The 54,874-nt window shown below is 64.9% G+C and carries 56 protein-coding genes and 1 riboswitch (1 of these 57 cut by a window edge); of the genes, 32 read left to right on the top strand and 24 right to left on the bottom strand.

Annotation, left to right across the window (positions count from 1 at the left end; translation table 11 throughout):
* The first annotated feature begins 236 nt into the window (after positions 1–236).
* The 4 genes from AC1DUR_RS02560 to AC1DUR_RS02575 are packed head-to-tail and all read left to right on the top strand — an operon-like array spanning position 237 to position 3,398.
* Entirely contained in the window at positions 237–1,244 is a 1,008-nt protein-coding gene (locus AC1DUR_RS02560) for a KpsF/GutQ family sugar-phosphate isomerase (RefSeq protein ID WP_477721094.1), read from the top strand.
* On the top strand, positions 1,241–1,861 hold the full coding sequence (locus AC1DUR_RS02565) for a KdsC family phosphatase (RefSeq protein ID WP_477721095.1): 621 nt from the start codon (positions 1,241–1,243) through the stop codon (positions 1,859–1,861). Before AC1DUR_RS02560 ends, AC1DUR_RS02565 begins: the two co-directional genes overlap by 4 nt.
* Positions 1,858–2,565, top strand: a complete 708-nt coding sequence (gene lptC / locus AC1DUR_RS02570; protein ID WP_477721096.1) for an LPS export ABC transporter periplasmic protein LptC — start codon at positions 1,858–1,860, stop codon at positions 2,563–2,565. The genes AC1DUR_RS02565 and lptC overlap by 4 nt, the downstream gene beginning before the upstream one ends.
* A 56-nt stretch (positions 2,566–2,621) precedes the next feature.
* Positions 2,622–3,398, top strand: a complete 777-nt coding sequence (locus AC1DUR_RS02575; protein ID WP_477721097.1) for an SDR family oxidoreductase — start codon at positions 2,622–2,624, stop codon at positions 3,396–3,398.
* Between the two features lie 216 nt (positions 3,399–3,614).
* On the opposite strand, the gene AC1DUR_RS02580 is transcribed toward AC1DUR_RS02575, so the two are convergent.
* The 4 genes from AC1DUR_RS02580 to AC1DUR_RS02595 form a co-directional block, all read right to left on the bottom strand.
* Positions 3,615–4,073, bottom strand: coding sequence for an RNA recognition motif domain-containing protein (locus AC1DUR_RS02580; protein ID WP_477716699.1), 459 nt, complete (start codon positions 4,071–4,073; stop codon positions 3,615–3,617).
* Between the two features lie 692 nt (positions 4,074–4,765).
* Complete coding sequence (locus AC1DUR_RS02585; protein ID WP_477721098.1) at positions 4,766–5,017, bottom strand: zf-HC2 domain-containing protein; 252 nt, start codon at positions 5,015–5,017, stop codon at positions 4,766–4,768.
* A gap of 39 nt (positions 5,018–5,056) precedes the next feature.
* On the bottom strand, positions 5,057–5,623 hold the full coding sequence (locus AC1DUR_RS02590; protein WP_477716697.1) for a sigma-70 family RNA polymerase sigma factor: 567 nt from the start codon (positions 5,621–5,623) through the stop codon (positions 5,057–5,059).
* Between the two features lie 104 nt (positions 5,624–5,727).
* On the bottom strand, positions 5,728–6,930 hold the full coding sequence (locus tag AC1DUR_RS02595; RefSeq protein ID WP_477716696.1) for an ammonium transporter: 1,203 nt from the start codon (positions 6,928–6,930) through the stop codon (positions 5,728–5,730).
* A gap of 180 nt (positions 6,931–7,110) precedes the next feature.
* A riboswitch (yybP-ykoY riboswitch) is annotated at positions 7,111–7,314 on the top strand.
* 1 nt (position 7,315) lies between these two features.
* Between AC1DUR_RS02595 and AC1DUR_RS02600 the strand changes: the two genes are divergently transcribed.
* The 13 genes from AC1DUR_RS02600 (at position 7,316) to otnI (ending at position 21,450) form a co-directional block, all read left to right on the top strand.
* Entirely contained in the window at positions 7,316–7,879 is a 564-nt protein-coding gene (locus AC1DUR_RS02600; RefSeq protein WP_477716695.1) for a TMEM165/GDT1 family protein, read from the top strand.
* Positions 7,880–8,131: 252 nt separating this feature from the next.
* The gene (gene metX / locus AC1DUR_RS02605) at positions 8,132–9,295 is read left to right on the top strand and encodes a homoserine O-succinyltransferase MetX (protein ID WP_477716694.1); all 1,164 of its coding nucleotides are present in this window, start codon (positions 8,132–8,134) and stop codon (positions 9,293–9,295) included.
* Positions 9,292–9,900: a methionine biosynthesis protein MetW gene (gene metW / locus AC1DUR_RS02610; protein WP_477716693.1), complete on the top strand. Its 609-nt coding sequence runs from the start codon at positions 9,292–9,294 to the stop codon at positions 9,898–9,900. Before metX ends, metW begins: the two co-directional genes overlap by 4 nt.
* Positions 9,901–10,038: 138 nt before the next feature.
* The gene (locus AC1DUR_RS02615; RefSeq protein ID WP_477716692.1) at positions 10,039–10,929 is read left to right on the top strand and encodes a chromate resistance protein ChrB domain-containing protein; all 891 of its coding nucleotides are present in this window, start codon (positions 10,039–10,041) and stop codon (positions 10,927–10,929) included.
* On the top strand, positions 10,926–12,296 hold the full coding sequence (gene chrA / locus AC1DUR_RS02620; RefSeq protein ID WP_477716691.1) for a chromate efflux transporter: 1,371 nt from the start codon (positions 10,926–10,928) through the stop codon (positions 12,294–12,296). Before AC1DUR_RS02615 ends, chrA begins: the two co-directional genes overlap by 4 nt.
* A gap of 79 nt (positions 12,297–12,375) precedes the next feature.
* Complete coding sequence (locus AC1DUR_RS02625) at positions 12,376–14,352, top strand: SulP family inorganic anion transporter (protein ID WP_477716690.1); 1,977 nt, start codon at positions 12,376–12,378, stop codon at positions 14,350–14,352.
* 45 nt (positions 14,353–14,397) lie between these two features.
* Positions 14,398–15,174 carry a FadR/GntR family transcriptional regulator gene (locus AC1DUR_RS02630; protein ID WP_477716689.1) on the top strand — a complete coding sequence of 259 codons (777 nt, stop codon included), beginning with the start codon at positions 14,398–14,400 and terminating at the stop codon, positions 15,172–15,174.
* A 140-nt stretch (positions 15,175–15,314) separates the two neighbouring features.
* On the top strand, positions 15,315–16,628 hold the full coding sequence (locus AC1DUR_RS02635; RefSeq protein ID WP_477716688.1) for an MFS transporter: 1,314 nt from the start codon (positions 15,315–15,317) through the stop codon (positions 16,626–16,628).
* A gap of 42 nt (positions 16,629–16,670) precedes the next feature.
* A complete protein-coding gene (gene ltnD, locus AC1DUR_RS02640; protein ID WP_477721099.1) occupies positions 16,671–17,582 on the top strand; it encodes an L-threonate dehydrogenase in 912 nt (303 codons plus the stop codon).
* Between the two features lie 66 nt (positions 17,583–17,648).
* Positions 17,649–18,662 carry a D-erythronate dehydrogenase gene (denD, locus tag AC1DUR_RS02645; RefSeq protein ID WP_477721100.1) on the top strand — a complete coding sequence of 338 codons (1,014 nt, stop codon included), beginning with the start codon at positions 17,649–17,651 and terminating at the stop codon, positions 18,660–18,662.
* Between the two features lie 18 nt (positions 18,663–18,680).
* Complete coding sequence (gene otnK, locus AC1DUR_RS02650) at positions 18,681–19,964, top strand: 3-oxo-tetronate kinase (protein ID WP_477721101.1); 1,284 nt, start codon at positions 18,681–18,683, stop codon at positions 19,962–19,964.
* Positions 19,961–20,623 carry a class II aldolase/adducin family protein gene (locus AC1DUR_RS02655; RefSeq protein ID WP_477721102.1) on the top strand — a complete coding sequence of 221 codons (663 nt, stop codon included), beginning with the start codon at positions 19,961–19,963 and terminating at the stop codon, positions 20,621–20,623. The genes otnK and AC1DUR_RS02655 overlap by 4 nt, the downstream gene beginning before the upstream one ends.
* 5 nt (positions 20,624–20,628) lie before the next feature.
* Positions 20,629–21,450 carry a 2-oxo-tetronate isomerase gene (gene otnI, locus AC1DUR_RS02660; protein WP_477721103.1) on the top strand — a complete coding sequence of 274 codons (822 nt, stop codon included), beginning with the start codon at positions 20,629–20,631 and terminating at the stop codon, positions 21,448–21,450.
* A 7-nt stretch (positions 21,451–21,457) separates the two neighbouring features.
* On the opposite strand, the gene alkB is transcribed toward otnI, so the two are convergent.
* The 4 genes from alkB to AC1DUR_RS02680 all read right to left on the bottom strand — a co-directional run bounded on the left by alkB (position 21,458) and on the right by AC1DUR_RS02680 (position 25,805).
* Positions 21,458–22,111, bottom strand: a complete 654-nt coding sequence (gene alkB, locus AC1DUR_RS02665; protein WP_477716682.1) for a DNA oxidative demethylase AlkB — start codon at positions 22,109–22,111, stop codon at positions 21,458–21,460.
* Positions 22,112–22,138: 27 nt separating this feature from the next.
* On the bottom strand, positions 22,139–22,867 hold the full coding sequence (locus tag AC1DUR_RS02670) for a 2OG-Fe(II) oxygenase (RefSeq protein WP_477716681.1): 729 nt from the start codon (positions 22,865–22,867) through the stop codon (positions 22,139–22,141).
* A 65-nt stretch (positions 22,868–22,932) separates the two neighbouring features.
* Positions 22,933–23,358: a Cu(I)-responsive transcriptional regulator gene (gene cueR / locus AC1DUR_RS02675; protein WP_477721104.1), complete on the bottom strand. Its 426-nt coding sequence runs from the start codon at positions 23,356–23,358 to the stop codon at positions 22,933–22,935.
* Positions 23,355–25,805: a heavy metal translocating P-type ATPase gene (locus AC1DUR_RS02680; protein ID WP_477721105.1), complete on the bottom strand. Its 2,451-nt coding sequence runs from the start codon at positions 25,803–25,805 to the stop codon at positions 23,355–23,357. Before AC1DUR_RS02680 ends, cueR begins: the two co-directional genes overlap by 4 nt.
* 235 nt (positions 25,806–26,040) lie before the next feature.
* Between AC1DUR_RS02680 and AC1DUR_RS02685 the strand changes: the two genes are divergently transcribed.
* Positions 26,041–26,238, top strand: a complete 198-nt coding sequence (locus AC1DUR_RS02685; protein ID WP_477716679.1) for a heavy-metal-associated domain-containing protein — start codon at positions 26,041–26,043, stop codon at positions 26,236–26,238.
* 148 nt (positions 26,239–26,386) lie between these two features.
* Positions 26,387–27,241: an archaetidylserine decarboxylase gene (gene asd, locus AC1DUR_RS02690; RefSeq protein WP_477721319.1), complete on the top strand. Its 855-nt coding sequence runs from the start codon at positions 26,387–26,389 to the stop codon at positions 27,239–27,241.
* A 43-nt stretch (positions 27,242–27,284) separates the two neighbouring features.
* On the opposite strand, the gene AC1DUR_RS02695 is transcribed toward asd, so the two are convergent.
* On the bottom strand, positions 27,285–28,166 hold the full coding sequence (locus tag AC1DUR_RS02695) for a DUF72 domain-containing protein (RefSeq protein ID WP_477721106.1): 882 nt from the start codon (positions 28,164–28,166) through the stop codon (positions 27,285–27,287).
* A 194-nt stretch (positions 28,167–28,360) separates the two neighbouring features.
* Here AC1DUR_RS02695 and AC1DUR_RS02700 point away from each other — a divergent pair, with 194 nt between their 5' ends.
* Both AC1DUR_RS02700 and AC1DUR_RS02705 read left to right on the top strand, forming a co-directional pair.
* Positions 28,361–29,836 (top strand): M20 family metallopeptidase, encoded by a 1,476-nt coding sequence (locus AC1DUR_RS02700; RefSeq protein ID WP_477716677.1) that lies wholly within the window; start codon positions 28,361–28,363, stop codon positions 29,834–29,836.
* A 6-nt stretch (positions 29,837–29,842) separates the two neighbouring features.
* Positions 29,843–30,829, top strand: coding sequence for a lysophospholipase (locus AC1DUR_RS02705; RefSeq protein ID WP_477716676.1), 987 nt, complete (start codon positions 29,843–29,845; stop codon positions 30,827–30,829).
* 79 nt (positions 30,830–30,908) lie between these two features.
* Here the strand turns inward: AC1DUR_RS02705 and AC1DUR_RS02710 are convergent, their stop codons facing one another.
* The 3 genes from AC1DUR_RS02710 to AC1DUR_RS02720 all read right to left on the bottom strand — a co-directional run bounded on the left by AC1DUR_RS02710 (position 30,909) and on the right by AC1DUR_RS02720 (position 33,555).
* Positions 30,909–31,382 carry a YidB family protein gene (locus tag AC1DUR_RS02710; RefSeq protein ID WP_477716675.1) on the bottom strand — a complete coding sequence of 158 codons (474 nt, stop codon included), beginning with the start codon at positions 31,380–31,382 and terminating at the stop codon, positions 30,909–30,911.
* Between the two features lie 120 nt (positions 31,383–31,502).
* Positions 31,503–32,273 (bottom strand): 16S rRNA (uracil(1498)-N(3))-methyltransferase, encoded by a 771-nt coding sequence (locus tag AC1DUR_RS02715; protein WP_477716674.1) that lies wholly within the window; start codon positions 32,271–32,273, stop codon positions 31,503–31,505.
* Between the two features lie 115 nt (positions 32,274–32,388).
* On the bottom strand, positions 32,389–33,555 hold the full coding sequence (locus AC1DUR_RS02720; RefSeq protein WP_477721107.1) for an aminoglycoside phosphotransferase family protein: 1,167 nt from the start codon (positions 33,553–33,555) through the stop codon (positions 32,389–32,391).
* Positions 33,556–33,672: 117 nt separating this feature from the next.
* On the opposite strand from AC1DUR_RS02720, the gene AC1DUR_RS02725 reads away from it, so the two are divergent.
* From AC1DUR_RS02725 to AC1DUR_RS02735, 3 genes are all read left to right on the top strand, one after another.
* On the top strand, positions 33,673–36,141 hold the full coding sequence (locus tag AC1DUR_RS02725) for an LPS-assembly protein LptD (RefSeq protein WP_477721108.1): 2,469 nt from the start codon (positions 33,673–33,675) through the stop codon (positions 36,139–36,141).
* Positions 36,134–37,555, top strand: a complete 1,422-nt coding sequence (locus tag AC1DUR_RS02730; RefSeq protein ID WP_477721109.1) for a peptidylprolyl isomerase — start codon at positions 36,134–36,136, stop codon at positions 37,553–37,555. Before AC1DUR_RS02725 ends, AC1DUR_RS02730 begins: the two co-directional genes overlap by 8 nt.
* A 199-nt stretch (positions 37,556–37,754) precedes the next feature.
* Complete coding sequence (locus tag AC1DUR_RS02735) at positions 37,755–38,696, top strand: ribosomal RNA small subunit methyltransferase A (protein WP_477721110.1); 942 nt, start codon at positions 37,755–37,757, stop codon at positions 38,694–38,696.
* 276 nt (positions 38,697–38,972) lie between these two features.
* Here AC1DUR_RS02735 and AC1DUR_RS02740 read toward each other — a convergent pair whose 3' ends face one another.
* The 10 genes from AC1DUR_RS02740 to AC1DUR_RS02785 form a co-directional block, all read right to left on the bottom strand.
* Positions 38,973–39,398, bottom strand: coding sequence for a barstar family protein (locus AC1DUR_RS02740; RefSeq protein ID WP_305634851.1), 426 nt, complete (start codon positions 39,396–39,398; stop codon positions 38,973–38,975).
* A gap of 64 nt (positions 39,399–39,462) precedes the next feature.
* Complete coding sequence (locus AC1DUR_RS02745; RefSeq protein ID WP_477721111.1) at positions 39,463–39,891, bottom strand: guanyl-specific ribonuclease; 429 nt, start codon at positions 39,889–39,891, stop codon at positions 39,463–39,465.
* Positions 39,892–40,071: 180 nt separating this feature from the next.
* A complete protein-coding gene (locus tag AC1DUR_RS02750; RefSeq protein WP_477721112.1) occupies positions 40,072–42,390 on the bottom strand; it encodes an NADP-dependent malic enzyme in 2,319 nt (772 codons plus the stop codon).
* 252 nt (positions 42,391–42,642) lie between these two features.
* Positions 42,643–43,842, bottom strand: coding sequence for an FAD-dependent oxidoreductase (locus AC1DUR_RS02755; protein ID WP_477721113.1), 1,200 nt, complete (start codon positions 43,840–43,842; stop codon positions 42,643–42,645).
* Positions 43,839–44,099 (bottom strand): DUF2061 domain-containing protein, encoded by a 261-nt coding sequence (locus AC1DUR_RS02760; protein WP_477721114.1) that lies wholly within the window; start codon positions 44,097–44,099, stop codon positions 43,839–43,841. Before AC1DUR_RS02760 ends, AC1DUR_RS02755 begins: the two co-directional genes overlap by 4 nt.
* A gap of 79 nt (positions 44,100–44,178) precedes the next feature.
* On the bottom strand, positions 44,179–44,343 hold the full coding sequence (locus AC1DUR_RS02765) for a rubredoxin (RefSeq protein WP_477721115.1): 165 nt from the start codon (positions 44,341–44,343) through the stop codon (positions 44,179–44,181).
* Positions 44,344–44,539: 196 nt separating this feature from the next.
* Positions 44,540–45,037 (bottom strand): rubrerythrin family protein, encoded by a 498-nt coding sequence (locus tag AC1DUR_RS02770; RefSeq protein ID WP_477721116.1) that lies wholly within the window; start codon positions 45,035–45,037, stop codon positions 44,540–44,542.
* Positions 45,038–45,222: 185 nt separating this feature from the next.
* A complete protein-coding gene (locus AC1DUR_RS02775; RefSeq protein WP_477721117.1) occupies positions 45,223–45,660 on the bottom strand; it encodes a DUF6691 family protein in 438 nt (145 codons plus the stop codon).
* A 26-nt stretch (positions 45,661–45,686) separates the two neighbouring features.
* The gene (locus AC1DUR_RS02780) at positions 45,687–46,121 is read right to left on the bottom strand and encodes a YeeE/YedE family protein (RefSeq protein WP_477721118.1); all 435 of its coding nucleotides are present in this window, start codon (positions 46,119–46,121) and stop codon (positions 45,687–45,689) included.
* Positions 46,121–46,492 carry an ArsR/SmtB family transcription factor gene (locus AC1DUR_RS02785; RefSeq protein WP_477721119.1) on the bottom strand — a complete coding sequence of 124 codons (372 nt, stop codon included), beginning with the start codon at positions 46,490–46,492 and terminating at the stop codon, positions 46,121–46,123. The genes AC1DUR_RS02780 and AC1DUR_RS02785 overlap by 1 nt, the downstream gene beginning before the upstream one ends.
* 105 nt (positions 46,493–46,597) lie before the next feature.
* Between AC1DUR_RS02785 and AC1DUR_RS02790 the strand changes: the two genes are divergently transcribed.
* Positions 46,598–47,479 (top strand): MBL fold metallo-hydrolase, encoded by an 882-nt coding sequence (locus AC1DUR_RS02790; RefSeq protein ID WP_477721120.1) that lies wholly within the window; start codon positions 46,598–46,600, stop codon positions 47,477–47,479.
* A 120-nt stretch (positions 47,480–47,599) separates the two neighbouring features.
* Positions 47,600–48,220, top strand: a complete 621-nt coding sequence (locus AC1DUR_RS02795; RefSeq protein ID WP_477716659.1) for a class I SAM-dependent methyltransferase — start codon at positions 47,600–47,602, stop codon at positions 48,218–48,220.
* A gap of 51 nt (positions 48,221–48,271) precedes the next feature.
* Here the strand turns inward: AC1DUR_RS02795 and AC1DUR_RS02800 are convergent, their stop codons facing one another.
* Together AC1DUR_RS02800 and AC1DUR_RS02805 are read right to left on the bottom strand one after the other, a co-directional pair.
* Entirely contained in the window at positions 48,272–49,312 is a 1,041-nt protein-coding gene (locus AC1DUR_RS02800; protein WP_477721121.1) for an MBL fold metallo-hydrolase, read from the bottom strand.
* Positions 49,309–49,968 carry a peroxiredoxin gene (locus tag AC1DUR_RS02805; protein WP_477721122.1) on the bottom strand — a complete coding sequence of 220 codons (660 nt, stop codon included), beginning with the start codon at positions 49,966–49,968 and terminating at the stop codon, positions 49,309–49,311. The genes AC1DUR_RS02800 and AC1DUR_RS02805 overlap by 4 nt, the downstream gene beginning before the upstream one ends.
* Before the next feature lie 411 nt (positions 49,969–50,379).
* On the opposite strand from AC1DUR_RS02805, the gene AC1DUR_RS02810 reads away from it, so the two are divergent.
* The 6 genes in view from AC1DUR_RS02810 to araD1 are tightly spaced (at most 19 nt apart) and all read left to right on the top strand, a layout consistent with a single transcriptional unit that may run on beyond the window.
* The gene (locus AC1DUR_RS02810) at positions 50,380–51,267 is read left to right on the top strand and encodes an NAD(P)-dependent oxidoreductase (protein ID WP_477721123.1); all 888 of its coding nucleotides are present in this window, start codon (positions 50,380–50,382) and stop codon (positions 51,265–51,267) included.
* A gap of 16 nt (positions 51,268–51,283) precedes the next feature.
* A complete protein-coding gene (locus AC1DUR_RS02815; protein ID WP_477721124.1) occupies positions 51,284–51,967 on the top strand; it encodes an amino acid ABC transporter permease in 684 nt (227 codons plus the stop codon).
* Positions 51,968–51,982: 15 nt separating this feature from the next.
* Positions 51,983–52,687, top strand: a complete 705-nt coding sequence (locus tag AC1DUR_RS02820) for an amino acid ABC transporter permease (protein WP_477721125.1) — start codon at positions 51,983–51,985, stop codon at positions 52,685–52,687.
* Positions 52,665–53,393: an amino acid ABC transporter ATP-binding protein gene (locus AC1DUR_RS02825; RefSeq protein WP_477716653.1), complete on the top strand. Its 729-nt coding sequence runs from the start codon at positions 52,665–52,667 to the stop codon at positions 53,391–53,393. Before AC1DUR_RS02820 ends, AC1DUR_RS02825 begins: the two co-directional genes overlap by 23 nt.
* Before the next feature lie 19 nt (positions 53,394–53,412).
* Positions 53,413–54,213: a transporter substrate-binding domain-containing protein gene (locus tag AC1DUR_RS02830; protein ID WP_477721126.1), complete on the top strand. Its 801-nt coding sequence runs from the start codon at positions 53,413–53,415 to the stop codon at positions 54,211–54,213.
* A 10-nt stretch (positions 54,214–54,223) separates the two neighbouring features.
* Positions 54,224–54,874, top strand: the 5' portion of a protein-coding gene (gene araD1, locus AC1DUR_RS02835) for an AraD1 family protein (protein ID WP_477721127.1). It continues 360 nt past the right edge of the window; 651 of the gene's 1,011 nt are visible here — the first part of the coding sequence; it begins with the start codon at positions 54,224–54,226; its stop codon lies beyond the right edge, outside the window.

Below are 54,874 nucleotides of genomic sequence, written 5' to 3' on the forward strand. Positions count from 1 at the left end.
GAGTGATGCTGAGTGATGCTCTTTCCAATCGGGTGCTGTTACATCCGATCTGTCACAGGCGTGTCCACGCCCTAGGTTTGAAGGTTATCAAGCCGGTCCCCGGTACGGGGGACTTTAATCTGGCGAAGCAGTCGAAGGTTATGCAACCTGTTGAAGCTGTGTAGTCAGTGGTCGTACGTGAGCCGTGTGCGGTGAAAGTCGCAAGCTCGGTTCGATGGGGGGGATATCATCGAGAGATGGTATCCCTACCCTCCAGCTTAGACCCCGCGAACTTTGATGCCGACCAGGCCCTTGCCCTGGCCCGCAAGACCTTTGAGATAGAGGCGGCGGCCGTGCAGGGGCTGGCCAGCCGCGTGGGCCCCGAATTTTCCCGGGCGGTGGAGCTGATGCTGACCTGCCGCGGCCGTGTGGTGGTGATGGGCATGGGCAAAAGCGGCCACATCGGGCGCAAGATTGCCGCGACGCTGGCCTCCACCGGAACTCCCGCCATGTTTGTGCACCCGGCCGAGGCCAGCCATGGCGATCTCGGCATGATCACGGGCCTGGACGTGGTGCTGGCCATTTCCAACAGCGGCGAGAGCGAAGAGCTCACGTCCATCCTGCCGGTGCTGAGCCGCCAGGGTGTGCCGCTGGTGGCCATCACCGGTGGCCTGCAGTCTGCATTGGCCAAACAGGCGCGCGTCACGCTGGACAGCAGCGTGGAGCAGGAAGCCTGCCCCTTGAACCTGGCGCCTACCGCCAGCACCACGGCCCAGCTCGCGCTTGGCGATGCGCTGGCCGTGGCGCTGCTGGATGCGCGGGGCTTCAGGGAAGAAGACTTTGCCCGCTCCCACCCCGGTGGCTCGCTGGGCCGCAAGCTGCTCACCCATGTGAGTGATGTCATGCGCAGCGGCGACGACGTTCCGCGAGTGGGTCCCGACACCAGCTTTACCGAGCTCATGCGCGAAATGAGCGCCAAGGGGCTGGGCGCTTCTGCTGTGGTGGACGACCAGCAGCGCGTGCTGGGCATCTTCACCGACGGTGATTTGCGCCGCCTCGTTGAAAAAGGCGTGGACCTGCGCAGCAGCCGGGCCGGCGACGTGATGCATGCCAATCCGCGCACCGTGCGGCCGGATGCCCTGGCCGTGGAAGCGGTGGAGCTGATGGAGCAATTCCGCATCACCAGCGTGCTGGTGGTTGACGACGGTGGCGTGTTGTGTGGCGCCCTCAACACCAACGACCTGATGCGAGCCAAAGTCATATGACCTCCGTGCCTGCCACGCCTGCCACTGCGTCTGCTGCGTCCGCCGCGCCGTCCCCCGGGACGCGCAGCAACAGCGCCCCGGCCCTGAATTTCGCACCGGAGCTGTTGTTGAAGGGCCAGGGCATACGCGTCGCCTTCTTCGACGTGGACGGAGTGCTGACGGACGGTGGCCTCTACCTGTCCGAGGACGGTGAAACCCTCAAGCGCTTCAACATTCTGGATGGCCTGGGCTTGAAGCTGCTGCAAAAGGCTGGCATCACCCCTGCGGTGATCACGGGCCGCGACAGCCCCGTGCTGCGCACCCGGCTGCAGGCCCTGGGCATCACCCACGCGCACTTTGGCACCGAAGACAAACGCCCCGCCGCCGAGATCACGCTGCAGGCCCTGGGTCTGGACTGGGCTGCTGCGGCCGCCATGGGCGATGACTGGCCCGACCTGCCCGTGATGCGCCGCGCGGCGCTGAGCTGCGCGCCGGCGAATGCACACGTGGAGGTCAGGGCGCAGGCCCACCATGTCACGCAAGCCTGCGGAGGCCATGGTGCGGCACGCGAGTTGTGCGACCTGCTGCTCGTTGCCAGTGGCCGCTATGCCGGTCTGCTGCAGGCCTACACACAATGACCACGGCGACCGGCTCAGTCCGCGGGCGAAGCGGCGCGCTGTACCAGCTGAGGCGGTCGTGGCGCATGGCCTACCGCCTGTGGGACAGCATCGCCATTTACATGCCGCTGCTGATGATGGGCGCGCTGGCCCTGGGCACCTACTGGCTGGTGCGCAACACACCGAGCTTCAGCGCCCCCGAGCAGGCCAGGGAGGTGAGCCACGACGTGGATTACTTCATGCACAAGTTCACCGTCAAGAACTTTGACGAAGGCGGCAAGCTCAAAAGTGAAATTTACGGTGTCGAGGCCCGGCATTTCCCGGACACCGACATCCTGGAAATCGACCAGGCCCGCATTCGCAGCATCAATGCCGAGGGACACCTCACCACGGCCACGGCCAATCGTGCTTACAGCAACGGCGACGGCTCGGAAGTCCAGTTGACGGGCAATGCGCGGGTGGTGCGCGAGGCCAGCCAGGATGCGAGCGGCAAGCAGACGCCACGGCTGGAGTTTCGGGGTGAATTTCTCCATGCGTTTTTGAACGAGGAGCGCGTCAAGTCGCACAAGCCGGTGGTCCTGATCCGTGGCACCGACCAGTTCACCGGCGACAACTTTGCCTACGACAACCTCGACCAGGTCGCCGACCTCAAGGGGCGCGTCCGCGGGGTGCTGGTGCCACGGTCTGCCGCCAGTGCCGCAGGCGCGGGTCCTTCTGCTCGCTGAGCGCAGCCACATCGCGCCTCGGCCCGCCCGCATCTCAACGCCTGCCGGAGCCCAGCATGTCCAGACTCGTGTTCATCACCGGCGCTTCCAGCGGCATCGGCCAGGCGCTGGCCCTGCGGTTTTACGCGGCGGGCTACCGGCTGGCACTTGCAGCGCGCCGCACCGCGGAAGTCCAGTCATGGGCTGAGACGCATGCAATCGGTGCCGACCGCTATCAAATTTACAGCGCCGATGTGTCCTCCATCGACAGCATTGTGGCGGCGGGGACGGCCTGCATCGCGGCGCAGGGCGTGCCGGATGTCGTGATTGCCAATGCCGGCGTCAGCATTGGCATGGACACCGCCGAGCGCATGGATCTTGATGTCATGGCGCAGACCTTTGCCACCAACAATGTCGGCATGGCCGCCACTTTTCATCCCTTTGTCGCGCCCATGGTGGCGCGCGGTAGCGGCGCACTGGTGGGTATTGCCAGCGTGTCCGGCATACGCGGCCTGCCGGGCCACGGCGCTTACTGCGCCAGCAAGGCGGCGGTCATTGGCTACTGTGAAAGCCTGCGCGGCGAACTCCGGCCCAGCGGCGTCAAGGTGGTGACGATTTCCCCGGGGTACATCGACACGCCGCTGACACGGCAAAACCGTTATGGCATGCCCTTTCTGATGAAGGCCGAGGTGTTCGCCGACAAGGCTTTCGCCACCATCCAGGCCGGCCGCAGCTACCGCGTGATTCCGTGGCAAATGGGCGTGGTGGCCAAGTTGCTGCGTGTACTGCCCAACGTGGTATTTGACAAGGCCCTGGCCGGGCGGCCGCGCAAGCATCGGCAGAGCCTGGGCTGATTCAGCTTGCCGGACGACGCTGCCGGCCTGCGGCTGGTGCGGCACACTGCCCTTTTTGCTGCGCGGCAGCTATAAAAAGAGTAGCGGCTTGTGCACTGTTTAAGCAGGTTACAAAGCAAAAAGGCTTCAAAACCGAAGTCTTGAAGCCTTTTCAGGGTCATCCCCGATGATGACCGGGGATGCGCTGGCGCATTAGCCAGCTATGGGGTACAGGGCTTAGTAGCCGCCGCGTCCACCGCCGCCGCCGCCGGAACGGCCACCGCCGCTACCGCCGCCGCCGTAAGGACTGCGGAAACCGCCGTCGCTACCGCCGCCACCGGAACGGCCGCCGCCGCCACCACCGTAGCCGCCACCACCACCGCCGCCGCCGCCGTAGCCGCCACCACCAGAGCCGCCGCCGAAGCCGCCGCTACGTGGAGGACGTGCTTCCATTGGACGTGCTTCGTTCACAACGACGCTGCGGCCACCCAGAGGCTGACCGTTCATGCCGTTGATCGCCGCCTGGGCTTCTGCATCGCTGCCCATTTCGACAAAGCCAAAGCCTTTGGAGCGACCGGTGTCGCGTTCCATCATGACTTTAGCGCTGGTAACAGAGCCGAATTGGCCAAAAGATTGTTGCAGGTCTTCGTCACGCACCGAGTAAGGCAGGTTGCCGACGTATAGTTTGTTGCCCATGAAGGGACTCCTCTAAAACACAAAAACAAAAGCGATGGGGTCCCGAAAGCACAACAAATCTTGATACGTACCGCTGTAGCGCGCGAAACTGACCGATCACCTAACGTGTGTAATACCGGCATTGCTGGCATTTACACCCGCATATTATGCTTCACTTATTCAAAATACAACCAGCTATCGTGATTACCCGGGGTAGTGAAAGCCCGCATGAACACTGGCTTTGACGATTTCGCGGGCCTCATGGGAGACGCTGCACGGCATATCCGCAGCGCCTGATGGTCGCCACCTGGCCAGCCGGGGTCAATGTTGGCGGGTTGAAAACGCAGGGAAAACGGCTGAAAACCGCTGGACGGACAAATTGAAGCGGTTGCTGATGCAGGAATTAAATCAAAGCTGCAGCTAATGTTTCAGAAGAGTTAGCGCCTACACACCACAAAGCCTTCGGTGCGACCCCTGCCCCAGAATATCCCGCCGCGGGCTCGCCAGGCATGTGGACATGCAGGAGGGCGACTGGCTGCTGAAGCGCCGCAAACGCCATTGCCGGCATGGGTGCAGGACAAACAAACCTTGCACCAGACAGGTAAATAGTTACATAAATTTGCAGGGTCAGTGGCCAGTGAGCCAGGCTGGCGCCGGATCTGGACGGGGCAGTCCCAGGCGTGCCCACCCCCGCTGCGATGACCATGATGGTTTTAGTCGGGTGACGGATCGGCTGAAGTCTTGTCGGCCGCCCGTTCCGCATCGCTGGTGTAGTTGCGCCAGCGGCGCATGGCGGCGCGCGTGGTCAGGATCTGGTTCTCGAATTTGGGACAGGCTTTGCAGGCCAGCAGATGCAATTTCAGCGCGACGTGGTCGGGCATGCTGAGGACATGGTCTTCTCGCGCGATCAGCAGCGCAGCAGCCTGCCGGCAGGTGCGTCTTAGCAAAGTGATATTCGGTTTCACGCCAAAAAGCCGTTAGGGTTAGGTTAAATGCTTGAATGTTCAGGCGCTGTGCTTGCCAAACCAGTGGATATTCAGGCATTCCTGCAGGCGCAGCCGGGCCCGATGCAACTGGACATACAGGTTGGTCGGCGTGAGAGACAGCTCCTTACAGACTTCCTGTGAAGAAAGCTGCAGCCATTCACGCATCAGGAACAGCCGGCCCAGCGCCGGCGGCAAGCGCTCCATGCAGGCATCCAGAATTTCGAAGAATTGCACTTGCTGCAAGGTCTGGTGGGGGTCTCCCCAATCATTGGGCATCTCGGCAAAGTGGCCGTCGGCCTTGAATGCCAGACGATCAAGCTCGTCGCCCTCCTCGTCAACCTGCGCATCCGGCAGGGCCACCAGCCGTGCGTTGCTGCGAATCAGGTCGATGACCTTGTGCTTGAGGATGCCGACCAGCCAGGTCTTGAGCTGCGAGCGATTGCCGAAACTCTGCGGCCTGGACAGTGCGGCCAGCAATGTTTCCGATACCGCATCTTCAGCCCAGTCGTCATTGCGCAGCTGAAGGCGCGCAAAGCGGAGCAGGTAGACGCGGTGTTCAACCAGCTGTTCTTCAAAAGTCGGCATGGGGGCAGTCTAGCGGCAGCGGGGCTGTTTGTGTGCGCCACGCTGCAATTGGTGGCGGACACCCCCCGCCTGCGCAGGCGGGGGATTGCCGGCCGCAACCACAATTACCAGTTGACTTCCCGGTCAGGCGTGGCGCCGATGCGGTGAACCGACAGGTCGGCGCCTTCAAACTCCTCTTCCTGGCTCAGCCGCAGCCCGAGCGAAGCCTTGAGCGCGCCATACACGATAAAGCCTGCCAGCAGCGCCCACGCCACGCCCATGGCGCTGCCGATCAATTGCGCGCCCAGGCTCACCCCGCCCAAGCCACCCAGTGCCTGGCTGCCAAAAATGCCGGCTGCGATTCCGCCCCACGCGCCACACAGGCCATGCAGCGGCCAGACGCCGAGCACGTCGTCAATTTTCCATTTGTTTTGCGTCAGCGTGAACATCACCACAAACACAGCGCCAGCCACACCGCCCACCACCAGCGCGCCCAGCGGATGCATCAGGTCGGAGCCGGCGCACACCGCCACCAGCCCGGCCAGCGGCCCGTTGTGCACAAAGCCTGGGTCGTTCTTGCCGAACACCAGTGCGGCCAGGGTGCCGCCCACCATGGCCATCAGGGAGTTCACGGCCACCAGGCCGGAAATCCTGTCGATGGTCTGCGCGCTCATCACGTTGAAACCGAACCAGCCGACCGTCAGGATCCAGGCGCCCAGCGCCAGAAACGGAATATTGGAAGGCGGGTGAGCCGAGACCGCGCCGTCCTTGCGGTAGCGGTTGCTGCGTGCGCCGAGCAGAATCACGGCGGGCAGTGCCAGCCAGCCGCCCACCGCATGGACCACGATGGAACCGGCGAAATCGTGAAACTCCGCGCCGGTGAACGACTTGATCCAGGCCTGCACGCCAAAATGCTGGTTCCAGGCGATGCCTTCGAAGAACGGATAGACCAAGCCCACGATGACGGCCGTTGCGATCAGTTGTGGGTAAAAGCGTGCGCGTTCGGCGATGCCGCCCGAAATAATCGCCGGGATGGCGGCCGCAAATGTCAGCAGAAAGAAGAACTTGACCAGCTCATAGCCGTTTTTAGCGGCAAGTTGTTCCGCGCCGACAAAAAAATGCGTGCCATACGCGACGCCGTAGCCCACCACGAAATAGACCACGGTCGACACCGAGAAGTCGACCAGGATCTTGACGAGTGCATTGACCTGGTTCTTTTTGCGGACGGTGCCCAGCTCCAGAAAGGCAAAACCGGCATGCATGGCGAGCACCATGATGCCGCCGAGCAGAATGAACAGGGCATCCGAGCCCTGTTTTAGTGCTTCCATAAGTTCCTCTTGGGTGAAATGGGGTGTTTTAGTGCTGTTTTGGTGCGTATCTCAGGAAAATCCCGAAATCGCACCAAATACAAGCAAGAAATGCGCCATAAATGTGCGTTGGTGCATCGGAACGCCGCCGTATGGGTTCATGCGCCTTCGCTGCCCGGTCGCGGAGGGCTTGGTAGAATGCAGGCTGTCATTGGGGAGTAGCCTCCTTCCTTGAGTGAGAGGGGTTTGCGTCAACAGACTTGTCTGGCCTTGCAACAGGGCCGGCATGGCGCAAACGGTTTTCGGACTTGGCGAGACCTTTGACTGCACAGCCTCCATAGCTTGAAAAAGTTATAGGCCGGGGGTCGCCGTGCAGTCATGGGTTTTGTACCGGCCGGAGTCATTCATGGAAGCCTTCCTCATCTCCACCGGCATCGTCGCCCTCGCCGAAATGGGCGACAAAACCCAGCTGCTCGCCCTGCTGCTGGCCGCCCGGTTCAGCAAACCCTGGCCCATCGTCCTGGGCATTCTGGTCGCCACCATCGCCAACCACGCCATGGCGGGCGCGCTGGGCGCCTGGGTCACCACGATGATCAGCCCCCAGGCCTTGCGCTGGATTCTGGGGGCGTCTTTCCTGGCCATGGCGGCCTGGATGCTGATTCCGGACAAGCTCGAGGACGACGCCGGCGGCCAGTCGCCGAGCCTTGGCGTGTTCGGCACCACCGTCCTCGTATTTTTCCTGGCGGAGATGGGCGACAAAACCCAGATCGCCACGGTAATGCTGGCCGCCCGCTACGACATGTACCTGGGCGTGGTGGCCGGCACCACCCTGGGCATGATGCTGGCCAACGCTCCCGTGGTGTGGCTGGGCGAGCGTGTCACCCGCCTGGTGCCGCTGCGCGTGGTTCATCTCGTGTCGGCGGTGATTTTTGCGGTGCTGGGTGCCATCGCGCTGCTGATACCCGCCTGAACGCCGGTGCCCGACAGGCACACCGGTCAGGGCGCAAGGCGACCTGCGGGGCGCCGCTTCAGCCTTGCTATACTTGCCGCAGCGCCGATTTGCTCAGCTTGCGGGCGCTTAAAAAGTACCGCTAAAGACGAACATCCATGAACCCGGACTCGCCCTTAGCGATGCCGGGTTTTCTTTTTGCCGTTTCACTTTCCAGTCCAGTCCAGTAAATCCAGTCTTGTTTCGATCACGGGCCTTTCTATCGTGTCTTCTGTGTCTTCTGCTTCAGTCCTTGTTGCCACGCCAAAGTCCATGCACTTTGCGGACGCCCTGCCGCTGCAAAGCGGCGCGTCGATCCGCGCCTATGACCTGAGCTATGAAACCTATGGCGAGCTCAATGCCGACAAATCCAATGCGGTGCTGATCTGCCACGCGCTGAATGCCTCCCACCATGTGGCCGGCGTCTACCTCGACGAGACCGGGCGCATCAAAGGCAAGTCCGAAGGCTGGTGGGACACCATGATCGGCCCGGGCAAGCCGGTAGACACCAATCAGTTTTTTGTCATCGGCGTCAACAACCTGGGTTCCTGTTTCGGCTCCACCGGCCCCATGCAGGTCAATCCGGACACGAATGAAATCTATGGCGCCGACTTCCCGGTGGTCACGGTGGAGGACTGGGTCCACGCGCAGGCCAGGCTGCTCGACGCGCTGGGCATCCAGACGCTGGCGGCCGTCATGGGAGGCAGCCTGGGCGGCATGCAGGCCCTGAGCTGGACGCTGCAATACCCCGAGCGCGTGCGCCATGCGGTGGTGGTGGCCAGCGCGCCCAACCTGACAGCCGAGAACATCGCCTTCAACGAGGTGGCGCGACGCGCCATCGTCACCGACCCCGACTTTCATGGCGGCCATTTTTACCGCCATGGCGTGCTGCCCCAGCGCGGCCTGCGCATTGCCCGCATGATTGGCCACATCACCTACCTGAGCGACGATGTGATGAACGAGAAGTTTGGCCGCAAGCTCCGCGACGCCATCGGCAGCCACGCCAGCGGGTACCGGTTTTCCACCCAGGATGTCGAGTTTCAGATCGAAAGCTACCTGCGCTACCAGGGCGACAAGTTCAGCGAGTATTTCGACGCCAACACCTATCTGCTGATTACCCGCGCGCTCGACTACTTTGACCCGGCCAAGGCATCTGGCGGCAACCTCACCCTGGCGCTGGCCGGCGTCACGGCAAAATTCCTGATGGTGAGCTTCACCACCGACTGGCGCTTTTCACCGGCGCGCAGCCGTGAAATCGTCAAGGCCCTGCTCGACAACCAGCGCGACGTGAGTTATGCCGAAATCGATGCGCCGCACGGGCATGATGCGTTTTTGCTGGAGGACGAGCGCTATCTGGGTGTGGTGCGCTCCTACTTTCAGAGCAAGGTGGCCGTATGAACCTGCCTGTCGAACTCAATGTGGAGCCCTCGGCGGCTCTGCTGTCGATTGCCCGGCTGGTGCCGCATGGCTCGCGCGTGCTCGACCTCGGGTGCGGCACCGGCGAGCTGCTGGCCCACCTGATCCGCGAGCGCGGCTGCTCGGGCTACGGCGTCGAGATCAACGACGCCAATGTGCAGGCCTGCGTGGCACGCGGTGTGAACGTGATCCAGCTGAACCTGGAGGAAGGCCTCGCGATGTTTGGCGACGGCTCGTTTGACGTGGTGCTGCAGATCGACACGCTGCAGCACTTGCGCAATGCTGAAATCATGCTGCGCGAAACTGCCCGCGTGGGCCGCATCGGCATCGTCGCTTTCCCGAACTTCGGCCATTGGCCGAACCGCCTGGCGGTGCTGCGCGGCCGCATGCCGGTCACCAAGGTGCTGCCCTACCAGTGGTACGACACCCCCAACATCCGTGTCGGCACGCTGCAGGATTTTGAAGCGCTGGCGTTGCAAAACCGGCTGGAGATCCTCGACCAGTTTGGCCTGCAGGATGGCCGGGAAGTCCGTTTCTGGCCCAATGCCCGGGCCAGCCGCGCGGTCTTCAAGTTCCGCCGCGCCTGACGGCCCCGGTGCGCGCGGCAGGCTGGCGCATCGCAGTCGGTGGTGCTACCATTTAGCCATCGGGATTTCAGCCTCCCGACTCTTCACAGATAGACGGTGTCCCGTCCAAGCGCTGGTAACTGACTTGGAGTATTTTTCGTGGACACCTCTTTCATTTCCCCACAGGAACTGGCCGCCCGCATGGGCCGTGCCGATGCACCGCTGCTGCTCGACGTGCGGCGCGAAAACAAATTTTTTGAAAGCCGATACCTGCTCGTCGGCGCGAGGCGCTGCGCGCCTGAAGACGTGGCGGCCTTCGCCACGTCGCAGCGCGCTGCATCGGGTCACGGCGACGTGGTGGTTTACTGTGTTTATGGCCACGACGTGAGTGCCGATGCCGTGGCCACGCTGCGTGCCGCGGGCTGGAACGCGCACGCGCTGGCCGGCGGCATCGAGGGCGGCGAAGACGGCGTCGACTCACCGCAAGACATCGCGCAGTGGCGCGCGCATCGCCCCCTGACCATGCTCAAGCGGCCCGATTGGGGCGTAGGCGGCGGCAGCGAGCAGGCTTCGCGCTGGATCACGCGGGAACGCCCCAAGATTGACCGCATCGCCTGCCCCTGGCTGATTCGCCGCTTTATCGACGCACGGGCGGAGTTCTTCTATGTGCCCACGGCCCGGGTGTTTGACGAGGCGGCACGCCTGGGCGCCGTGGCTTACGACATTCCCGGCGCGCCGGTCTCGCACGAGGGTGAGCTGTGCAGCTTCGACACCCTGCTGCGCGCCTTTGAGTTGGGCGATCCGGCGCTTGAAATACTCGCCCGCATCGTGCGCGGCGCCGACACCGACCGCCTTGAACTCGCACCGCAGTCGGCGGGTCTGCTGGCCTTCTCGCTGGGGCTGTCGCAACTGCACGCCACCAGCGACGCCGGCATGCTGGAAGCCGCCCTGCCGCTGTATGACGCGTTGTATGCCTGGTGCCGCAGTGCGCAAGCCGAGACGCACAGCTGGAAACCCGAAACCATGATCGTGAAAGCGACCACCGCATGAGCCACATTGCAACGTCCCTTCCCGCCGCAGTGAGCTTTGCGCAGGCCTTCAGGTTCTGGCTCAAGCTGGGCTTCATCAGCTTCGGCGGGCCGGCCGGGCAAATTGCCATCATGCACCGCGAGCTGGTGGAACAACAACGCTGGATCTCGGAAAAGCGCTTCCTGCATGCCTTGAACTACTGCATGCTGCTGCCCGGGCCCGAGGCGCAGCAGCTGGCAACCTACATCGGCTGGCTGATGCACCGGACATGGGGTGGTGTGGTCGCCGGTGCGCTGTTCGTGCTGCCCTCGCTGTTCATCCTGGTGGCGCTGAGCTGGATTTACGTCGCCTTTGGCGACGTGCCGGTGGTCGCCGCCATCTTCTATGGCATCAAGCCGGCTGTGGCGGCCATCGTGGTGCAGGCGGTTCACCGCATCGGCAGCAAATCGCTGAAAAGCCCGGCGAAAGCCCCGGTTCCGTGGGCGGTGGCTGTCCTCAGTTTCGTGGCCATTGCAGTTCTGCATGTACCCTTCCCGTGGGTGGTGCTGAGCGCGGCGCTGACCGGCTGGCTGTGCGCGAAATTCGCGCCGGGACAGTTTGCTGGCGGCGGCGGGCACGGGGCAGCTGTCGTGGCGCAGGGTCCGGCCCTGATCGACGACGACACACCGACGCCCGAGCATGCGCGCTTCAAGACATCGCGGCTGGCGACGGTGCTGGCAACAGGGGCCGTGCTCTGGCTGCTGCCCATGGGCGCGCTGATGGCCTGGCAGGGCTGGGGCGGCGCGCTGACCCAGATGAGCTGGTTTTTCACCAAGGCCGCGCTGCTGACTTTTGGCGGCGCCTACGCGGTGCTGCCCTATGTCTATCAAGGCGCGGTGGAGCAGTTCGGCTGGCTCACCGGTCCGCAAATGATCGACGGGCTGGCGCTCGGCGAAACCACGCCGGGGCCGCTGATCATGGTGGTGGCCTTTGTCGGCTTTGTCGGCGGCTGGACCCGGCAGGTGCTCGGTCCGGACGCGCTGTTCCTGGGCGCCGCACTGGCGGCGACGCTGGTCACCTGGTTCACCTTCCTGCCGTCCTTCATCTTCATCCTGGCGGGCGGGCCGCTGGTGGAGTCCACCCATGGCAAGCTGCAGTTCACCGCGCCGCTGGCGGCCATCACCGCCGCGGTGGTCGGAGTCATTGCCAGTCTTGCCCTGTTTTTTATAGTGCATATCGCTTTCAACAAGGAGGCTGCGGCCGGTTTCCCGTCCAATGTGGCGTGGCCTTCGCTGCTCATCATGGTTGCGGCCGGGGTGGCGCTGCTGCGCTACAAGGTGGGCGTGATTCCGTTGATCGGCGCCTGCGCCGTGGCCGGCTTGCTGCTGCGCTGGAGCGGTCTGGCCTGAGGCCTGGCGCTGCGCCGGCTGTGGTGGCGCCCGGGTGCCGGCGTGCCCGGTGAGCGCGCGGCGCGTTATGCTCAAGTCCATGGCAGGAGATACCGAAAAACACCAGGACGCGCCCACCCGCACAAGGGCTGAGCGCCTGTTTGGCGACTGGGTGCGGCAGGTGTCGACCGTCACGCTGCGCGCCGATGCGATGGCCGGCCTGCTCGGCGCGGTGCTGGTGCTGCCGCAGGGCATTGCCTTTGCCACGCTGGCCGGGCTGCCGCCGGAGTATGGCCTGTACACCGCCGTCATTCCCTGCATCATCGCCGCGCTGTTTGGCTCCAGCTGGCACGTCATGTCGGGCCCCACCAACGCCAATTCGCTGGCGCTGTTTGCCATGCTCTCGCCGCTGGCCATGGCCTTCAGCCCGCAGTACATCCAGCTGGCGCTGGCCGTGACCGTGATGGTCGGCGTCATGCAGTGGCTGATTGGCGTGCTGCGCCTGGGTGTGCTGGCCAATTTCATTTCTCCGGCCACGCTCTTTGGCTTTACCTCAGGTGCGGCGCTGCTGATTGCGGTGCATGCGTTGCCCGACCTGTTGGGCTTGCCCGCCGCGCCCGAGCACAGCGCCGCGGCCGTGCTCAGGCATGTGTTCACGCAGCTATATCTGGTCCAGCCGGTGGCGCTGGCGGTGGGCGCCATCACCATCGGCGTGGCATTGCTGCTGCGCCGGCTGCGGCGCAGCTGGCCCGCCATGCTCATCGGCCTGGTGGTGGCGACCGCGCTGGCATGGCTGTGGAGCCATTCCCCGAACGTCGGCAGCGCCACGTCATCTTCCGCGCTGCGTATGGTGGGGCAGATCCCTGTGCCATGGCCGCGCTTTGAGCTGCCCCGCATCAGCTGGGCCCAAGCCACAGACCTGGTCGGCCTGGCATTTGCGCTCACCATCGTGGCTCTGGGCCAGGCGATTTCGATTGCCAAGACGGTGGCGCTGCGCTCGGGCCAGCGCATTGATGCGAACCGCGAGTTTCGCGGCCAGGGGCTGTCCAACATCGTCGGCGGCTTCTTCTCGTGCTATGTATCGTGCGGCTCCATGAACCGCTCCATGCCCAACCTGCAAGCCGGCGCACGCACGCCGCTGGCCTCGGTGTTTTCTGCACTGCTCTTGCTCGTATTGGTCGCGGTTAGCGCACCGCTGCTGGCGCTCATTCCCATGGCTGCACTGGCCGGCCTGCTGGTGCTGGTGGCTGTCGCCCTGCTGGACTTTGCGCGCTGGCGCCAGCTGTTCAGCTTGAGCCGCAGCGATTTTGCGGTGGCACTGGCCACCATGGTCGCGACGGTCACCATCCGGCTGGAGATTGCCATTTTGCTGGGCATGATCCTGTCGCTGATGTCTTTTTTGTACCGCACCTCGCGTCCCGCCATGCGCACCATGGGTTTTGACAGCCGCGGGCTGGACCGGCAGTTTGTGGTGATTGACAACACGCCCGACGCCGGGCTTGAACCTGAGATGACTTTGCCGCAGAAAGCGGATGACGACAACGGCCGCAGCGCAGGGCCGCCCCAAGCAAGGCCAGCCCCCCCGGGGGGCAGCGCATTACACGAAGTGAAAAGCGTGGGGGCCACATTCTTGCCGGAATGCCCGCAGCTCAAGCTGCTGCGGATGGAGGGTGAGGTCTATTTCGGCGCGACCCAGCATGTGGCCGACATCCTGCATGCGCTGCGCAGCCAGCCGCAACCGCAAAAGCATCTGCTGGTCATGGGCAAGAGCATGAACTTCATCGACCTGGCCGGTGCCGAGTTATGGGAGGCCGAACTCGCCGCGCGGCGCGCCATGGGCGGCGATTTGTACTTTCACCGACCGCGGCCCGAGGTGATCCGCATGTGGCGCAAAACCGGCTTCACCCGCCTGCTGGGGCCGGAGCACCAGTTTCCCGACAAATTCACCGCGATCGCGACGATTTTCAACAAGCTCGATCCCGCGATTTGCCGGCGCTGCACGGCCCGTATTTTTTGGGAGTGTCAGAGCGTGCCGGGACCGGACATGGATGTGGACACGAACGCTGGCGCCGCTTGAACATCCGGCCGATGCGTTAAAGTTGTACGATAAATTCCGATACATATGATCAGCCACTTCAAGTCCATCACCCCCGGTGCGCATCTTTCTGACCGGGTTGCCGACGCGCTCGCCGCAGAGATTCGCGCGGGCCGCCTCGTGGCCGGTGACAAGCTCCCGACCGAAGCGGTGCTGGTCGAGCAGTTTTCGGTCAGCCGCACGGTGGTCCGGGAGGCCGTTTCGCGCCTGAAGTCGCTGGGGCTGGTCGACTCCCGGCAAGGCAGCGGGGTCTACGTGAAGGAGGCAGGCTTTTCGCCGCTGAACTTCGACGCCCGTTTCGCGGTGTCCAAGCAGGCGGTGATCCAGATGGTGGAAGTGCGGCGCGCGCTGGAGGCCGAAGTCGCCGCGCTCGCGGCCCAGCGGCGCAGCCAGGCCGACGTGAAGCGCATCCGCCAGTCGATCACCGCGCTGGAAAAGGCAGTGCTGGCCGGCGGCGACGGTGTGAGCGAGGACGTCAAGTTCCACCGCGCCATCGCCGACGCGGCGCGCAATCCCTTCCTCATCGGCACGCTGGAGTACCTGGGCCAGTTCCTGCAGGGGGCCACGCGCGTCACCCGGGCCAACGAAGCGCGGCGCGCCGACTTCGCCCGCCAGGTCGCTGACGAGCACGAACAGATCTCGCAGGCGATCGAGGCCGGCGATGTGGCCGCAGCCCGGCAATCGGCCGCGCGCCACATGGACAACGCCATCAAGCGCATCGAGCAAGCCGACCCCGCCTTCTGGCAGGAGGAAGGCGTGAAACTGGCGCATCCGCTGGTCAAGGGCCTGCACCCCGGCGCCTGAACCGGCCGAAAATCGTTGCCACCCCTTCATTGGGGAAAACCCCGAGCAGGCAGAAAATCCCAAAGTTGTATGATAACCATATAAATCAACCGAGCGACCGGTCCTGTTGGTGTGGTCGCGCATTCCTGGAGACGCACTACATGACTTCCTCGATCCTGGTGGGCGCCCTGCCCGCCCAAGACCCGCTTGAGCGCCGTGCCTATGGCAAAGTGTTCTGGCGCCTCGTGCCCTTCCTCATGCTCTGCTACGTGATCGCCTACCTCGACCGCGTGAACGTCGGCTTTGCCAAGCTGCAGATGGCGCAACAGCTGGGCTTCAGCGAAACCGTGTTCGGCCTCGGTGCCGGCATCTTCTTCCTCGGCTACTTCCTGTTCGAAGTGCCAAGCAACCTGCTCATGAGCAAGGTCGGCGCGCGGATCTGGATCGCGCGCATCATGATCACCTGGGGCCTGCTGTCGGCCTGCTTCATGTTCGTGAAGACGCCCACCACCTTCTATGTCTTGCGCTTCCTGCTGGGCCTGGCTGAAGCCGGCTTCTACCCGGGCGTGATCCTGTACCTGACCTACTGGTATCCGGCACACCGGCGCGCCAAAATCATCGCGGTCTTCATGTCGGCGATTCCGGTTGCGGGCATCTTTGGCAACCCCCTGTCGGGCTGGATCATGGATGCCTTCAACGGTGCCTCATCGCTGCAAGGCTGGCAATGGATGTTCCTGATCGAGGCCGTGCCCGCCTTGCTGATCGGCGTGGTGGTGCTGTTCTATCTGGACAACGGCATTGCCAAGGCCAAGTGGCTGGATGCCGACGAAAAGAAACTGCTGGCGCGCGAGATTGAACTCGACCAGCAGCACGGCAGCAAGGGCCCGCATTCGGTGGCCGGCGTGTTCAGGGACCGCCGCATCTGGTGGATGTCGCTGATCTACTTTGCCTTCGTGATGGGTCAGTACGCGTTGACGTTCTGGTTGCCAACGCTGATCAAGGCGACGGGCGTCAAGGGCAATCTGAACATCGGATTGCTGAGCGCCATTCCCTTCATCTGCGCAATCATTGCGATGAACCTGTTCGGCCGCAGCGCGGACCAGCGGCGCGAGCGCCGCTGGCACCTGATCGTGCCGGCACTGATGGGCGCGGTCGGCTTCACCGTGGCAGCCTCATACACCCAGAACACCGCCGTGTCGCTGACCTTCCTCTCGCTGGCCGCCGCTGGCGTGCTGACCTGCGCACCGCTGTTCTGGTCGCTGCCTACGGCGTTCCTGTCGGGCACGGCCGCAGCTGCCGGCATTGCCGTCATCAACTCGGTGGGCAACCTCGCCGGCTTCGTGAGCCCCTACCTGATCGGCTACCTCAAGGACGCCACCGGCAGTACCCAGGTCGGCATGTACGTGCTGGCCGGCGCCCTGGTGGTCGGCGCGATCGCCGTCTGGTGGACGCCCAAAGAGCTCGTCAATCGCTGAGCCACACCCTATCATCCCCGCATCACCCCAAGGAGTATTGACATGAATCCCATCATCGGCCTGATCGGCCTCGGCGCCATGGGCGGTGGCATGGCACAGTCGCTGCGCCGCGCCGGCTATGCCTTGCGGGTCTTCGACGTGCGCGCCGACGTGGCCCAGGCCTTTGCGCAGGGCGGCGGGACGGCCTGCGCCACGCTGGCGGAGCTCGGCGCCCAGTGCGATATCGTCATCTCGGTAGTGGTCAACGCCGCGCAGACCGAGAGCGTGCTGTTCGGCAGCGGCGACGTCGCCGGTTGCGCGGCTGCCATGAAACCCGGCAGCGTGTTCGTGATGTGCTCCACGGTGGATCCGCGCTGGTCGGCCGCGCTGGAGCAGCAGCTGGCGGAACTCGGCCTGCTCTACATTGACGCGCCGATTTCCGGCGGCGCCGCCAAGGCGGCGAGCGGCGACATGACGATGATGACCTCGGCCAGGCCGGAAGCCTACGAACGCTGCGAAGCCGTCCTCAACGCCATGGCTGCCAAGGTCTACAAGCTGGGCGACCAGGCCGGCGCCGGCAGCAAGGTCAAGATCATCAACCAGTTGCTGGCCGGCGTGCATATCGCGGCCGCCGCCGAAGCCATGGCGCTGGGCCTGCGCGAAGGCGTGGACGCGGCGGCGCTGTACGAGGTGATCACCCACAGTGCCGGCAACAGCTGGATGTTCGAGAACCGCATGGCCCATGTGCTGGCAGCCGACTACACGCCGCTGTCGGCGGTCGACATCTTCGTCAAGGACCTGGGACTGGTGCTCGACCTGGCGCGTGCCAGCAAGTTTCCGCTGCCACTGTCCAGCACCGCGCACCAGATGTTCATGCAGGCGTCGACGGCCGGCTTCGCGAAGGAAGACGACAGCGCCGTGATCAAGATCTTCCCGGGCATCGAACTGCCCCAAGCGCCCAAGGCGGCTAACTGAGACGCCAGGGCGGCCTCTTACTCACCTCCCTCTCATCCCTTTCATCCCTTTTCCCAGGACACGACCATGCATATCCTGATCACCGGCGGCTGCGGCTTCGTCGGCGCGCGGCTGGCGCGCACCCTGTTGGCCTCGGGCTCGCTGGCGGTGGCCGGCGGGCCGGCGCAGGCCATCGCGACCATCACCCTGGCGGACCGCGCGCCCCCGCCCGACGACTTGCGGGCCGACCCCCGCATCGTCTTCCTCGGTGGCGACCTCAACGAACAGCTGCAAAGCAGGCAACTTCCGAATGCCGGCACCTCGCTGATCTTTCATCTGGCCGCGGCCGTCAGCAGCGAGTGCGAGGCGGATTTCGACCTGGGCATGCGCAGCAACCTCGACGCCACGCGCGCGCTGCTCGAAGCCTGCCGCACGCTCGGCACGAAGCCGGTGCTGGTGTTTTCCAGTTCGCTCGCCGTGTTCGGCCATTCGCCGCAGCAGCCTCTGCCCGCGGTGCTGGAAGACCACAGCTTGCCCACGCCGCAAAGCAGCTACGGCATCCAGAAATTCATCTGTGAACAGCTGGTGGCCGACTACGCGCGCAAGGGCTTTGTCGAGGGCCGCAGCGTGCGCCTGATGACGGTAGCGGTGCGCCCGGGCCGGCCCAACGCGGCCGCATCGAGTTTCCTGAGTGGCATGATTCGCGAGCCGCTGGCCGGCCAGCGCGCCCTGTGCCCGGTGCACCCGGACACCGGCGTGGCGCTGTCGTCGCCGGCGCGCACGGTTGAGGGCCTGATTCGCGCCGCGCAGGCCAGCCCCGCCGAGTGGGGCCCGCGCACCGCACTCAACCTGCCGGGACTCATGACCACGGTGCGTGAGATGGCGGCCGCGCTCGAGCGCGTGGCCGGGCCGGCGGCCACGGCGCTGCTCGACTGGCGCATCGACCCGGCGATTGAGAAAATCGTCACCACCTGGCCCGGCAACGTGAAGACCGCCCGCGCGCAAGCCATGGGCCTTGACGCCGACACCAGCTTCGAGCAGGTGATCCGCGACTACGTGCGCGAAAACCCGACCGCCGTGCGCCTTTCTGTGTGCTCCTGATACCGACCCGATACAACGATGAACCCCATTTTTCTAGGCTGCATCGCCGACGATTTCACCGGCGCCACCGATCTGGCCAATAACCTGGTGCGCAGCGGCATGCGTGTGGTGCAGACCATTGGTGTGCCGTCCATGCCACTGGACGCGGACGTGGACGCCGTGGTGGTGGCGCTCAAGTCGCGCACCATTGCCCCGGCCGATGCCGTGGCGCAATCGCTGGCCGCCCTGCGCTGGCTGCAGGCTCAAGGCGCGCGGCAAATCTACTTCAAGTACTGCTCCACTTTCGACAGCACGCCGCAAGGCAACATCGGCCCGGTCACCGAAGCGCTGATGGACGCGCTGTCGAACGTGGCAGGAGGGGACTTCACCATCGCCACGCCGGCTTTTCCCGACAACCAGCGCACCGTGTTCAAAGGCTACCTGTTTGCGGGCGACGTGCTGCTGAGCGAGAGCGGCATGCAAAGCCATCCGCTCACGCCGATGACCGACGCCAACCTGGTGCGCGTGCTGCAGGCGCAGTGCAAGCGCAAGGTCGGCCTGATCGACTACCGCGTTGTGGCCCGGGGCGAGGCCGCGATCCGTGCGCGCATTGACCAGCTCAAGGCCGAGGGGGTCGGGGTGGCCGTGGTGGATGCACTGTCCAACGACGACCTGCTGCGCCTCGGCCCGGCACTCAAGGGCATGCCGCTGGTGACGGCCGGCTCGGGTGTGGCCATTGGCCTGCCGCAAAACTTCGGCATTGCGCCCTCCTCCCAGGCCAGCGAGTTGCCTGCCGCCACGGGCTTGCAGGCCGTGGTGTCGGGCAGCTGTTCGATGGCCACCAACCGCCAGGTGCTGGCCTTCATCAAGGCCGGGCGTCCGGCGCTGGGCATCGACCCGCTGCGCATCGCGGCCGGCGTGGACGTTGCCGCCGAAGCGCTGGCCTGGGCCGAGCCGCTGATTCAGAAAGGTCCGGTTCTGGTGTATTCCACGGCGGACTCGAATGCGGTCAAATCGGTGCAAGGCCGCCTGGGTGTTGAAGAAGCCGGCGCCATGGTCGAGCGCACCATCGCGGCCATTGCGCGCGGCCTGGTCGAGCGCGGCGTGCGCCAGCTGGTGGTCGCGGGCGGTGAAACCTCGGGCGCCTGCGTGCAGGCACTCGACATCACTCAAATGAAGATCGGCCCGCAGATCGATCCCGGCGTGCCCTGGTGCCACGCCCAGTCCGATGCGGCCGATGCGACAGGATTGCACCTCACGCTCAAGTCGGGCAACTTCGGCACCGACGACTTTTTCACCAAAGCCTTTACGATGCTCACATGACTGAAAACCAGGCCCGTGAGGAAATCTGCCGCATAGGCCGCAGCCTGTTCGAGCGCGGTTATGTGCATGCCACGGCCGGCAACATCAGCGTGCGGCTCGACGATGGTTTCCTGATCACGCCCACCGATGCCTGCCTGGGCTTTCTCGATCCGGCCAGGCTCGCGCGGCTGGATGCCAACGCGCAACAGCTCAGCGGCGACCGGGCCAGCAAGACCATCGCACTGCATGCCCATATCTATGGCGCTGCGGGCCGATTTGATGCCAATACCCGCTGCGTGATCCACACCCACAGCACGCACTGCGTGGCGCTAAGCCTCGAGGCCACGGGTGCCGAGTTGCTGCCACCGATCACGCCCTACTTTGTGATGAAGGTCGGCCATGTGCCGCTGATCCCCTACCATCGCCCCGGCGACCCGCAGGCGGCGGCCCTGGTGGCGCAAACCATTGCCCGCTATGGCGAGTGCGGCGCGCCGATCCGCGCCGTCATGCTGGAGCGCCTGGGGCCCAATGTCTGGCACGATTCGCCCGCCGCCGCCATGGCCACGCTCGAAGAACTTGAAGAAACCGCCAGGCTGATGGCCCTAAGCCGCACGCCGCCCGAACCGCTGACCGAAACCCAAATCGATGAACTGCGCCAGATCTTTGGCGCGCACTGGTGAACCCTATGCCTCAATTTGCTGCCAACCTTTCCATGCTTTACCCTGAACTCGATTTTCTCGACCGCTTTGAGGCGGCCGCGAAAGACGGCTTCAAGGCGGTTGAGTACCTGTTTCCCTATGCCTATGAGAGCCGTGAACTGGCGGCACGCCTGAAAGCCCACGGCCTGCAGCAGGTGCTGTTCAATGCGCCCCCCGGTGACTGGGACCAGGGCGAACGCGGCCTGGCCTGTCTGCCCGGGCGCGAGGCGGAGTTTCGCAGCGGCATCACCCGGGCGCTGGACTATGCGGCAGCGCTCGACTGCCCGCGCGTCCATGTCATGGCCGGCCTGGTGCCTGCGGGCGTCGAGCGCGAGGCGGTGCGCCCGACCTATGTGGACAACCTGCGCTGGGCCGCCGCCGAGGCCGCGAAACAGGGCGTGGATGTGCTGATCGAGCCGATCAACACCCGCGACATCCCGCGCTTCTTTTTGAACCGGCAGGACCATGCGCATGAACTGATCGCCGAGATCGGCGCGCCCAATGTCAAGGTGCAGTTCGATCTGTACCACTGCCAGATCGTCGAGGGTGATGTGGCCATGAAGATACGCCAGTACCTGCCGACCGGCCGCGTCGGCCATTTCCAGCTCGCCGGCGTGCCCGAGCGGCACGAACCCGATATCGGCGAGATGAACTACTCCTACCTGTTCAAGGTGATCGATGAGGTGGCGCAGCAATGCGGCTGGACCGGTTGGGTCGGCTGCGAATACCGCCCCAGCCGTGGCGCGCAGCCTGGAGGTACGTCGGCGGGACTGGGCTGGATGAAGGCGAACGCCCAAGCCGGCGCCTGACCAGCGCCTAAGCTGCGCGGCGAAACGTCAGGTTGATGCGCTGCCGTCCCAGCAGGGCGTGCTCGCCCTTGGGCAGCGGCGCAACGCCGTGGTAGGCCAGCCGCGACGGGCCGCCCCACACGGCCACATCGCCGTGCACCAGCCGGTAACGCGCCGGGCGGTCTTTGCGCAGCGTGCTGCCAAATAAAAACACGGCCGGCAAACCCAGCGACACCGACACAATCGGCGCGCTCATGTCGCCCTCGTCCCGGTCCTGGTGCAGCGACAGGCGCGCGCCGGGTTCATAGCGGTTGACCAGGCAGGCATCTGGCCTGAAGTCATTGAAGCCGGCTTCGGCCGCCGCGCGCCCGGCCAGATCGACAAAGCAGTCGGGCATGGGCGGCCAGGGTTGGCCAGACAGCGGGTCGGTGCGGGTGTAGCGGTAACCGGTGCGATCGGACACCCAGCCCAGCGCACCGCAATTGCTCATGGCCACCGACATGGTGTAGCCGCCCGGTGTGACGAGATGGCGCCAGGGTGCGCAGGCTGTCACCTGCGCCACCGCGTCAAGCAGTGCCTGGTCCACACCGATGGCAAAGCCGCGCAGCAACACGGCGCCCGGCGCCATGACCTGCGGCGCGACATAGGGAAGCGGCTCTTCCTCGAACAGGTTTTTGGTCAAAAGGTTTCCCCCAACCACTTACTGCGACTACTGCGCGTCATGAAAAATGATACCCAGCGTGTGGCGCTGCCCGGAACGCAGCCGGCTGACACCATGGCGCATGGTGACCCGGTACACCCCCCGGCTGCCCTGCACCGGGCGCTGGTTCACTGCAAACACCACAGCATCGCCTTGCGCCAGCGGCACCACCTCCGGCCGCGACTGCATGCGTGGGCGCTGTTCGGTCAGCACGAATTCGCCGCCCGTGAAGTCTTCACCGGGCCGTGACAACAGCACCGCCACCTGGAGCGGAAACACCTGCTCGCCATACAGGTCCTGGTGCAGGCAGTTGTAATCGCCGGGCCCATAGCGCAGCAGCAGCGGCGTCGGGCGCTGCTGGCCCGCGGCATGGCAGCGCGCCAGAAAATCGGCGTGGTCACCCGGGAAGCGCGCCTCCATGCCGAGAGCCGCATTCCACGCGTTGGCCACGCCCGCCAGCGCCGGATACAGCGTGGCGCGCAGGCGTTGCACGGTCTCGGGCAGGGGGTAGCTGAAATACTGGTATTCGCCGCGCCCGAAGCCATGCTGCTGCATCACGACGCGGCTGCGGAAGTGCCGGGTGTCCGGGTAGAGCCGCACGAGCGCCTCGCAGTCAGCGGCGCTGAGCAGCTGCGGGATGACCGCGCTGCCCTGCTGGTTCAGCTCGGCCGTGGTCTCGGCCCAGTGAGCGGCGCCGGGCGTGAGGTGTGAAGCAAGGTGTGAGGCAAACAGGTCCATGTCTCAGCATAAATCGGTGTGCGCCTTGATGCACGCCGGATCCGGACATTTCATGGCGGCCCGGCTCAGGCGGCCAACTCGGTCAGGATGGGGCAATCCGGCCGGCTGTTGCCCTGGCAACAATGCGCCAGATGCTGCAGGGTTTGCTTCATCGCCGCCATCTCGGCAATGCGCCGTTCCAGGTCGGCCACATGGGCCAGCGCGATGCGCTTGACATCGGCACTGGCGCGGCGCTTGTTTTGCCACAGCTTGAGCAGCTCGGCGATTTCGGCCATGCTGAAGCCCAGCGTGCGGGCGCGGCGAATGAAGCTCAGGGTGTGCACTTCCTTCTCGCCATACTGCCGGTAGCCCGCGTCGGTGCGGTGCACGGCCGGCAGCAGGCCCAGGGATTCGTAGTGGCGGATCATCTTGGAAGAAACGCCGGAACGGGCGGCCGCCTGGCCGATGTTGAAGGGACCGTTGGCGATGTGTGCGATGTATTTGTCCATCATGTCGTGCTTCCTTTCCAGCGCCGCAGCAGCAGCGCGTTCATCACCACGCTGACGCTGCTGAAGGCCATGGCGGCACCGGCAATCACCGGGTTCAGCAGCCCAAAGGCCGCCAGCGGTATGCCCACCACGTTGTAGAAAAACGCCCAGAACAGGTTTTGCTGGATCTTGGCGTAGGTGCGGCGCGAAATGTCGATGGCATCGGCCACCAGCGCCGGGTCGCCGCGCATCAGCGTGATGCCCGCCGCGTGCATGGCCACATCGGTGCCGGTGGACATGGCAATACCCACATCGGCGGCCGCCAGCGCCGGCGCATCGTTGATGCCGTCGCCCACCATCGCGACGCGGCCGGTCTTGTCCTGCAGATCTTGCTTGAGCTGGCCGAGGATATTGGCCTTGTCTTCCGGCAGTACCTGAAAATGCACCCGGTCGATGCCGAGCTGGTGGGCCACCGCCTCTGCGCTGCCGCGGTTGTCGCCGGTGACCAGGGCGGTCTGTATGCCCAGCGCGTGCAGCCGGGCAATCGCCGGGCCTGCGGCCGGCTTGAGGCTGTCGCCAAACGCCATCAGGCCGAGCAGTTGCGGCTGGGTGGTGACGTCGGCCAGCCAGGAGACGGTGCGGCCCTGGTCCTGGAGCGCCTCGGCGCGCGCTGCGCCGGCGCTCAGGTCAACCCCCAGCTCCTGCATGAAGCGCGGACTGCCCAGCCGGAGCGCCCGCCCCTCGACCACGGCCGACATGCCGCGCCCGGCGACCGCTTGCACCTGCGACGCTGCCGGGACATGCAGGCCGTCCCGCGCGGCCTGCGCGGTCACGGCCTTGGCCAGCGGGTGTTCGCTGCCGGCCTGGATGGCGGCACTCCAGGCCAGCAGGGCGTCGCGCGAACCGCCATAAGACTCCAGCGCGACCAGTTCGGGATGGCCTTGCGTCAGCGTGCCGGTCTTGTCAAAGGCCACGAGCTTGACCCGGTGCGCCACCTCCAGCGCCTCGGCGTCCTTGATCAGGATGCCGTGGCGCGCGGCCACGCCGGTGCCGGCCATGATGGCCGTCGGCGTGGCCAGCCCCAGCGCGCAGGGGCAGGCAATCACCAGCACGGCCACGGCATGCAGGATGGCGGCCTCCCACTGGCCGGTGAACAGGCCCCAGCCCAGCAACGTCACCGCTGCGATGGCCATGACCACCGGCACGAAAACCGCGCTGACCTGGTCCACCAGCCGCTGTATGGGGGCCTTGCGGGCCTGCGCCGACTCCACCATGCGCACAATGCGCGCCAGCGTGGATTCGGCCCCGACGGCCGTGGTGCGCACCACGATCAGGCCTTCGGCGTTGATGGCGCCGCCGGTGACGCGGTCGCCCGCGTGCTTGCTGACGGGCAGGCTTTCGCCCGTGATCAGCGACTCGTCGACCTGGGTGGCGCCTTCGGTGACTTCACCGTCGACGGCGATGCGTTCTCCGGGACGCACCACGACCAGGTCGCCCACCCGCACCTCGGAGATGGCGACCTCTTCGTCCCGGCCCTCGCGGCGCCGGCGTGCGGTTTCCGGCCGCAGCGCATTGAGCGCCCGGATCGCCTCGGTGGTCTGGCGCTTGGCGCGCGCTTCCATCCATTTGCCGAGCAGCACCAGCGTGATGACGACGGCCGAGGCTTCGAAGTAGAGGTGATCCATTGCGTGTTCGCCGTGCACCAGCAGCTGGTAAACACTGAGGCCATAGGCCGCTGACGTACCGATGGCCACCAGCAGGTCCATGTTGCCGGTCCGGGCGCGCAGGGCCTTGAAACCCGCGTGGTAAAACCGCGCCCCCAGCCAGAATTGCACCGGCGTGGCCAGCGCCCACTGCAGCCAGCCGTCCAGCATCCAGTGCCGGCCGGCCAGCGCACCCAGCATGGGCAGCATCAGCGGCGCCGACAGGGCCGCTGCCAGGGCGACCGGCCACCACGACGCGCCTGGCCTGGCCGCGCTGCGAGCCTGATCGGCCAGGCTGTCGCCGTGGGCCTGCATTTCGTGGGCCTGGTAGCCCGCCTTGTTCACCGCGGCGATCAGCTGGGCCGCCGAGAGCGTGCCACCCACCAGCTTGACCTCGGCCGTCTCGGTGGCCAGGTTGACTTCGGCCGACAACACGCCGGGCAACTGCCTGAGCGCCTTCTCCACGCGCGAGACGCACGACGCGCAGGTCATGCCCTCAATGCCAAGCCGCAGGGGCTGCTCACTGACGGCATAGCCCGCCTTTTCCACCGCGGCCTTCAGCGCGCCCATGCCGACGTCGCGGCGCGCCTTGACGGCAGCCTGCTCGGTCGCAAAATTGACGTCGACCTCCAGCACCCCCGCGATGCCGCGCAGGGCCCGCTCCACCCGGGCGACACATGACGCGCAGGTCATGCCCTGCACGGCAAAGCGCCATTCGTTCAGGACCTGGGGGGTGTCGGGGATTTTCAGGGTATCGGCGATGCTCATGGGCGGGCTTCCGGGGGCGGACTGCTGGAGTGAGGACAGGACAGGACAGGAGGAACCATGGTTGCAGTTTGAACCTTACCACCATGGCAGGGTCAAGCGCGCGACGTCTATAACCCTTCCATCGCCGGGACTTTGCGCCGGACGGCTTGACCCTGCCCCCGTGGGAAGGTTCAGACTATGGGTGCAGTGTTGCATCGGCTTGTTGCACCAGCTTTCACCGTTCAAGGAGCCTTTCATGGAACTCAAGGAATTCGACGTCCCCTCGATGAGCTGCGGGCATTGCGCCAGCGCGATTACCCAGACGCTGAAGGGACTGGACCCCGGCGCGGAGGTCAGCGTGGACCTGGACCGCAAAAAAGTCACCGTCCGGACCACGGAAGACCGGCAAAAGATCGCGGCGGCGCTGTCGGAAGCCGGTTATCCCACCCATTGAGCCACACGCATCACCCTGCGCATCCTGTGGGGTGGCGGGGGTAGGCGCACAAGCCGCGCATAAGCCGCGCGCGCGTCGCCGCAGTGGCCTCGGCGAGCGCCTCTTGCGCACCGATAGAATGAATCTTCCCTCACTACCGCCCGCGCCTGTGTCCGAACGCTTTTCCGTACTGCCCCAATACCTGCTGCCCAAGCAGGCGCTGACTGCTTTCGCAGGTTTCGTTGCATCGAGGGAGCGTGGCTGGGTCACCACCGAAATCATTCGGCGCTTTGTCGCCAAATACCAGGTGAACATGGAGGAAGCCGCCCGCGCCGACATCGCCAGTTACCTGACATTCAATGATTTTTTCACGCGTGCGCTCAAGCCCGGTGTGCGGCCCTTGGCTGACGCCGACCTGATCTCGCCGGTCGACGGCGCGATCAGCCAGTTTGGCCAGATTGAGCATGACCAGATTTTCCAGGCCAAGGGGCACCGCTATTCCACCACGGCGCTGGTGGGCGGCGATGCGGCGCTGGCCGCGCAGTTCCACAACGGCAGCTTTGCCACGCTGTACCTGAGCCCCAAGGATTACCACCGCATTCACATGCCGTGTGACGGGCGCCTGGTGCGCATGGTCCACGTGCCCGGCGAGCTGTTTTCCGTCAACCCGATCACCGCGCGCGGTGTGCCCGGGCTGTTTGCGCGCAACGAGCGTGTGGTGTGCGTGTTCGAGTCGCCCCGCGGACCGTTTGTGTTGGTCCTGGTCGGCGCCACCATTGTGGGTAGCATGGCCACGGTGTGGCATGGCGTGGTGAATCCACCGCGCGGCAAGCAGGTGCGCGCCTGGGATTACGACCCCAAGGCCGAGTCCGCCGTTGTGCTGCGGCGGGGCGAGGAGATGGGCCGCTTTTTGCTCGGCTCGACGGTCGTCATGCTCTTTCCCGCCGGACCGCTGCACTTCAATCCCGACTGGGCGCCCGGCCGCCTCATCCGGCTGGGCGAAGCCATGGCCAATTACGCCTGAAGAGGTTTGAAGAGGTCGGGTTTTAACAATCCGGCCTTCTACTTCAGGGTGCGGGCGTTGGCCGGAAGCCCAGGCGTGCCAGCAAGGCCATCGCCGCCGCGGGAGCCCTTTCCTTCGCGCCATTGATGAAGTAAACAAACACTTCGCGCGGCCGAACGGGGGCTGGTGACGCCTCCAGGGCCGGCAGGTCTTCCGGCGTCTCGCCAGCGGCCCAGCGGCGGGCGCGCTCCGCCCAGGCGTCCAGTGCCGCCTCCGCGTAGCCGGTGGCCAGTGCGGCATCGCTCATCATCAGCCGGGCATAGACGATGTCGCCGGTCAGGTCGGCGAACCAGGGAAATTTGTCGGCATCGGTGAACACAGTGGCTACCCGGTAACGCCGCGCCAGCGCCAGGTAGGCCGGGTCCATGAAGCTTTCATGGCGCACATCCACCACATGGCGCAGCGCGAGCCTATCGACCTGGGTTGGCAACAACGCCAGGAAAGCCTCGAAATCCTGCGCCTCAAACACCTTGCCGGGCATGAACTGCCAGACGATGGGGCCGAGCTTGCGGCCCAGCTCGCTGATGCCGCTTTCCACAAAGCGGATGATCGAGTCGCCCGCCTCGGCCAGCACGCGGCGGTTGGTGGCATAGCGCGAGGCCTTCAGTGAAAAAACGAAATCATCGGGCGTTTCGTCGTGCCACTTTTTGAAGCTGGCCGGCTTGAGCGTGCCGTAGTAGGTGCCATTGACCTCAATGGCGCTGAGCTGGCGGCTCGCATAGGCCAGCTCCCGGCTGTGCGGCAGGCCGTCCGGAAAGAAGTTGCTGCGCCAGGGTTCATAGGTCCAGCCACCCACACCCACACGGATGGATGTCGGGGCTTGTGCGGCAACAGGGTTGGATGACGCTTGCGGACGTTCGCTGGATGGATGGGATGGATGGATCATGAGGTCTCCACGTGCGGGATCTCCTCTAAATGGAGGAGATGGTTGGGCCAGAAATCATCGATCAAACAGGCCGGGGCCGCAACTGCAGCTGTAAGTCGCATTCTGCGACAGTATTCAGTGGCGCGATTTTTAAGGTCAGCGTAAAGTAGCAGCCATTGCCCAGCGCGCACTTTTCGTTCCCGGAGTCTGTCCCCATGAATGCCCCCCTGCACCGCGAAATTCCCGCCAGCGTCCTCAACGCCGCCCAGGCCCTGTCGCAGGTGTCTGCCCAGTGGGACAGCGACATCGTCCAACAGATCACCGACTACATCGCCATTCCCGCCAAGTCGCCCACGTTTGACAGCGACTGGGCGCAGCATGGTTTTATCGACACCGTCATGCGCAACGCCGCCAGCTGGGTGGAGGCGCAAAAAGTCGAAGGCCTGACGCTGGAAATCGTGCGGCTGGAAGGGCGCACGCCGGTGCTGTTTTTTGAGATTCCGGCGACGCGCGCCGACTCCACGCAAACAGTGTTGATGTACGGCCACCTCGACAAGCAGCCCGAGTTCACCGGCTGGCGCACCGACCTCGGCCCGTGGACGCCGAAATACATCGACGGCAAGCTCTATGGTCGCGGCGGTGCCGATGATGGCTATGCGGTCTACGCCAGCATTGCCGCGGTGCAGGCCCTCAAGGCGCAGGGCGTGGCGCATCCGCGCATCGTCGGCCTGATTGAAACCTGTGAAGAAAGCGGCTCTTACGACCTGCTGCCTTACGTGAACGCCCTGCGTGAGCGCCTCGGCGACGTTGCGCTGGTGGTCTGCCTCGATTCGGGTGCCGGCAATTACGACCAGCTCTGGCTCACCACCAGCCTGCGCGGCAATGCGGCCGGCGTGCTCAAGGTCGAGGTGCTGACCGAAGGCGTGCACTCGGGCGACGCCAGCGGACTGGTGCCGTCGAGCTTTCGCATCATGCGGCAGGTGCTGGACCGCCTGGAGGACAGCAAGACCGGGCGCCTGCTGCCGCAGAGCTTTCATTGCGAAATTCCGGCCGACCGGCTGGCCCAGGCGCAGGCCACCGCCAAAATTCTGGGCGATGAAATCTACAAGCGCTTTCCGTGGGCCCACTACGACTGCGAAGGTTCAAGCACCCTGGCCCTGCCGACCACCACCGACCCGGTCGAGGCGCTGCTCAACCGCACGTGGCGACCCACCCTGAGCGTGACCGGCGCGGAAGGTTTTCCGGCGCTCAAGGATGCGGGCAATGTGCTGCGTCCCTGTACCGCCTTCAAGCTCTCGCTGCGCTTTCCGCCGCTGATTGACGCCAGCGCCGCCGTGCAGGAACTGAAAACCTTGCTCGAAGACAATGCTCCCTACCAGGCCCGGGTCACCTTTGAAAGCAGCGGCGGCGCCACCGGCTGGAACGCCCCCGGTACCGTGCCATGGTTTGAGCAGGCGCTGAACGATGCCTCGCAGAGTTTCTTTGGCGCGCCCTGCGGCACCATTGGCCAGGGCGGCACGATCCCGCTCATGAACATGCTGAGCCAGGGCTTTCCCAAGGCGCAGATGATGGTGTGCGGCGTGCTGGGCCCCAAGAGCAATGCCCATGGGCCCAACGAATTCCTGAACGTGCCCTATGCCAAGAAGCTGACCGCAGCGGTGGCGCATGTCATGGCCCGGATGCCGGGTTGAATGCGCATGGCTGTTTTTTCTTTCAACCGGCCTGCGCCCAAAGTCGTTTTCCCCAAATCGAAATCTCACCACACACCCTCCACGGTGGTCGTGCCCTTCACCGCCCGCGATGGTGAAAACCTCGCCCTGTACGAATGGCCGCTGGATGACTGGGCCAATGCCATGGGCCGGATCAGGCGGCCACCCCGCGCGGTGGTGCTGATGGTTCACGGCCTGGGCGAGCATGCCGGCCGCTATGCGCCTGTGGCCCGCCGGCTGCTTGAATGGGGTTTTGAAGTGCGGGCCTACGACCAGCGCGGCCACGGGCGGTCGGGTGGCGCGCGCGGTGTGCTGCCCGACGACACGGCCCTGCTCGAAGACTTGGCGGAGATGGTCGATGACATGCGGCTGCACTGCCGGCGGCTGCAGCCTGTCAGCAGCGCGGCGCAGCAGGAGCCGCAACCCCTGCCCCTGATCCTGTTGGGTCACAGCCTGGGTGGCCTGGTTGTGAGCCGCTTCGTCGCGCTCAATATGCGGCCGGTGGATGGTCTGGTGATGTCGTCGCCGGCACTGGACCCGGGGCTCAATGCGCTGCAAAAACTGTTGCTGGCCGTGATGCCCAGGCTGGCACCCAATCTGTGCGTCGGCAATGGGCTGGACCCTTATGGCCTGTCCCACGATGACCTGGTGGTTCAAAAATACCTTGCGGATCGGCTGGTGCACAGCAAGATTTCCGCCCGGCTGGGTGAGTTCATTGCCACCGGTGGCCCGGCCACGGTGGCGGCCGCCGCCGGCTGGAGCACGCCCACCTTGTTGATGTACGCCGGCGCCGACCGCCTCGTCAACCCCGCGGGCAGCCGCGCTTTTGCGCAAGCTGCCGCCAGTTCATCGACCGTGGCGCCCGGCACTGTGACCAGCAAGTGCTTCGAGGGCTTCTATCACGAGATTTTCAACGAGGTGGATGCGGGGTCGGTGTTTGACACCCTGAAGGACTGGCTGGACGCCAGATTTTAGAGAAAACAGACCACAGCCCGTGCTCTGTCGCCATCGTCAGCTATCGAATCAATAGCAATGATGGAGCCTGAGCCACTGCTCAGCCTTTTTGCAGCAGGCCGCCGAGCATGCCCATCAGGTCATCCGAGTTGCCCAGGCCATCTGCCGGTGCCTGGCCTTGCGGGGTGAGCCGGTCAATCAGGCCGGGCAGGATGCTGGACAGCTGGCTCGCCGCATCACCCTCGCTAACCCCCAGTTTCTCGGCCAGGCCGGAGAGCGCGTCCGGGCCCAGCACATCGCTCAGCTGTTCGCCCGAGATGGCCTGGTTCTGCCCGCTGCTGACCCAGGAGCCAATCACGTCACCCAGGCCGGCCTGCTGAAACCTGGCCACCAGGCCGCCCAAACCGCCCTGCGCGCCGTCGTTGCTCAACATGCCCGTGATGGCTTGCAGCAATTGCGGATTGCTGGCCACCAGGCCGATCAGGCCACCCAGACCACCGCTGGCGGCGTTGTCACCGCTTGGGGGCTGCTGCCCGTTCATGACCGCGCCCAACACTGAATCAAATAAACCCATGGTGTGCTTTCAAAGTTGGAAAAAAAAGAACCCGGAAAAGCGGCACAGGCCCCAAACACCTGGCCGGCTACGTGGCCCTGATTGTGGTGTTTGCGCCGCGTCGCTGCAAGCTGCGCCGCCTCAGGTCTGGACTGGCGGCAAAAGCGTCAGCAGCGACAGGCAGGCCAGCGGCGCCGTCTCGGCGCGCAGCACGCGCGGGCCCAGGGTGACCGGGGCAAAGCCGCAGGCGATGGCCGCGGCTTCTTCGGCCGCGTTCAGGCCACCCTCCGGGCCACTGAGAAATGTCAGCGCGCCCGTGCTGGCGACGGCCCTGGCCAGCGGCTGCGTGCCCTCGCGCAGTGACAGCAGCAGCCGTGTGCCCGTAGCGGCGGCAGGCGCTTGCGCCAGGTCGTTCTTCAGCCACTCATCCAGGCCGGTGACTTCGTGGATCACCGGGATGCGGTTACGGCCGCATTGTTCGCAGGCCGCCACGGCCACGCCGCGCCAGTGCGCGAGCTTTTTCCCGGCGCGTTCGCCCTTGATACGCAGCACGGTGCGCTCGCTCATCAGCGGGCGGATGCTGGCCACGCCCAGTTCGGTTGCCTTCTCGATCAGCCAGTCCATGCGTTCATTGGCGGGCATGCCCAGCACCAGATGGACGGCACGGTCTGCTTCACGCCGTGTTGCGGTGTAGGCCCCAATGGTGACCTGCACATCGCTGCGGCCCATGCGTTCAATGGTGGCGTCAAACTCGCCTTCACTGCCGGGCTCGCCGTTGCCCTGGCCGTTGAACAGCGTGATGGTATCGCCGGGTTGCAGGCGCAGGACCTGCACATGGCGGGCGGCCTGATCGGGCAGGCTGACGGAACTGCCGGGCACCAGTGCGAGGTCGGCGTGGAAACGGGCGGTCACGGTAGCGGGAGGCGGTTGACTGCGAGACTGGCTGCAATGGTTGCGATGGCTGCAGCTGCTGCAAAAACAATAGCGGCAGGCTGGCGGTGTGTAAGGGCTGATGCCTGGGTTTGCATCAGAAAGTGTAGCCCACGCGGGTTTCGTTGCCTTCAATCTCGTCGAGCAGCACCATCAGCGGCCCGAGCTGCCGGTAGCGGGCGGCGGTATGGCGCGCATACCGGATGAAGCGCGGCGTGTCCGCCAGGTATTTGGGCTTGCCGTCGCGCAGCGTGAGCCGCGCAAAGATGCCGAGTACCTTGAGGTGGCGCTGCAGGCCCATCCACTCCACGGCGCGGTAAAACTCGCCGAAATCATCACCGACCGGCAGGCCGGCCGTGCGCGCCTTTTGCCAGTAGCGCACGGTGACGTCGAGCACGAAATCCTCATCCCAGCTCAGGAACGCGTCGCGCATCAGGCTGGCAATGTCATAGGTGATGGGACCGTACACCGCATCCTGGAAGTCCAGGATGCCCAAGCGTGTGCCGGACTCACCATGAGGTTTCGCCGCCGGGCCGCCCCAAGGCGAAACAGCCCCCTCGGGGGGCAGTGCAGTACGCGAAGCGACAAGCGTGGGGGCCATCAAATTTCGGGGCATGAAGTCGCGATGTACGTAGACGCGCGCGCCGCCCAGCGACTGCAGGTTGCTGGCCTTGATCTGCGCAAACAGGCCATCGAGCTTGCCCTGCAGGCCGGTCTCCAGTGCCATGCCGCGGTGCCGGGCGACATACCAGTCGGGGAAGAGCGCGAGTTCGCGCGACAGCAGCGCGTCGTCATAGGGTGGCAGCACGTCCGGCCGGGAGGCGAGCTGCCAGCGCACCAGCGCATCCGCCGCGTCCATGTACAGCTCATGGTGTGCGGACGTCGGGCTGGCGAGGGCATCGGCGGCCTGGGGTGGGTCAATCACGTCGAGCATGGTCTGCGTGCCCAGGTCCGTGAGCAGCATGAAGCCCAGGGGCTCATCCCAGGACAGGACGCGAGGCGCATTCAAGCCCGCGTCCTGCATCAGTCCGGCCACCTTCACAAAGGGCTTGCAGTCTTCCTGGGCTGGTGGCGCATCCATGATGATGAAACTGCCGGCACCGTCTGCCCGGTCTACCCGCAGATAACGACGGAAGCTGGCGTCGGCGGAAGCCAGTCTCACGCTCTCAGCCCGCAGGCGGTGCTGCCCGGCCATGGCGGCCAGCCAGTGGTTAAAGGCGCTGGCACGCGCCGGATCGGCCCAGACGACAGGGGAAGAAATCATGATTGGCGGGCCTTCGTCAGGGCGGCGGCCAGGCGCTGCTTTGCGGCGCCAAGGGTGGAGTGGAGGGTCATGGATAATCGGCCTTGATTTTACAAACGGGTTTATCTCACATAAACGATGCGCCGCGCATCCCGCTCCCCCTTTATTCTTTCCCCGGTGGCTCATGCTGTCTCCCGTCTGGTGCTGTGCGCCACGCTGGGCTGGACGTACGCCGGGGGCGGGCATGCCCAGGTGCCGGCGCCTGTGGAGGGCTCCGAAGTCCCGCCGGGAGCCCGCCCGCCCGCTTCTGCGCCCGTTGCGGCGCAGCAGGAAAGCCCGGTCAAGCTGAAAAGCTCTCCCATGCTGACCGAGGAGGTACCGAAGGGGCCCGGTGATGAAGGGCCGACCTTTGTGTTCGGCGATCGGGTCTCGGGCCGCCCCAATCTGGAAACCGTGATCGATGGCAATGCGGAACTGCGCCGCGGCGCCACCAGCATGCGCGCCGACCGGATCGAGTATTACCAGCCCGAAGATCGCGTCAAAAGCCGCGGCAACGTGCGCATCAACAACGCCGGCAACAGATTTGAAGGCCCCGAGTTGGAAATCACGCTGGACCGGTTTGAGGGCTTTTTCACCCAGCCGCGCTACCGCTTTCTGAGCAATGGCGGCAATGGCCAGGCCGAGCGGGTTGACTTCATCGACGACAAGCACCTCACGGCGCACAAAGCCAGCTACACCACCTGCGAGCGCGACAACGAAGCCAGCTGGAAGCCCGCCTGGGAATTGCGCGCCCGAAGCTTTGAATTTGATTTTGACGAGGAAGTTGGCGTGGCCAACGGCGCGGTGCTGCGCTTCAAGGATGTGCCCATTCTGGGGTTTCCCAAATTCAGCTTTCCGCTGAGCGACAAGCGCAAGTCGGGCCTGCTGCCGCCGACCCTCAACGTGAGCTCGGTCAACGGTGTTGAGGTGCGGCAGCCCTATTATTTCGACATTGCCCCGAACCGCGATGCGACATTCTCGCCCGCCGTCATGACCAAGCGCGGCGTGGACCTGGCCGGCGAGTTCCGCTACCTGGAGCCGACCTACAAGGGCGAGCTGCGCGCCAATATCCTGCCCGGCGACAAGCTGCGCAACCGCGACCGCTGGTCCTACGGTTACCTGCACAGCGGCACCATCGACAGCGGCGTGTCGGCCATCGGCAATCTGGGGGTCAACCTCAATTTGAACCGGGTCAGTGACAACGACTACTGGCGCGATTTCCCCATCGCCACGACATCGACCACGCAGCGCCTGCTGCCCCAGGACGCCACCGTGACGTGGGGCCGCGGTTATTTTTCTACGGCCGTGCGCACCCTCAAGTGGCAGACACTGCAGGACCTGAGCGCGCCCATTGTTCCGCCTTACGACCGCCTGCCCCAGTTCACCGCCAATTACACCCGGGTGGACGCGCCGCTGCTGGGCCTGGGCAACGGCTTCGACTGGTCGGTCGAGGGCGACTACACCCGCTTTTCTGCCGACAGGCTGCTCACCCTGCAGCCCAACAGCAACCGCGCCTTCACTCGCGCCCAGGTCAGCCGCCCCTGGCTGTTGCCGGCCGGCTTCATCACCCCCAAGCTGCAGTTGCACGCCACCAGCTACCAGTTTGACGCACCGCTGGCCAATGGCGCGCGGTCGGCCTCGCGCACCGTTCCCACCTTCAGCCTCGACAGCGGCCTGCAGTTCGAGCGCCAAGCCGGCTTCCTGGGCCGCAGTTTTACCCAGACGCTGGAGCCGCGGGCTTTTTATGTGCGCACGCCCTACCGCAACCAGAGCCTGCTGCCCAACTACGACTCGGGCGCCAATGACTTCAACTTTGCGACGGTGTTCACCGAGAACGCCTTTGTCGGCAACGACCGCATTTCAGACGCCAACCTGCTCACCCTGGGCGTGACCTCCCGTTTGCTGGACCCCGCCACCGGCGCCGAGGCGGTCCGCGTGGGTGTCGCGCAGCGGCTGCGCTTTGCCGACCAGAAAGTGACCTTGCCGGGCGCCCTGCCGATCACGGACCGCATCAGCGATTTGCTGGTGGGTGCGTCGGTCAACTGGGTGCCGCAATGGTCTTTTGACAGCACCGTTCAGTACAACCCCAAGACCCAGAATTCCGAACGCAGCTCGATCGGGGTGCGCTACAACCCCGGCAACTACCGTGTGATCAGTGCCGCGTACCGGCGCCAGCGCAACATCAGCGAACAGATTGACGTGGGCTGGCAGTGGCCCATCAATGACCTGTGGGGCGACAAGGGGCGCGACCTGGGCGCTGGGCAGGGTCAGGGCGGGGGGCGTTACTATGCGGTTGGCCGCCTGAATTACAGCGTACCCGACAGGAAGCTGGTGGATGCGATCGTCGGCGTGGAGTACGACGGCTGCTGCTGGATTGGCCGGGTCGTGCTGCAGCGCACGCAAAACGGCACGGCAACGTCCGACACCCGGATCCTGTTCCAGCTTGAACTGGTCGGCTTTTCGCGCATTGGCGCGAACCCTCTGGAAACTCTCAAGTCCAACGTTCCACGCTACCAATACCTGCGTGAGAAAATCAACACCCCAAGCCGTTTTACCACCTATGACTAATCACCGTCTTTTCGCCGGGCTCGCCAGACGGCTCCCCGTCCGGCCCCTGGCTGCCGCGCTGGCGCTCCTGCTCACCCTGCCCCTGATCGGGGTGCAGGCCCAAAGCCTGCGGCCGTCCGGCGGCTTGCGGCTCCCCAGCCCCGCCGCCAGCGCGGGCGCTGCGGCCGCAAGCGCTGCGGGCCAGCGGCAGGCTGACTTCATCGTCGCTGTCGTGAATTCGGAACCCATCACCAACAGCGAGGTGCGTACCAAGCTGGCCCGCACCGAGCAGCAAATCATCCAGCAGGGTGCGACCCTGCCCCCCCGGAGAGAGCTGCTCCCGCAGGTGCTGGAGCGTTTGATCAGCGACAAGGCGCAACTGCAGCTGGCCCGATCGAGCGGCGTGCGCGTCGACGACAACGCCCTCGAAGCCGCCGTGCAGACGGTTGCCCGGCAAAACCAGATCAGCGTGGATGAGTTGCGCCGTCGCCTGAAGGCCGATGGCATCGCCTACAGCCAGTTCGAGTCCGACTTGCGCGACGAGCTGCTGGTCAGCCGCCTGCGCCAGCGCGAGGTCGAGTCCCGGGTGACCGTGACCGAGCAGGACATTGACCAGTTCCTGCGCGAACAGGAAGGTGCTTCCGAGCTATCCTCGCTGGCCCTCAACCTGGCCCAGATTCTGGTGGCCGTCCCGGAAAATGCCACGCCCGCGCAGGTCGCAGCCCTGCAGGCCAAGGCCCAGCAGGTGATGGATAAGGCGCGCGGGGGGGCTGACTTTGCCGCCCTGGCCAATGAGTTCTCCGACTCCCCCACCCGCGGCACTGGCGGGCTGATGGGCTTGCGCGAGGCAGACCGCTACCCGCCGCTTTTTGTGGAAAGCACCAAAAGCCTGAAGGTGGGCGGGCTCGCCGGCCCGATCCGCAGCGGTGCCGGTTTTCACGTCCTGAAAGTGATTGAAAAAAGGCAGGCCGGCATGCCCGGCTCTGTGATTCCGCAAACCCATGCCCGCCACATCCTGCTGCGGCTGTCCCCCAAGCAGGGCGAAGCCGCCGCCACCGAGAAGCTGGCCGCGTTCAGGAAGCGCATCCTGGCCGGCCAGGCCGATTTTGCCGCCCTGGCACGCGAAAACAGTGAAGATGGTTCCGCCAAGCAAGGCGGTGATCTGGGCTGGGCCAACCCCGGCATGTTTGTGCCCGAGTTCGAGAAGGTCATGAATGGCCTGGCGCCCAACCAGATTTCCGAGCCACTGGTGTCGCGCTTCGGTGTGCACCTGATCCAGGTGCTGGAGCGGCGCGAGGCGCAGATGTCCCCGCGCGACCAGCGCGAGATGGCGCGCAACGTCCTGCGCGGGAAAAAGCAGGACGAAGCCTATGCCCTGTGGGCGCAGGAAGTCCGCGGCCGTGCCTATGTGGAATACCGCGAATCGCCGCAGTGAATGTAGCCCCCACGCTTGTCACTGCGTGTACTGCGCTGCCCCCCGAGGGGGCCGCTGCGCCTGCGGCCCGGCAAAGCCGGTTCCGCGGCCCCTGCTGGGATGAAGAGCCCCCACGCTCGCTCACAGTGGGTAGCGGCCTGGCGGAAAATGGCTTGAGCCTGTCGGAGCGCGGCCCCAACTTTGGCGGGCGTAACTGATCGTGAAACATATCCCGCGCAAGCGCTTTGGCCAGCATTTCCTGACGGACCGGGGCATTATTGAAGGCATCGTCCAGGCGATTGCGCCCAAGGCGGGCCAGGCGGTGGTGGAGATTGGGCCCGGTCTTGCGGCGCTGACGCAGCCGCTGGTCGAGCGGCTGGGACATCTCACGGTGATTGAACTGGACCGTGATCTGGCGCAGCAGCTGCGCGCGCATCCGCAGCTGACGGTGGTGGAGTCGGATGTGCTGAAGGTGGACTTTCGCCAACTGGCAGAGCGCTTGCAACACGGCCCCGTGCGCAGCGCAGGGCTGCCCCAAGCCGAAACAGCTCCCAAGGGGCTGGAGCCTGCGGGCTCTTCATCCCAGCAGGGGCCGCGGGACTGGCTTCGCCAGACCGCAGGCGCAGCGGCCCCCTCGGGGGGCAGCGCAGTACACGCAGTGACCAGCGTGGGGGCTCATAAACTCCGCGTGGTCGGCAACCTGCCCTACAACATCTCCACGCCCATTTTGTTCCACCTGCTGGACGCCGTGGACGTGATTGAAGACCAGCACTTCATGCTGCAAAAGGAGGTGATTGACCGCATGGTGGCGGCGCCCTCCACGAGCGACTATGGCCGGCTCAGCGTGATGCTGCAGTGGCGCTACGCGATGGAAAACGTGCTGTTTGTGCCGCCGCAGAGCTTTGACCCGCCGCCGCGGGTGGACAGCGCGGTCGTGCGCATGGTGCCGCACGCCCATCCAGCGGCGCTGGACGTCAAACTGCTGAGCCAGCTCGTGCAGGTGGCTTTTAGCCAGCGCCGCAAGCTGCTGCGCCATACCCTGGGCCAGTGGCTGACGGCGCGGGGCTTCCCGGGAAGCTTTGACGTGCAGCGCCGGGCCGAGGAGGTGCCGGTGGCCGAGTATGTGGCGCTGGCGCAGCAGGTGGCTGCCGTGGCCGTGTAGTTGTAGTAGCCGTGCCATGGCCGTGCCGTGGCCATGTGGGCGCCTGCTGGCGCTTGCACCATGAAAAAAGGCCGTCGGATGACGGCCTTTTGTCTTTTCGCCTGACCGGGTGTCAGGCGGCAGCGAGCCAGTAGCCCGCGTTGAACGGACTGCTCATACGCAGCGCCAGCGGTGACACGTCTACCAGTTTGTCGGTAGGCATGGGTTCTTCACCGTCTGCAACTGCTTGCTGGGCCTCATTCGCCCGATCCCCTTGGCCAATGTCTGGGGAGCGGGCTACAGAAAAGAATAGAAACATCTGAACGGGATCTTTCGATCCGCCCAGTAGTCCGCGGCATCCCTGAAGATGTCGAGCAATTGCTCCCGCGCTTCCTTGTCAAACTTGGCGTTGGCCGGAATCTGCTCGAGCACGACGATGAAGCCGGGCTGCGGGCCTGATTTGTGGACCAGGTCCGTCATGCAGTCGTATAGCGCATCGAAATTCTTGCCGAAATGTGCCGGGAAGGTGTATTGCGCCGCGATCATGTCCAGAATGTCCTGTTTGCTCTGGGCATTGCCCAGGTTGGCATACAGGAAGTGCTGATTCAGCTGTGTGGCCGCATCCTGCAGGTCCTGTACGCGGAATGCGCGTATGGACTGCACGATATTGGGCCGCACGCCACGCAAGGGCGTTTCGTTGTCCCGACGAAGTGGTGTATCCATCTCCGCTTCTCTTTCTCTTAAGTCAAAAACTCGAATTAACAACCACAGTCCAATTTATCGGACTTCAAGGAGTAATCTTGCGAAAACTCGCATAGTGGTTATCGGTGTAATAACAGGCATCAGGTGCGGTGGGTTTCAAGCCGCCACAAATAATGCGCCGGGCTCCCCGGCTCTGCTCACCGGGTGTCCGGACGGTGTACTCACGGTAGTAGCCGCGATTGTTGGCGGGAAGAATCCGTTCCCGATTGCCAAACACCGTGCCGTCCTTGTCGTACCTGAACGGCCCACCCTGGTAAATCAGCCTCATCATGTCGCGCCCTTGAGGGGGCAGCTGGGTTGCCGGAATCGTTGCCACCGGGCCCGGATCAACCAGGCTTCTGGCTTGCGCCACATCGGGGCTTAACCCTGCCAGGCTCGTCGACAGGACCCACAACCCGGCGGCTACCGCCGCCCGCCAGCAACCCCACTCACCGCGCCCAGTCTTGCGCAACATGAAAAATGCCTTTCTTGAATTCAGGTATTAACCCCCAAATTTTTTTCGGGTTAACCCTTAAATTTCAAGAGGCGTAGTTTGCCGCATATGGGCAGAAAACGCAAGTGGCTGCTGAAAATTTAGGCACCAACTGCGGGGGATAAGCCGCTGGTAAGTTGGTGCTAGCTATCTAAATTTTCGTTATCTGGCTGCGTTTGCGTCCGCTACGGTGAGGGCTGTCATATTGACAATGCGGCGCACCGTGGCGGTCGGAGTCAGGATGTGCATGGGCTTGTTGGCGCCCAGCAACACGGGGCCGATGGTAATGTTGCCACCGGCGGCGGTCTTGAGCAGGTTGTAGGCAATATTGGCCGCATCGATGTTGGGCAGCACCAGCAAATTGGCTTCACCTGTCAGCGTGCAGTTGGGCATGATGACGCCGCGGGTACCGGCGTCCAGCGCCATGTCGCCATGCATTTCGCCATCGACTTCCAGCCAGGGCGCTTTGTCGCGCAACAGTTCCAGCGTGCGGCGCATCTTCAGGGCGCTGGGCTGGTTGGACGAGCCAAAGTTGGAGTGCGACAGCAAGGCGGCTTTGGGTTTGATGCCAAAGCGCAGCATTTCCTCGGCCGCCATGGTGGTGATTTCGGCCAGCTGCTCCGCCGTCGGGTCGTAGTTCACATGGGTATCGAGCAGAAACACCTGACGTCCGGGCAGCAGCAGACCATTCATGCAGGCGTAGGTGCACACGCCGTCACGCTTGCCAATCACCTGGTCCAGGTAGTCCAGGTGGTGGGCGGTGGTGCCCCAGGTGCCGCAAATCAGCCCGTCCACATCGCCCTTGTGCAGCAGCATGCCGGCGATCAGCGTGAGGCGGCGGCGCATTTCGATCTTGGCCATCTGCACGGTCACGCCGCGGCGCTCCGTCATGCGGTGGTAGGTCTGCCAGAAGTCGCGGTAGCGGTGATCCTGCTCGACATTCACCACGTCGTAGTCGAGGTCCTGCTTCAGGCGCAGGCCAAATTTTTCAATGCGCTGGGCAATGATCGCGGGCCGGCCGATCAGGGTCGGGCGCGCCAGGTTTTCGTCCACCACGATCTGGCAGGCGCGCAGCACGCGTTCTTCCTCGCCCTCGGCATAGGCCACGCGCTTGCGGGCCGCCGTCTTGGCCGAGGCAAAGATCGGTTTCATCACGGTGCCGGAGGCATAGACAAAGCTTTGCAGCTTCTCGCGGTAGGCGTCCAGGTCCTGGATGGGGCGCAGGGCCACGCCGCTGTCGGCGGCCGCCTTGGCCACGGCAGGCGCAATCTTCATCATGAGGCGCGGATCGAAGGGCTTGGGAATCAGGTATTCCGGGCCGAAGGTGAGCTTTTCGCCCACGTAAGCAGCCGCCACCACCTCGCTCTGCTCGGCCTGCGCCAGCTCGGCAATCGCGTGCACCGCGGCAATTTCCATCTCGATGGTGATGGTCGATGCGCCGGCGTCCAGGGCTCCCCGGAAAATATAGGGGAAGCACAGCACGTTGTTGACCTGGTTCGGGTAGTCAGTCCGACCTGTTGCCATGATGGCGTCATCACGCACTGATTTGACGTCTTCTGGTGATATCTCCGGATTTGGGTTGGCGAGGGCCAAAATGATGGGCTTGGCCGCCATCTTCTTGACCATCTCCTTCTTGAGCACGCCGCCGGCCGAAAGGCCCAAAAAGATGTCTGCGTCCTCGATGATTTCGCCCAGGGTGCGGGCCGACGTTTTTTGCGCAAACTGGATCTTGTCTTCGTCCATCAGCTCGGTGCGGCCTTCATAGACCACGCCGGCCAGGTCGGTCACATAGATATTCTCGCGTGGAATGCCGAGTTTGATCAGCAGCCCGAGGCAGGCCAGCGCCGCCGCGCCCGCGCCCGAGGTCACCAGCTTGACCTGTTTCAGGTCCTTGCCCACGACCTTGAGCGCATTCAGCACCGCTGCGCCCACCGTGATGGCAGTGCCATGCTGGTCGTCGTGGAACACGGGAATCTTCATCCGCTTGCGCAGCTCACGTTCCACATAAAAGCAGTCAGGCGCCTTGATGTCTTCCAGGTTGATGGCGCCAAAAGTCGGCTCCAGCGCGGCGATGATGTCGACCAGTTTGGCCGGGTCCTTTTCGTCGATTTCGATGTCGAACACATCGACACCGGCAAACTTCTTGAATAAAACCGCCTTGCCTTCCATCACCGGCTTGGACGCCAGCGGGCCGATGTCGCCCAGGCCCAGCACGGCGGTGCCGTTGGTCACCACGGCCACCAGATTGCCGCGGCTGGTGTATTTGAAGGCCGCGTTCGGGTCCTTGACGATTTCCTCGCAGGGCGCCGCCACGCCGGGCGAATAGGCCAGCGCCAGGTCGCGCTGGTTGGTCAGCTGCTTGGTGGCCGCGATGGCCAGCTTGCCGGGGGTCGGAAACTCGTGGTATTCGAGCGCGGCGCGGCGCAGTTCTGCGCGTCTTTCGTCACGGTTGTCGGGCGTCGCGGCGGGTGGTGTCGGCATCTAGGGGTCTCCAGCAGAAACGGTCGGTATGACCGTCAATTTCTTGTAAGGTCTGCGATTGTAGGCCGTTGCGTGGGAAAACCCCAGTCAGTGAATCTACGCAAATCAGGTGTTGCGCTTTTGACTTTTTACCAAGGAACCGGCCGGTCACGGCCTCCCCGGTCAATAGCGAGCCAGGGAAACGTCGCCGGGTTTGGGGGCGATGGCGGGCCGGCCGACAACGGCCTCCCGCGTCCAGGACGTGTTCAGGCCCTAGAGTGCAACTCGCTTGGACTGCACCATGCGCTGGGCGGTCTGCGTGCCCGCCAGTACAAAGCCGCGTTGCAGGCCCGCTTCGTCAACCCATTGCCACAGGCCTGCTTCCGGCATGTGCCATTGGCCGTCTGTGCCGGGCTGCGGCGGCGCCACCACCAGCGGCAGTGCGGGGGTTTTCACGGAAACCGGCATCAGCGGGAAAACCACTTCTGCCGGCGTGCCCGCCAGGTTGGCCGCCAGCGCCTTGGCCGCAGCCATGATGGGCATCACGTAAGGCAGCGCGCAGCCATGCACCGACAGTTTTGAGGCCGCGCTGGCGTACTGGGCGCTGTCGCCCAGCGCGTACACGCCCTCGGCGCTGGTTTGCAGGCGGGTATTGACCACAATGGCGCGGTCTACTGTCAGGCCTGCCGCCCGGGCCAGGGCCGTGTCGGCTCTCAGGCCGATTGCGCTCAATACGCAGCCGGCGTCAATGACTTCCCCGCTGGCCAGCGAAACCGCCAGCGAATCGGCGCCTGCCGGCTGTGACGCGGCTGGATCCACCGCGCGCACCGTGGTGCCGAAATAAAAGCGGACGCCCAAGGCTTCCAGCGCCTGCTGCAGGGCCGCGCTGGCCGCTTCCGGCAGCAAGGCCGCCAGCGGGTGGGTGCCGGGATCGACCACGCTGACGCGGTAGCCGGCCTGGGCCAGGTCATTGGCAAACTCGCAGCCAATCAGCCCGGCACCCATGACCAGCACATGTCGGCCGCGGTTGCCTACGGAATCGCCCGCCGGCTGCAGTTCCGCGTGAAAACGGGCAAAGTCTTCGAGCGAATTGACGCTGATCACGCGGTCCGCGGCCCGGCCCTCGAGCGGTACGCGAATCGGCTGCGCGCCGGTGGCCAGCACCAGGTCGCGGTAAGCCACCGTCCCGGCAGACGTGCTGACGGTTTTGGCGGCCACATCAAGCGCCTCCACCCGTGTGTGGGGCATCAGCGTCACATTCAGCGATTCGGCCATTTTGGCGGCGGGCGTGCTGATGAGCTGCGCCGGCAGCCGGCCCTGCGCGAAGGCGTTTGATAAGGACGGCTTGGCGTAGAAGTCGCCGCTGTCCGCGGTGATCATCACCACGGGCGTGCTGCTGTCCAGCTTGCGGAACTCGCGCACCGTGGTCCAACCGGCCAGCCCGGCGCCAATGACCAGCACGGGCCGGCTCATGCCGCAGCTCCTGCCGTCAATGAAGTTGCTGGCATGGAGCTCAGCGCCCTGCGCTGTCCGCCCCAGCGTTCCCAGGCTTTCTCATGGAAGAAAAAGGCAAAGGCCTGAACTGTGGGCTCCAGCAGGCTCAGCGTCATGGCCAGCAAAAAATTGCCCGTGACAGCATAGGCCACCAAGGCGGCGACGGTGACGTGCAGCACGTAATAGCTGGCAGTCTTCTTCAGGGTAGGCAAGTTGGCGCGGGCAAGTTTGGCCATCACGGACTCCACAAATTCGGTAAAACAAGGGCCGGCCGCGCCGCAATGACGGGCCGGCAGCGGCAGGGCTGCGGGTTTCTTAAATTTCGACCACTTCAAAATCGGCCTTGGCAACGCCGCAGTCCGGGCATGCCCAGCTTGCAGGCACATCGGCCCAGCGCGTGCCGGCTGCGATGCCGTCTTCAGGACGGCCAGCCGCCTCATCGTACACAAAGCCGCAAACGATGCAGAGATAGGTTTTCATCGGGTTTCTTTCAGTTTCCAAAGTTAATTGTGCCGCTGACCCCTTTTGCCTTTTGTACAGGGGTCGCCGGCTCTCAAAAATCAAGGGCGCCCGGAAGGACGCCCGGCTGCTTGTGGTGCAGAACTGTTCATTGTCAGTCGCCTCTGCCGCTCGCGTCTTACAGCCCCTGCAGGGTCAGCCCTGCGGGCCCGCCGGTTCAGGCCGCCGCGGCGCCTTCTTTGACGATATTCAGCCGCGCCTGGTAGTGGTTGGCATGGCGCTCTTCCACCCGGGCCAGGGCGGCAAAACGCTTCTGGGCCTTTTCCAGGGTGGCCTTGAACTGGGCCGCGTGGACCTTGGACTCCTCGATCTGCTCGTCCATTTCAGCCACGGCCGCCGCGTTGCCTTCGGCTTCAGCGGTGGCGCGGAAGCCGGGGTACATCTCGGTGTACTCGTAGGTTTCGCCGTCGATGGCGATCTGTAGCGCCCGGGCGGGCGTCATGGTCGCCTTGGGATAGAGCAGGTCCAGGTGGCCGAAGGCGTGCATCACTTCCTGGTCGGCGGTTTCTTCAAAGGTGCGCGCTGTGGCTTCGTCACCGGCCTCGCGGGCCAGCTTGGCGAAATAGCGGTACTTGATGTGCGCCATGGATTCGCCGGCAAAGGCGGCTTCCAGGTTGGCCATGGTCTTGATTTCGGGGCGTTGCGTTGTGCTCATCGTGAACTCCTGCGTGTTGATAGCTATAAATTATCGAGACAGGAGAAATGATATATGCAGACTATAGCATGGGCCAATTGGTTTTGCCTAAACGATTGATAGAAGCGATGACGGTCAGCGGGGGGTGAGCCGGCGCGGTCAGTGGTGCGTGGGTAGCCAACGCGGCCGCGCCCATCGGCGCTTGCTCACGCGGTGCGCTGCGTCATCGCCTGCCGGCGCTTTTCCAGCACCTCGAACACCGCCATGCCGGCGAGCATCGCGGCGACAAACACCAGCGCTTTGGACTCGCCCATGCCGAGGGCCACCAGGCCGGGACCCGGGCAGAACCCGGCAATGCCCCAGCCCATGCCGAACAGCGCACTGCCCATCACCAGCCGGCGGTCTATACGGCTGGCGGTGGGCAGTTTCATATCGGCGCCCAGAAGCGAGCGAGTCCGGTTTTTCGCCAGCAGGAAGGCGGCAGAGCCCACCGCGATGGCCCCCGCCATGACCAGTGCCAGCGAGGGGTCCCACCGGCCCGCCAGGTCCAGGAAACCAAGTACTTTGGCCGGATTGGCCATGCCGGACACCATGAGCCCCAGGCCGAACACCAAGCCGGTGAGTAGCGATGTCAGGACAAACATGCATCTGCTCCTTGACTACTTGGCGGTTAACGACTGAAGAGGTGGCGCAGCACGAACACCGTCACGAAACCTGTGCCCATGAAGGTGGCCGTCGCTGCCAGCGACCGCAGCGAGAACCTGGAGAGGCCGCAGACGCCGTGGCCGCTGGTGCAGCCCGAGCCGTAGCGGGTGCCTATGCCCACGAGCAGGCCCGCCGCGACCAGGGCGCCGTAGCCGGCGTTAATCTGCACGGCAGGCAGTGCGGAGAATGCCGCGTACACCAGCGGCGCGCCCACCAGTCCCGCGATGAAGGCGGCACGCCAGCCCACATCGCCCCGCGCGGGCTTCAACAGGCCGCCCAGAACACCGCTGATGCCCGCGATGCGTCCATTGAGCAGCACGAACAGGGCGGCGGCCAGGCCGATCAGCATGCCGCCCAGCAGGGCGGACCAGGGGGAGAAGGCATTCCAGTCGATGGACATCAGGTTGCTCCTTCGGGGCTTTCGGGGTCGTGGGCGTCTTGGGGTTTTTTGGGGTTCTCGGGGCAGTAGAGGCGGTACAACACCGCCAGGATTTCAAGCAGGGCCGGATCGGCTACGCTGTAGTAAATGTTCTTGCCCTGCCGGCGTGTGTTGACGACGCCTTCATTGCGCAACACGCCGAGTTGTTGCGACAGCGTGGGCTGGCGGATGCCCAGCCCGCCCTCCAGCTCGCTGACGCAGCGTTCGCCCTGCGACAACTGGCATAGCAGCAGCAGCCGGTCCTCATTGGCCAGCAGTTTCAGCACGCCGACCGCCTGCGCGGCCGCGCCGCGCAGCAACTCGGGATTGATGACGGGATGGGTGTGTTGCATGGGGCTATGTGGGTGCTGTCTGCGGGTCTGTCGGGCTGCTTGACAATATTATACTAAGATATATATTATTAGTAAGTAGATTATAGTTAGCCCACGGAGTCAGCCATGAGTGCCCGCACCACGGTCCAAGCTTTTTTTGACAGCCCCACCGGGACGGTCACCTACGTGGTGGCCGACACCAGCACCCGGCACGCGGCCATCATCGACCCGGTGCTGGACTACGACTTCAAGGCCGGACGCACCAGTACGACCTCGGCAGACCGGGTGCTGGCCCATGTGGCGGAGCACCGGCTGTACATCGATTGGATTCTGGAGACCCACGCCCATGCCGACCACCTGTCGGCAGCCCGCTACTTGAAGGACCATGTGGGTGGGCGCATTGCTATCGGCGAGAACATCCGGGTGGTCCAGTCCACCTTCAAGACGGTCTTTAACCTGGAGCGCGCCTTCCTGCCCGACGGCAGCCAGTTCGACCATTTGTTCAAGGACGGCGAGACTTTCAGCATCGGGGGTGTCGAGGCCACCGCGCTGCTGGCTCCCGGCCACACCCCCGCGGACATGGCGTACCGGGTGGAGGACGCGGTGTTTGTGGGTGACACGCTGTTCATGCCCGACGTGGGCACGGCGCGGGCCGACTTCCCCGGTGGCGACGTCCGTGCGCTGTATCGCTCCATCCGCACCCTGCTGGCCTTGCCGGCCAAGACCAGGATGTATGTGTGCCACGACTATCCCCCCGCGTCGCGGGCGCCGCAATGGCAGACCACCGTGGGCGAACAGCGCGCCCATAACATTCATGTGCACGACGGCGTCTCCGAAGAGGCCTTCGTCGCCATGCGGACCGCCCGCGACGCCACGCTGGACATGCCCACCCTTATTCTTCCGTCCATCCAGGTCAACGTCCGCGCCGGCAACATGCCGCCGCCCGAGGACAACGGCATCCGGTATCTGAAAATTCCCGTCAACACGCTGGGCGCGCAAACTGGATAAAGTGCTTCATAAGGGAAAGCAAAGGAAAGGGTTTTGGCAACGCGCTGGGGTCGCAAACAGGCGTTGCCCGGCGATCAGGGCCTCACCGGATTACTTTGGCGTCTTTGTGAAAGAGCAGGAATGAACACCCGGCACCATTGGGAACAGGTCTATCAACACAAGGCAGCAGACGCGGTCAGCTGGTTTCGCCCGCATCTGGAGCGATCCCTGTCGCTGATCGAAAAAGCGGCCCCCGGCCGTGCCATGTCCGTCATTGACGTCGGCGGCGGCGAGTCGACGCTGGTCGATGATCTGCTGGCGGCGGGCTACCGCGACGTCAGCGTGCTCGATATTTCGCAGGCGGCCATTGATGCCACCCGGCAACGGCTCGGCCCCGCCGGCCAGGCGGTGACGTGGTGGGTCGGTGACGTCACCCAGGTGGCCCTCCCCGCAGCACGCTACGACGTGTGGCACGACAGGGCGGTTTTCCACTTCCTGACCGACGCCGGGCAACGCGATGCCTATGTGCGGCAGGTCATGCGGGCCGTCAAGCCGGGCGGCCATGTCATCGTCGCCACCTTTGGGCCGGAGGGGCCGGCCCAGTGCAGCGGTCTTGACGTGGTCCGCTATGACGCGCAGGGGCTGCACGGGGAATTTGGCGCAGCTTTCCAGCTCGTCGAAAGCGCCACTGAAGTCCATGAAACCCCATCCGGGACAACGCAGCAGTTCATCTATTGCTACTGCGTCAAGGCGCCTGGGTGATGCAGGACCGCCGCCTGCATCCACTCGCAACCCACAGCAACGCAGTCGCCGTCAGGCCGCCGGCCCCGCACGCACCGGGTAGCCCGCCTCGCGCCAGCTTTTCATGCCGCCGTCAAGCGCAACCACGCGCTGAAAGCCCATGGTGCGCAGCGTGGCCGCGGCCAGCGTCGAGACACGGCCGAACTCGCAGCAGGTGACGATGCGGGTCGTCGGGTCCGGCAGCTCGCTGTCGACGCGCAGCTCCAGTTGGCCGCGCGGCAGCAGCCGCGCGCCGGGAATGTGCCCGGCCTCGTAGGCGTCGCGCTCGCGCACATCGAGGACGATCAGATCGGCCGACGGCGCCTCGACACGGTTTCGCAATTCGGCCATGGACATGAAGGGCACGCAAGCGGCGGCCTCGGCCAGCATCTGCGCCACGGTCTTGCCACCGCTCATGTTGGTGCGCAGGGCTTCCGTGAGGTGGATGGGCATGGACAGGTCGAGACTCTTCATCATCTCCACGAACGCCGCCCGGTCCGTTCGCTGCAGGCGCGGATTGGTAGCGATTTCATCGCCGATGGTCGAGTGGCTGCGGCCCTTGTAGTCGTGGGCCGGGTACACCAGCAGCGCCGGGTCGAGCTTCAGGAGCCGCCCGAACAGGCTGTCGTACAGCGCTTCGGGATCGCCGGTAGGAAGGTCGGTGCGCCCGGTGCCACCGATGAGCAGCGTGTCGCCGGTGAAGACCCGGTCGCCCGAGACCAGGCACATCGAGTCCACGGTGTGCCCGGGCGTGTACAGCACCTGCAGCCGCAACTTGCCGAGCACGATCATCTCGCCGTCATCGACGCGCAGGTCCACGCCGGGCGCCGGGCTGGCCCGGTGCATGACGGTCATCGCGCCGAGGCGGTCGGCCAGCTGGCGCGCGGCCGAGAAGTGATCGGCATGCGTGTGCGTATCGATCACGAAGTGGATGCGCAGCGCGTCGCGCGACGCCAGCGCCAGGTAACGGTCGACCTGGCTGACCTCGGGATCGATCAGCGCTCCGGCGCAGGTGTCAGCACAACCCAGCAGGTAGGACTGGCAGCCTCCGACGGCGACCTGCTCGAAGATCATGACGGTTGCTTGACGATGCGCAGGTAGGGTTTGGGCGCCTTCCAGCCCTGCGGGAACAACGCCTTCGCATCGTCGTCGGACACCGAGCCGGCGATGATCACGTCGTCGCCCTGCTTCCAGTTCACCGGCGTGGCCACCTTGTGTTTGGCCGTCATCTGCATCGAGTCGAGCACGCGCAGGATCTCGTCGAAGTTGCGGCCGGTGGTCATCGGGTAGGTCATCATCAGCTTGATCTTCTTGTCGGGGCCAATGACAAAAACCGAGCGGACGGTGGCGTTCGTGGCCGCGGTGCGGCCCTCGGCGGTGCCGGGCTCGTCCGCCGGCAGCATGTTGTAGAGCTTGGCGACCGCCAGGTCGGTGTCGCCGATCATCGGGTATTTCGGCCGATGGCCCTGGGTCTCTTCGATGTCGCTGGCCCAGCGCGTGTGGTTGTCCACCGGATCCACCGACAGGCCAATCAGCTTGCAGTTGCGGCGCGTGAACTCGGGCTCAATCTTCGCCATGTAACCGAGTTCCGTCGTGCAGACGGGCGTGAAGTCCTTCGGGTGCGAGAACAGGATCGCCCATCCGTCCCCTATCCATTCGTGAAAGCGGATCTTGCCCTGAGTGGTCTCGGCCGTGAAGTCGGGGGCGGTGTCGTTGATGCGCAAAGACATGACTACTCCTTCAGCGCCTGTTGGTCGGCGGCGACTCGCCCGGCGCTCTGGCGCAGAGCCACCTTGAAATGCTTTGGAAGAACTTGAAATAGTAGCAGCTAGCCCGCCGCAGGTCGAGCGCGCGATGACGGCTGGACGGCCACGGAGAAAACGGCCAGTCCTTTCATCCGCGCCAGGGCCGCGGCCGCTTGCTGCACTGCGAGCCGCCCTTCCTGTTGCCGGACCAGATCCAGTAGAGCCGAGCCCGAATGCCGGCCCCGGTGGGGGTGCCAGACATCGATCGGCGTTCCGCATGGCTTCCGTGCTGATCCGAAAACCCGTATCGATAGATCACGAAATACGATTGGATGAGGATCGCTAGCCTTCGTATGCTTCGTCACCACGTCAAACACAGTGGCACTGGAGACAAGCATGGCAGTTGAAAAGGCCCGTATCGGGTTCATAGGCCTGGGCATCATGGGCACGGCGATGACCCTGCGCCTGCTCGAACAGGGCTGGCCGGTCACGGTCTGGAACCTCGAGCCCGAGCGGGTGCCGCCCCTGGTGGCGGCCGGCGCCGTGAGCGCGCCTTCACCGGCGGCCGTCACCGAGGCCAGCGACATCGTGATCCTGTGCGTGCTGCATACCGAGGCGGTGCGCAGCTGTGTTTTCGGGGCGCAGGGCATTGCCCAGACGGCGGCGGCCGGCAAGACCCTGATCGACCATTCCACCATCGACCCCGCGGCAACGCGCACCATGGCGCGGCAACTGCAGGGCGAGACCGGCATGCGCTGGGTCGATGCTCCCGTGAGCGGTGGCCCGCTGCAATCGCGTGCCGGCACGCTGACGGTGATGGCCGGCGGCGAAGCCAGCGACATCGAGTCCATCCGCGCCGTGATGGCCGACCTCGCCGCCAACTTCACCCACATCGGCCCGAGCGGCGCGGGCCAGACCGCCAAGATGATCAACCAGCTGATTGTCGGCAGCGGTTATGTGGTGCTGGCCGAGGCCCTGACCCTGGCTGAAGCGGCCGGCATCAATGCGCAGGTGCTGCCGCAGTGCCTGGCCGGCGGCCATGCCGACAGCAGCCTCCTGAAGCAGCTCTACCCGCAGATGCAGGCGCGCGCGTTTGAGCCGCCGCGCAGTTATGCCCGGCAACTGCTGAAGGACCTGAAGGCCGTGAAGGAGTACGCGCACGCGCTCCAGCTCAGCCTGCCCATGCTCGAGGCCGCTACACGGCGCTACACCGACTATGTCGAGCAGGGCAACGGCATGAAGGACACGGCCTCCATCGTCAACTCGTACCGGCCCGCGGCCTGAACCTGCCGGCGACAACATGACTTACAAATTCGACTTCTCCGCCGTGCTGGCCCAGTGGCCGCTGTTTCTGCACGGCGCCTGGCTGACGATCCAGCTCGCGGTGATCGCCACGCTGCTGGGTTTCCTGATCGGCACGCTGTGTGCCTTCGGCCGCGGCAGCCGCAACGGCTGGATCGCGCAGGCCTGCAGCCTCTACGTGGAGACCATCCGCAACACCCCCCTGCTGGTGCAGATCTTCATCGTCTACTTCGGGCTGTCCAGCCTGGGCTTCAAGGTGCCGGCCTACGTGGCGGCGATTGCGGCGCTGGTCATCAACATCGGCGCCTACACCACCGAGATCATGCGCGCCGGCATCGACTCCATCCACAAGGGGCAGCTCGAGGCCGCCGAGTGCCTGGCGCTGTCGAAGCTGCAGGTCTACTGGCATGTGGTCCTGCGTCCCGCCATGGAGCGCGTCTACCCGGCGCTGACCAGCCAGTTCGTGCTGCTGATGCTGGCCTCGTCCATCACTTCGCAAATCTCCGCGGAGGAACTGACGGCGATTGCCAACCGCGTCCAGTCCGACACCTACCGCTCCTTCGAGACCTACATCGTGGTGGCCGTGTTCTACCTGATGCTGTCGCTGCTGATGCGCCTCGGTTTCTGGGCCATCGGCCAGGCCGTTTTCACGCGCCGCCGCCGGCTCGGCACCCCCCTGTAAACGCGGGATCAGGCCATGAACAACGAATTCAACCTCAACCATCTCTACTTCCTGGCGCAGGGCGCGGGCTGGACCGTCATCCTGTCGCTGATGGCCTTCGCCGGCGGTGGCCTGCTGGGCTTTGGCGTCGCGCTGGCACGCATTTCGCGCAGCCGCACGCTGCGCTGGCTGGCGCTCGGGTATGTGCAGCTGGTGCAGGGCACGCCGCTGCTGATCCTGATGTTCCTGTCGTATTTCGGCCTGAGCATCATGGGCCTGAGCCTGCCCGCGATCGTGGCCGCCGGGCTGTCGATGACCATCTACGTCAGCGCCTATATCGGCGAGATCTGGCGCGGCTGCATCGAGGCGGTTCCCAAAACCCAGTGGGAAGCCGCCGAATGCCTGGCGTTGACCCGCACCCAGCGGCTGTTCATGGTGATCCTGCCGCAGGCGCTGCGCATCGCCACGCCACCCACCGTGGGCTTCATGGTGCAGATCGTCAAAAACACCTCGCTCGCCTCCGTCGTCGGCTTCGTCGAGCTGGCGCGCGCCGGCCAGATCATCAACAACTCGTTGTTCGAGCCCTTCGTGGTCTACATGCTGGTCGCCGGCTTGTACTTTTTGCTGTGTTTCCCGCTGTCCTGGTGGGCCCGGAAACTCGAAAACAGATTGCTCGCTGGCCGCAAGCCCGAGCCGGAACTGAAGAAAGGAATCGGCAATGTCCAATATTGTGAATCTTGAAAACGTGCACAAGAGCTTCGGCAGCCTGAACGTGCTCAAGGGGGTGTCGTTCCAGGTGAAAAAAGGCCAGGTGGTGGCCATCATTGGCCGCAGCGGCTCGGGCAAGAGCACGGCGCTGCGCTGCATCAACCGGCTGGAAGCCATCGACAGCGGCCTGATCGAAGTTTGCGGCCACCGGGTGAGCGACCCGGCCATCGACCTGCGCGGCCTGCGCCGCGACGTCGGCATCGTGTTCCAGAGCTACAACCTGTTTCCGCATCTCACGGTGGAGGAGAACATCACGCTGGCGCCGCGCGCCGCCAAGGGCAAGAGCCGGGCCGAGGCGCTGGAACTCGCCCGGACGGTGCTGCGCCAGGTCGGCCTGGCGGACAAGGCGCAGGCCTACCCCGAGCAGCTGTCGGGCGGCCAGCAACAGCGCGTGGCGATCGCCCGCTCGCTGGCGATGGAGCCGCAGGTCATGCTGTTCGACGAGGTCACCTCGGCGCTCGACCCGCAGCTGACCGGCGAAGTGCTCAAGGTCATCGAGGAGCTGGCCGCCGGCGGCATGACCATGGTGCTGGTGACCCATGAAATGGCGTTCGCCCGCAAGGTGGCCGACGTCGTGATCTTCATGCATGAAGGCCGGATCTGGGAAACCGGAACCGGCGACATGCTGCTCAACCCGCAGACCGCCGAACTGCAGCAATTTGTCGACAACGGCTTGTAACCCCAAAGGAAACCTCACCATGAAACTGATCTCCATCCTCTCCCGCAGCACTGTCGTGGCCGCCCTGGCGCTGGCCGGCCTGGCCGCCCAGGCCGACACGCTGGACAGCATCCGCGCGGCCAAGAAGATCCGCATCTCGGTCGACCTCGCGGTACCGCCCTCGGGCATGACCGACGGCAACATGAAACCCACCGGCTCCGACTATGACGTGGCGGTGCTGCTGGCCAAGGACCTCGGCGTCGCCCTGGAAGTGGTGCCCACCGTCGGCGCTACGCGCATTCCCAACCTGCAGACCGGCAAGGCCGACATCATCGTCTCCACCCTGGCCTGGACGGCCGATCGCGCCAAGGTGATCGACTACTCGGTGCCCTATGCCCCGCAGATCTCGCTGGTGGGCGGCATCAAGGGCATCCAGGTCAAGAGCATGGCGGACCTCGCCGGCAAGAGCGTGGCGGTGAACCGCAGCACCACGCAGGACAGCGACATCACGCAGAACGCCAAGGGCGCCACCGTGGTGCGGTATGACGACGATGCCGGCGTGATAACTGCCGTCGTCACCGGCCAGGCCGACCTGGTGGGCACCTCGAACGCGCTGTTCCAGACGATGATGCAGAAGGCGCCGAACCGGCAGCTGGAGCCCAAGTTCATCCTGCGTACCAACGACCTCGGAATCGGCGTGCGCAAGGACGACACACGCATGCTGGCCTGGGTGAACGACTGGGTGCGGGCCAACCACAAGAACGGCAAGCTGGGCGAGATCTTCAAGAAGTACCACGGCGCGGAGATCCCGGCCGAGGCGCTCGAGAAGTGGCTGAAGTAAGGCTTGCCTGATGGCCGCGTTGCGCCTGTTGCAGTTCCTGCGCGCCGACGGCGAGCGCGCCGTCGGCCTGGTCGAAGCGCCCGATACCGTGCGGGTGCTGGCCGGCTGCGACAGCACGTATGCGCTGGTCCAGCAGGCGCTGGCAGAAAAGACGCTGCTGGCGCGGCTGGCCAAAAAGCGGGTTTCGGGCGAGCGGGTCGATTACGACGGGCTGGTGGAGCGGCAGGCCGTGCTGGTGCCGTTCGACCACCCGGACCCGGCCCACATGCTGGTCAGCAGCTCGGGCCTGACACACCTGGGCAGCGAACGCACACGCGACCACCTGCGGCGCGCGCTGCACGCCGGCCAGACCTCGCTCAGCGATTCATTGCGTCTGTTCAAGCTGGGCCTGGAAGGCGGGCGTCCCGATGGCAATGGCCCGCCGGGCGTCGCCCCCGAATGGCACTTCAAGGGCAGTGGCCATTCGGTGGTCCATCCCTACCAGGATTTTCCGGTTGCGGCCTTCGCCGAAGACGCGAGCGAAGAGCCCGAACTGGCCGGCCTGTACCTGATCGGTGCCGACCGCACGCCGCGCCGCGTCGGTTTTGCCCTCGCCAACGAGCTGTCCGACCATGTCACCGAGCGCAGCAACAGCGGCTTGGTGTCGCACGCCAAGCTGGGC

The organism is Polaromonas sp. P4_F4 (genome assembly GCF_056401355.1).

What these genes read in the sequence shown, in the direction of transcription:
- AC1DUR_RS02655 (WP_477721102.1), top strand. Translation starts at nt 19,961, where the DNA reads ATGACTGAAAACCAGGCCCGTGAGGAAATCTGCCGCATAGGCCGCAGC.
- AC1DUR_RS02745 (WP_477721111.1), bottom strand. Translation starts at nt 39,891, where the DNA reads ATGTTGCGCAAGACTGGGCGCGGTGAGTGGGGTTGCTGGCGGGCGGCG.
- AC1DUR_RS02710 (WP_477716675.1), bottom strand. Translation starts at nt 31,382, where the DNA reads ATGGGTTTATTTGATTCAGTGTTGGGCGCGGTCATGAACGGGCAGCAG.
- AC1DUR_RS02825 (WP_477716653.1), top strand. Translation starts at nt 52,665, where the DNA reads ATGTCCAATATTGTGAATCTTGAAAACGTGCACAAGAGCTTCGGCAGC.
- AC1DUR_RS02750 (WP_477721112.1), bottom strand. Translation starts at nt 42,390, where the DNA reads ATGCCGACACCACCCGCCGCGACGCCCGACAACCGTGACGAAAGACGC.
- AC1DUR_RS02790 (WP_477721120.1), top strand. Translation starts at nt 46,598, where the DNA reads ATGAGTGCCCGCACCACGGTCCAAGCTTTTTTTGACAGCCCCACCGGG.
- AC1DUR_RS02820 (WP_477721125.1), top strand. Translation starts at nt 51,983, where the DNA reads ATGAACAACGAATTCAACCTCAACCATCTCTACTTCCTGGCGCAGGGC.
- AC1DUR_RS02810 (WP_477721123.1), top strand. Translation starts at nt 50,380, where the DNA reads ATGGCAGTTGAAAAGGCCCGTATCGGGTTCATAGGCCTGGGCATCATG.
- AC1DUR_RS02830 (WP_477721126.1), top strand. Translation starts at nt 53,413, where the DNA reads ATGAAACTGATCTCCATCCTCTCCCGCAGCACTGTCGTGGCCGCCCTG.
- AC1DUR_RS02700 (WP_477716677.1), top strand. Translation starts at nt 28,361, where the DNA reads ATGAATGCCCCCCTGCACCGCGAAATTCCCGCCAGCGTCCTCAACGCC.
- denD (WP_477721100.1), top strand. Translation starts at nt 17,649, where the DNA reads ATGCATATCCTGATCACCGGCGGCTGCGGCTTCGTCGGCGCGCGGCTG.
- AC1DUR_RS02705 (WP_477716676.1), top strand. Translation starts at nt 29,843, where the DNA reads ATGGCTGTTTTTTCTTTCAACCGGCCTGCGCCCAAAGTCGTTTTCCCC.
- AC1DUR_RS02580 (WP_477716699.1), bottom strand. Translation starts at nt 4,073, where the DNA reads ATGGGCAACAAACTATACGTCGGCAACCTGCCTTACTCGGTGCGTGAC.
- AC1DUR_RS02590 (WP_477716697.1), bottom strand. Translation starts at nt 5,623, where the DNA reads ATGCCGACTTTTGAAGAACAGCTGGTTGAACACCGCGTCTACCTGCTC.
- AC1DUR_RS02635 (WP_477716688.1), top strand. Translation starts at nt 15,315, where the DNA reads ATGACTTCCTCGATCCTGGTGGGCGCCCTGCCCGCCCAAGACCCGCTT.
- AC1DUR_RS02695 (WP_477721106.1), bottom strand. Translation starts at nt 28,166, where the DNA reads ATGATCCATCCATCCCATCCATCCAGCGAACGTCCGCAAGCGTCATCC.
- AC1DUR_RS02780 (WP_477721118.1), bottom strand. Translation starts at nt 46,121, where the DNA reads ATGTCCATCGACTGGAATGCCTTCTCCCCCTGGTCCGCCCTGCTGGGC.
- metW (WP_477716693.1), top strand. Translation starts at nt 9,292, where the DNA reads ATGAACCTGCCTGTCGAACTCAATGTGGAGCCCTCGGCGGCTCTGCTG.
- AC1DUR_RS02595 (WP_477716696.1), bottom strand. Translation starts at nt 6,930, where the DNA reads ATGGAAGCACTAAAACAGGGCTCGGATGCCCTGTTCATTCTGCTCGGC.
- AC1DUR_RS02730 (WP_477721109.1), top strand. Translation starts at nt 36,134, where the DNA reads ATGACTAATCACCGTCTTTTCGCCGGGCTCGCCAGACGGCTCCCCGTC.
- AC1DUR_RS02600 (WP_477716695.1), top strand. Translation starts at nt 7,316, where the DNA reads ATGGAAGCCTTCCTCATCTCCACCGGCATCGTCGCCCTCGCCGAAATG.
- cueR (WP_477721104.1), bottom strand. Translation starts at nt 23,358, where the DNA reads ATGATGGACAAATACATCGCACACATCGCCAACGGTCCCTTCAACATC.
- AC1DUR_RS02575 (WP_477721097.1), top strand. Translation starts at nt 2,622, where the DNA reads ATGTCCAGACTCGTGTTCATCACCGGCGCTTCCAGCGGCATCGGCCAG.
- AC1DUR_RS02815 (WP_477721124.1), top strand. Translation starts at nt 51,284, where the DNA reads ATGACTTACAAATTCGACTTCTCCGCCGTGCTGGCCCAGTGGCCGCTG.
- AC1DUR_RS02805 (WP_477721122.1), bottom strand. Translation starts at nt 49,968, where the DNA reads ATGTCTTTGCGCATCAACGACACCGCCCCCGACTTCACGGCCGAGACC.
- AC1DUR_RS02770 (WP_477721116.1), bottom strand. Translation starts at nt 45,037, where the DNA reads ATGAGCACAACGCAACGCCCCGAAATCAAGACCATGGCCAACCTGGAA.
- AC1DUR_RS02720 (WP_477721107.1), bottom strand. Translation starts at nt 33,555, where the DNA reads ATGATTTCTTCCCCTGTCGTCTGGGCCGATCCGGCGCGTGCCAGCGCC.
- AC1DUR_RS02775 (WP_477721117.1), bottom strand. Translation starts at nt 45,660, where the DNA reads ATGTTTGTCCTGACATCGCTACTCACCGGCTTGGTGTTCGGCCTGGGG.
- AC1DUR_RS02685 (WP_477716679.1), top strand. Translation starts at nt 26,041, where the DNA reads ATGGAACTCAAGGAATTCGACGTCCCCTCGATGAGCTGCGGGCATTGC.
- AC1DUR_RS02630 (WP_477716689.1), top strand. Translation starts at nt 14,398, where the DNA reads ATGATCAGCCACTTCAAGTCCATCACCCCCGGTGCGCATCTTTCTGAC.
- AC1DUR_RS02740 (WP_305634851.1), bottom strand. Translation starts at nt 39,398, where the DNA reads ATGGATACACCACTTCGTCGGGACAACGAAACGCCCTTGCGTGGCGTG.
- AC1DUR_RS02560 (WP_477721094.1), top strand. Translation starts at nt 237, where the DNA reads ATGGTATCCCTACCCTCCAGCTTAGACCCCGCGAACTTTGATGCCGAC.
- AC1DUR_RS02765 (WP_477721115.1), bottom strand. Translation starts at nt 44,343, where the DNA reads ATGAAAACCTATCTCTGCATCGTTTGCGGCTTTGTGTACGATGAGGCG.
- ltnD (WP_477721099.1), top strand. Translation starts at nt 16,671, where the DNA reads ATGAATCCCATCATCGGCCTGATCGGCCTCGGCGCCATGGGCGGTGGC.
- AC1DUR_RS02680 (WP_477721105.1), bottom strand. Translation starts at nt 25,805, where the DNA reads ATGAGCATCGCCGATACCCTGAAAATCCCCGACACCCCCCAGGTCCTG.
- AC1DUR_RS02760 (WP_477721114.1), bottom strand. Translation starts at nt 44,099, where the DNA reads ATGGCCAAACTTGCCCGCGCCAACTTGCCTACCCTGAAGAAGACTGCC.
- chrA (WP_477716691.1), top strand. Translation starts at nt 10,926, where the DNA reads ATGAGCCACATTGCAACGTCCCTTCCCGCCGCAGTGAGCTTTGCGCAG.
- AC1DUR_RS02565 (WP_477721095.1), top strand. Translation starts at nt 1,241, where the DNA reads ATGACCTCCGTGCCTGCCACGCCTGCCACTGCGTCTGCTGCGTCCGCC.
- AC1DUR_RS02785 (WP_477721119.1), bottom strand. Translation starts at nt 46,492, where the DNA reads ATGCAACACACCCATCCCGTCATCAATCCCGAGTTGCTGCGCGGCGCG.
- AC1DUR_RS02755 (WP_477721113.1), bottom strand. Translation starts at nt 43,842, where the DNA reads ATGAGCCGGCCCGTGCTGGTCATTGGCGCCGGGCTGGCCGGTTGGACC.
- AC1DUR_RS02725 (WP_477721108.1), top strand. Translation starts at nt 33,673, where the DNA reads ATGCGCCGCGCATCCCGCTCCCCCTTTATTCTTTCCCCGGTGGCTCAT.
- AC1DUR_RS02795 (WP_477716659.1), top strand. Translation starts at nt 47,600, where the DNA reads ATGAACACCCGGCACCATTGGGAACAGGTCTATCAACACAAGGCAGCA.
- AC1DUR_RS02670 (WP_477716681.1), bottom strand. Translation starts at nt 22,867, where the DNA reads ATGGACCTGTTTGCCTCACACCTTGCTTCACACCTCACGCCCGGCGCC.
- otnI (WP_477721103.1), top strand. Translation starts at nt 20,629, where the DNA reads ATGCCTCAATTTGCTGCCAACCTTTCCATGCTTTACCCTGAACTCGAT.
- AC1DUR_RS02800 (WP_477721121.1), bottom strand. Translation starts at nt 49,312, where the DNA reads ATGATCTTCGAGCAGGTCGCCGTCGGAGGCTGCCAGTCCTACCTGCTG.
- AC1DUR_RS02625 (WP_477716690.1), top strand. Translation starts at nt 12,376, where the DNA reads ATGGCAGGAGATACCGAAAAACACCAGGACGCGCCCACCCGCACAAGG.
- otnK (WP_477721101.1), top strand. Translation starts at nt 18,681, where the DNA reads ATGAACCCCATTTTTCTAGGCTGCATCGCCGACGATTTCACCGGCGCC.
- lptC (WP_477721096.1), top strand. Translation starts at nt 1,858, where the DNA reads ATGACCACGGCGACCGGCTCAGTCCGCGGGCGAAGCGGCGCGCTGTAC.